Here is a 57671-nt window from a genome sequence, read left to right as displayed (position 1 = left end):
GTAATCGCCTCCTCTGACGGCCTGGACGCCCCTTTGGAAGCGCGCTACCAGAAAGTGTTGTCTGAAACAGCAGCGCAGTCGGTACAGTGAGGTGCCCATGAAAAAGGATTTCGACGCAGCGCGTGAAGCGCGCAAATGGAAGGTCTCGCTGGGTGCTTCGCTTGTGCTGACCTCTACGCTGGCTTGGGCCTATTGCCCACCCCAGTATCAGGAAAATACCGTAGCGCCGGCATTCACTGCGGCCACCCAAACACTCAACGGCCTGGTGTCCGGGGTAGATGCTTCGCTGTCGGCCCTGCTTGAAACCGAGAGCCAGCGCCTGACCTCGGCCATCGCGATCCTGACCAAGCAGAAAGCCCTGGCGGCAAACCAGATAGCGGAAGCTGGGCACAATGCTGCCCAGCAAACGGCGACGGGGCTGAAGGTGCTGGCCCAGACCCAGCGGGTCAAGCAGTCACGCTTCGACTACGGTGGCGAATTCGGCCAAGGCTTTTCGCCTTGCTCGGTCTATGCGACACGAACGCTGATCAGTGCCCGCGATGCCGACATGGGCACCGAAGTGCGCCAGCGGGTCAAGTCCGAGATCGTGGCTGCACCAGGCACCTACGCCGAGCCCATCAGCGCCCAGGCTGCACTGGTCAAGGCGCGCAAGCAGTTCTGCACCCAGGACCAGGCAGATTCAGGCTTGTGCGAATCGGTCGGCTCGCTGCCGGGCGCCGACCTGACCGTGGCCACCCTGTTCGAACCCGTCATGGAAAACGAACCGCTGTACCAGGCGAAAGTCGGGTTCGTCAATAACGTAGCCGGCCTGCCGGACGGACCGGTGCCAGCATCGGCAGGCAAATCCGCAGCCACCGAAGATTACGCGCTTTCCAAGGCCCGCAAGGATGCGCTGGTGTCGCCAGCACTGGCCAGCCTGAAAGCAATCCAGCTCGACTATTCCGGCGTGGAAGGCACGGAAACAGGCACCGACCTGCCACTGGCCGTGCACTTTCGCAACGAGGTCAAACGCTATTCGGGCAATACGCCTCAATATGACAGCTGGGCCCGGGTCATGGCCGCACAGAACGAGCGAGGTGCGCTGATCGAGATCTTGAAGATCAAGGCGCTGGACCTGGCCATACTGGAAAAACAATATCGCCAGTACGAAAGCATGGAGGCCCAACTCGCTTCGCTGGTGTCCATGTCGGTAACTGCCGCGGGTGCGCAAACCCAGACCACCCGGGCAGCGGAAAATGCCGCCAGGCAGAACGTACAGCAGAGCGTGCAGTGACGGAGCGCAAGGGATGAACAGAACGATCTTGCGCGGCCTCGCCGGCCTGAGCCTGCTGGCGTGTGCCCACGGCGCCATTGCGGACACCTGCATGGTGTCCCCCACCGACAAGGAAATTGTTTCCGGTCGTTTCGGCAAGTTCCGGGGTGGCGGCGCGGCCAACCATGGTTCGGCCAACCAGAAGGCGCACATGCACGATGGCCTGGACTTTTCCACCAGCGGTACATCGCAACCGGTGTATGCCACCACCGAGGGCAAGATCACCTTCGCCGGCTCTCGAAGGTCTGCGGGTAATGCGATACTGATTCAGCGGGCCAATGGCGATATCGTCGCCTACTACCACCTTAGCGGCTTCGCCAACGGCATCAAGCAAGGCGTCACGGTCAAGCCGGGGCAGCAGCTGGGCCTGTCAGGCAACACCCCCAGTACGTCCATGGTGAAGCACTTGCACTTCACCTATGGCACCACGAAAAAAGACGAGGCCAGGGCCAAGGCGTTCAGGGAAAATGCTCACCGAGGGCCATTCAACCCGGCGCAGTTGCCTTCCGCCGTGGTCAGCCCGCAGGCTGGCATTGGCTGGAAGACTGACCCGGCCCCCTATTTCTGCCAAACTTACGCCATCCAGGATGGTCACCCCGAGCATTACCCAATCCTCGGCAAAGACACCAAGGCGCAGCACCAGATCCTTTTCGGTAATGTACCTTCGGGCGGGGTTGCGCCAGACTCCACGGCTGAGCCTGTCCAGGTGGCAGCAGCCAACGCCGATGCAGCGCTGGCCGAAGCGGATGGCAAGACGCCTGCGATGTACTTGTCCGACGCTGATGGCTATGGTGCCTTGCCCACCGCTCCGATCGGTGGCTACGACACCATGTCGGTTTCAGAAATGCTGGCGACTGAAGCCAGCCGGCGCTTCAGCGATGCCGAGTGGAACAACAGTATCACCCATGTTTCCAGCCGAGCCCTGTGGGTCGACTACAACCGGGCGGTCGGTGTCGGTAATTATTTGTCGGAAGCGATTTATCGCAAGAAGGAAAAAGTTGAAGCATTGCTTGCCGTTTACGCGTCGCAGAAATTGGCAGGTCAACGGATGCAGACCGACAGGGCCCAGCAGCGAGCCCAGAGAGGAGCTGTTTCCAGATCCATTGAATAACGCGGCGCCCACGAAAGGTAAACACAGATGGAACCCAAAGAACTCGATAAGCCTGATCAAGCCTTCGCTGATTCTGCTGCCGGGCAAACAGCCCAGCCAGGGCGGAGTTATGCAGGCATCCTGGTCCATCATGGCGCAGCACCCTATCAAAACGACCCTGCCAAGCAGGGTAGCTACTACGTAACCCTGCAAACACCTGCCGGTCCACAGACCCTTTGGGGGGCAGGCCTTGAACAGGCCATGCGCGAAACCGCACCCGCCGTCGGCAAACCCGTGCAACTGGATTACCAAGGTGGCGCCGAAGCCGGCAGCGAACAGTCGACACAAGGTCGCTGGAGCGTGCATTCGATCGATACGGCTGCCCTGCAGGCCCACAATAGCGGCCAGCAAACAAACGCCAGGCCGTCGCCAGGCGCCGCGCCAGATATCGACCCAAGCGTATTTGACGCCATCATGAAGGTTGCCGGGGAGGTGAAACCCAAAGGATCGTCCCTCGACCCTGATGAAGTACGCCGCATCAACGCAGCCCTTCTCGACAACGCGAGCAACGCTGCAGAGCCACCGAAACCCGCAGAACCGGCAGAACAGGAGCCACAGCACCCGCGGGACGCCAACGGTGCCGAATCATTGCTCAGGGGCGGCGCCCAACTGGTGGGGGGCGTAGCCTCGCTCACCGGCGCCGCCATGCAAGGTATCGGCAAGGGCGCGAGTGCCCTGGCCTCTGCCCTGCGTGGGGATGGGCAAGTTCAGGATGCACAGGTGCCCTCAGCGCAATCGGCCACTGCGGAAAAACACAGCGCGGCGGTTGAGCCCGGCTCGGCCGAAGAAATGACCGGACGCGTGCAGGTGTTGCCGCGCCTTTCCGAGTACCGGGTAGATCAGGTTGAAAAGGCCGCGACCAACTACGAAAAAGCCCACTCGGCCTTCTGGAACGCTGGGAGCCTGCCTCAGGTGCGCGAGCAGATCGAAACCCGCGCCGAGCAAACCGGCCTGAGCGTTCCCGAAGTGATCGAGAAGATGAAACCCGACGGCGAATACACCGACCTGCACGAAAGCTTCGTCCAGGCCGTAGGTGAGTCCCCCGACGCCCAGAACAGCAAAAAAGCCATGGACAAGGCCCTCACCGGCTGGGCCCGCCAGTACGGGCGCGCCCAGGAAGAATTGCTGAACCCGGAAACCCAGGACAACCCGCACTACGACAAGCTGAAGAACCGGCTGGAAAGCTCCAGCGAGAGCATGCACCGCAATGCGGGCAGCATGCCGGCTTTCGCGGGCGAAACGCAGTCGCATCTGGAGCGCCTGAGGGAAGTGATGCAGCGTATTGGCGAACGCCTGAAGGAAATGGTGCAAGGCATCGTCAGCCTGGTTCGCGGCAAGCCTTCGGGCCCTTCACAGGGCGATGACTTCACCCCTTGAGACAGCCCCCAGCTCAGCCGATTCCCAGAGGGAGCCATGAAGGCGCACGTAATCATCCACGCAAGGAGAATGGAATGACCGAGTACAGCAACTGGAAAGAAATCACCGCCACGCCGGAAGCCCACCTGGAGTTCCTGCGGGTGATCGACGGCAAGCTGGAAGAAGGCCTGGGTGGCCGGAACCTGTATGAAAAACTGTCCAAGGAAATCACGGTGGAAGGCAAGGCCTTCAGCCAGGCCTTCCACCTGAACAAACTGGAAGCCAGCTCGAACGGTTGGGACACCGACGAGACGCCCGACCCGGTGAAGCTCGAGATCGTCGAGTTGACCTCAAGGATCAAGGAGGCTGACCCAGGCTACGACCTGGCCCACTTCATGGTCGGCTATGAGTACATGATCAGCGAGATGAAAGAGCGCGGCGTGGAAGTGAATGCCGGGCTGGACCACAGCGACCCTGTACCAAAGAACCGCAGCGGCTCGGACTACGAGCCGGGCATGTGACGCCGGGAGGCACCTGTGAAAGCGACCATTTCACTCATGCTGGCCTTCGGTATGTCGGCTCTGGCGAGTGCTGCCCAGGCTCAGGAAGCCCCCGTGGCCGAGGAGCAATGGCAGGAGCTACCGCGCAATACCACCATCTACGTGCCGGTGCCCAAGCAGGTCACGCCGGTTGCAGCTTATCGTTCGTGCTCGAACCGCTACGAAGGTGAGCGCTGCGATTTCTCCACCCCTCGCCAAGGAGTGGTCGAAGGCACATGCCAGGCACCGGAAATGCGGCAGCCGCCCGCCTATGGCTACGAGATGCAGCAATACCCCGCCCAGGTGCGCACGGCCTTGGTTTGCATGCCCGTCGAGGGCCCGGCTGCTGGCGGCCCGGACAACCCGGGCCACGAGTCGCTCCAACCGCCTTCGACAGCCCCACAAGCGCAACAGCCAGCCCCCTAGCCCAAGGGTGCTGAGCTCTGCAACTTCGGACTCGCTCGCCGTCGGTTTAGCCTTGGCGCGCTTGGCCGCGCCGGCGACCTGAGGCAATTGCTGGTACGTCAGGTCTAAGCTGCTGCCGCCCCTGGTGGCTGGATGTTTACCAGGCCAACACTCACACCGTCGGGTCGGGCGCGTCATCCTGCGGCGTTGCTGACGACTGCGCCATCTTCGCCATCTGTCCGTGCATCAGCTGAATCAGTTCGCGCAGGCGCTCTGCTTCGGCCCTGAGCTGAACGGTTTCTTCAAAATACTGGCGCACATACCCACGCAAGGGCTCCAGCTTCTCGTTGGCTTGCGCCACACCGGCATCCCAGCCTTCAGCATAGCCATGGGAGCGCCCTTTCCTGAAGCCCTCCTTGCGGCCCTGCCCCAAGCCTTCCTGGTAGCCCGCCTGATAACCCTCCTGCAGCCCTTCCTGCCGCCCTTGGTCGCGGCCTACATGGAGGTTGGCAATGGCCTGCTGGACAGAGCCGTTGTAACCGCCATCCAGACTCATGTTGCCCTTGCGTGCAGCCCAGTTATCGTCCATTTCGCCATCTCCCCGGATCGGCGCTTTCCCGGAGCATGCGCCGCTAGATTGTGGTCAATGCCAAACCCGATACTGTCGGCCGGGTTCAACGCGTAGTCTTTACCTCGCTCCCAGCTGCTTGCTGGGCTTCGGCCTGAGGCAAGGCAAAACTGGCCAGCCGATGCAGCGCAACCGCTACCCAATCGCCACCGAAACGCTTGTCCTCCAGCACCGACTTTAGCGCCAGGATCGGCACACAGTGCCTTGCCAAGCCTTGGACATAAAAAGCAGCCGTCCATTCGGGCAGCAAGTGTTTTATATCTTCGTGGGTTTCCACGCTGAACACCAACGCAAGAATACCAGGCAGGGTCTTGACCTCCCGGCTGGGCAGCGCGTCCGCCAGCCAGAAGGCCACTTCGCCAAGCTGGCCGGCCTGGATCGGCAACAGGGCAACGACCTTGTTCCCGTCATGATCAACGACAATACCCGGCTCAAGTTCGAGCGTTTCCGCGTCAAAGCAGAGCGCTGCCTGGCGAATGGGCAGCGACTTGAGGAAATGCTCCAGCAGCGTGTACATCTCGAAAGCTGCCGGAATGTCCTTCTGGATGGCCGGCGCACTCTTGGCCATCACACTGACGAAGCCGCCACCCGCCTGGGCGAGAACATCGCCACTGATGGCCTGCGCCACGAAAGCCTCGAGTTCACACAACGAATACATGGTCCCACTCCCGCACAACGGCTCGACTAGACTGAACTTAAACCTGCTGACAGGTCCAAAAACCTCAGTCGTTCGTGTTTTGTATGTTTGCAGCCCAAACTTCAAGGATGTACCAATGACCCATCAGTTTCACTGTGCATTTCATCCCGCGCCGGGCAATGACGGTGGCGTGCTGAACATCGGCCCTGCCTCGGTCAGCATCGACCTGGAAAACCTCTGCCTGTTCGCCAATGTGGTCGGGCAGATCGAAAAGCGCCGGGCGGCCGGCGTAGCCAGGTCAGAGATTCTTGGTGAGTGGGTGGGCAGTGAAGATATCGACTGGGCGCATATCGGCTTTCACCCCTGCCGCGAAAGCTACAGCCTGCGTTACAACGGCGTAGCCTGGGAGGCGCCTGCCGACGCCACCATCGCCGCTGCCGCCGAGGCACGCTTGTTCCTCGACAACATGCGCCTGCAGGCCTGACCTGACGGCGCGGCACTTGCTACCTAGCGAGCGAGGGCCGTGCTCGCGTGGTACTGACCGAAGAACTCGAATTCAACCCGGCGGTTGGCTGCACGGCCAGCGGGGGTGTCATTCGCAGCGATGTAGTCGCCCTCCTGCCCCTCGGCGCTGATTTTCGCCGCTGGTACGCCACGCCGAACCAGGTACATCTTCGCCGCCTGCGCCCTGAGCAAGGCAACCCGGCGATTTGCCTCCACCGTGCCCACACTGTCGGTAAAGCCCACGATCTTCACCTGCAGCGCGTCCTGCGCCGAGCGCACCAGCACGTCGCCATCCTCGGCGCTGGGGCTGAAGCGTGAGTGGCCGAACGCAAAATTGAGCGTCATGTGGTTGATCGAAGTCTGGATCTGGTCCTGTCGCGCCCTGATTGCCAAAAGCTCCTGACGACTGCCATTGGCGTCGGCTTCAGCCGCAGCCAACCGCACCCGCAAGCTCTGGATCTCGATGTTCAGGGCATTGATGGTCTGTTGCATTTGCGCGGTGTTCTGCCCTTGCGCCGAGGGTGCTACATAGGGCACCGGGGCGGCGGGGCTCTCCACCAGCTCGAACCCTGCGAAAGCCTTCGGGGCAAGTGCCACCGAGAGGGCGGCAAGTACCAGCGGCAGCAACCTGCGAGGGGTGGAAACGAAGGTGCTCATACATCTCTCCAATATCGCAGGATCACGAAAACGATGCTCGACCAGGCATACCCCAGCAGCATTACCAGGATGCCTGCCAGCAAGTAGGTACGCAGCGGGTCCATGGCATCCTGGCCCAGCGGCTGAAGCCCGGGAACCAGCGTGGCCGGGAACCAGGCGAACAGCAGCGCCACCAGCGGTGCGAGCCATAGGCCAAGGCGCAACTGGCGATGGTCGCCCCCGCGCGTCCACCATGCGTACCAACCCAGGCTGAGCAGGTAGGCAGGCAGCAACATGACGCTCAGCAACAGGGCTGAAAAGGACAATGCCGCGGCGTAGAAGCGCGGCGACCCTTGGGCCATTTCACCCATCAGGGTCGCAACCACCGCGATGGTAAAAGCGACCAGCGCCACCAGCAGAGGCACCGACAGCAGCCACAGGGCTGCGCGACGATCGCCCACGGCCCTGAAGCCTGGCTTCACGGCAGGTGGAGGTAATGCGTAGGACATGCCTGGAAACTCCTTGTAAGGGTCAGCCGGGCGGCCAGATTCAGAAGAACTGCCGCTGCGTGCCAGCCAACGTTCGACACCCTGTCATCTATCAAAATGACCTGTTAGAAAAATGTAGAAATTGATGGCGAGTATGAATTTGGGGCCTTTTGCCGTCAAGGTTTGAATCTTCGTCACTGGCAGGCACTCACTTGACCAAGCGCAGGGCGTAGCGCACACTCCAGGCATATAAAAAACGTTTTTCTAACAACACGAATTAATAGCAATTTGTCATCCAGAAGGATCTGACGCATGAAAGCCCTGCACCTCGCCCTGCCGCTGCTGGTTTCGCTCGCCTGCACATCGGCATACGCCGCAAACATCGATCAGGCCGAAGCCAATGCCCGCATCACTCAGGCCCTGACCTGCAAGCGCAAGGTTTCCCCTGACCAATTCGAGGCGCTGGTCAAGGCCGCCAACGGCAAGGCCATCGTGCAGGCCTCGGACCTGTCCGACGGCGAGTACACCGTGCCTAACCCACTGGACGTTTACGGCCGCGCCGTGACCAAGCTTGCAATGCACCCAGGCTCCAATGGTGAAGGTGACTTCGATACCTACTCCGGCGTATTCACCGGCGAGAGCATCCAGGCAGTGGCCAAGCTCGCCGACATTCCCAAAGACGAATTCGGCCAGTACAAGAAAGAAGTCGGTAACCACGACCTGTGGCTGTATGAAGATGGCAACAGCACGTACATCAGCTGCTCGTACGACATGCGCACAGTGGTGAAGACCATCAAGAGCACAGCTCGCAAGGCAGCGGATGCGGTACAGCGCGCCACCCAGTAACGCCTTGCGAACCTGTATGCGCTGAAAGGAGACACGCCATGAGCTTCAGGACACTGGCTGCGAAGTTTCTGGAAGCGGTCAAGGACGACCTGGGCATCCCTGCCCGTTTATGCCGGGTCATCGCCGACACTCCCAAGTTGCGCATGAGGGTGGATGACACCGCCGCCGTCATTGCCTCATCGAGCGTGGTGCGCTGGCATGAGTGGTCGCAGCGTATCGGTTTCGGCCAGGGCAGCGAACAGAACGGTCAGGTCAGGGGCTGGCGCGCCAGCGACGGCCATTACCACAGCGAGCATCGGCAGATCGCCGCACTGGCGCGGCTGGGCAAAACCGAAACCGTGCATGAATTTGCCTGTGACATCGGTGAGATAACTGGCCTGTCCGCCTCCAAATCCGAGCTGTACAGGTTTTTCTCCCTGCAGCAGATGGCCGAGCAAGCCTGCCAGGCTTTCACTCGCGACATGAGCCAGGAGGGGCTTGCGCAGAACCTGGGCTGGCCGGAGATCGGCATCGTGCATGGCGGCAGCGACTTCATGGTGCGCTACGACTGGGATGTTGGCCTGTACCTGGCCAACAACGGCGGCTCGCACCACTTCGTCGCCGCCCGGCATATCGCCACGCAGTTGCAGCAACCGGTTACGCTGCAGGGTCGCCTGGTCCGCAACGGCCTCGATGCCGAGGCCGCCGCTCAGTTGAACGATGAATACGCCATCTATGCCGTGAACAAGGATGCGTTCTTCAATGATGCACTCGATGCCCTGCGCGACTTCAAGGCCACTCACTATTGGGGCGACCTGCCGCAGCCGTATAACAACGGCATGGCGATCTTCCTGCCCAGAGAAGAAGCGCGCTCACGCAAGGTTGCGCAAATCTTCGCCAGCGAAGGCTTCACCGATGTAGGTGAAATGCTGGTGGAACTGGCATCGCCGGATGCGGCTGTGGAGCGCCGGGCGCGCCAGGAAGAGATACGCGCGCGCATTGAGGCCCTGCCAGGGCTGGAAGCAAAAGCCGGCGTGGCACACCTCTTCGGCACACACGCGGCAGCCGCCCTGCGTGATGAACTGGTGACACAAGTGGACTGGCAAACCGTAGAGCAGGCCACCCTGGATGAAGCCTTCGGCATTCACCAGCTCGACGCCCAAAGTGTCTACGAAGCGCTCGCCCAACATAGCCCAGGCGCCGTTTCGAGGCATTCACTGCGAACACTGCGCGCCACAGTCGATGGCTACGCGGCGCTGCATGAGCGCCAATTGGCCAACCTGCCTGCACCCGAGGCACCAAGCCCCGACTGAACGCTTGCCCGGTGGCAGGTCAGCTGACAGTCGAGAGCAGGAAATGCGGCCCTGTTGAAACGCCGAAAATCAATTTTTCAACATGCAAAGTTGCCATAAAAAATCAGCTCAACCAGAGCAGTACTGCGCAGCCAGCTGATGAATGCGCGCAGCCGTTTGCTCCTGAGCGCGAGCCTGCTCGCAAGCCCATGACAGCGTCGCCGCATCAGGAAAATCCTCGGTGATCGCCTTTTTTGCGATAAACCACAGGGCGCGCATGACAAACAGCGGGTCTTCCGTCAGTCGCGTATCTCCCGATGACTGCAGGTGAGCAACCAGCGCCTGGGCCGCGCTGGCCAAGCCCTTGTCCTGAGTGAACTGGACCAAGGTACCCAATGCTTGCGGCTTCATGGAAGGATGAATCGTCAGCGGCGTGCAGCGCTCGGAATCGAGCAAATCCCAAAACGTCACGCCGTCCTTGCAGACCATGCCCACACGGCGACCACCCGCCATGTCATCGACCTCGATGAAGCTGCCTGGCTGGTATTTGTGGATTTTCATCTTCTAACCCTTACCGATTGACTGGCCGACCATCGCCGGCAACAGGTGCATTCTAAGCAAGCAGGTTGCAAAAAGCGTCACTGCAGTGTTTGCCATCGCCCATACGTGTAACAGCATTGGCTCACTCAGGGCTCTGGCGCCTCCCAGGCAACGGTTCGCTGCTGCTCGGGCACAACAGGGCAGTCAATCATGGCACGAACCAGTGCCCTGCCGTCCGCCCCGGCAATTTCGTATTCGTCCTTCAAGCCGCCTTCCGGCCGGTCTACGATCCATTGCGCAACCTGAGTGAGCCCCTCGCGAATGACCCCCGCCTGCGCACCTGGCGCCACGTGCTGCATGTCTATCGCGATCAGGACACCGCGCTCACCCGTGAATGCCGGCGCCTCATGCACAGCCTCCAGGCGCCCCACCACATTGCCATTGGTATCGTGGAGCGCGATCGGTTCACCGATACTCAGCGATCCTCGATTGCGGGTCAAATCACCGGCCTCTGCAACAATGCGTGCGGCCTCGTAGCCAAAGCCCAGGTCAGCAAAGGCAGAAGAACCTTCGGGGTCGACCCGAAGCACTGCATACTTTGCCGATACGCTCGCGACAGGTAGAGGCACTTCCTTCAGGGCCAGACGCTGGATATGTTCGACCTCAGGCTTTGAGCCCGCAAGCAATGACGTGAGCTCTGCCACTTGCTTGCGCGACTGGACGGCAGCGGCATCGAAGTCGTCACCAATCAGCCCCATGGTGCTAGCCATGATTTCTGAAGGGTTATCCGGCTCGGACGAAGGGTCGCTGATCTTGCTGTTCCACCCCGCCAGCGTCTGCCCCACATGCCTGCCTATTTGCTGGATGAGCGGGGCAGCGAGCGAGCGATCATTTTCGAAAATGACTTTACGACCGCTCACCGGATGGTCGAATGGTTTTTGTTGCCATGCCAGAAAACCGGACGTGCTTTCCCACCCGATAAAATTCAATGTGCCGCTTTCAGCAGGAAACGGCCGGTTATTGATGCGGGTGTACGACCCATCCGCTTCCCGCTTGAACGCCTCATTACCCTTGAGCAACCGGGAGTCGATCAAAGCCTCTTGCAGCCGCGCGGGGTCTTTGATCAACGCATTATATTGCTCGATACGTTCAAGCTCCTTGGGCGGAAAATTCACCAGTTCCACGCCTGCCGACTTCAAGCGGTCATACATGAATGCCAGCGGGCCAGCTGCCAGCAAGTCATTACGATAGCCACCCCCAACCTGCGAATGGGCCCCGGCAAACTTGACCTCTTCGATGCGCGAGTTGTCGTCATTGCGCAGCGCGCTGGTCAAGGGGAATGTCGCACGGTACTCATGCATGGCCACCAGGTGCGTGGTGGACTTGACGTTGTTACTGATCTCCAGATTTTTACTGACGTGACTTTCAGTAGTGGGAATACCGTAAGAGGCAACCGTGTCGAAAATGGCAAGCTTGTTGATTTCAGCCTGACCAGGCGGGATCAGGTAATCGTCCGTGGCTTTCCACTGGCTGTCGAGTCGGGGCACGCCACGGTCAATCACCTCGTTGGTAAAAGCACGGGCCTGCGCCGCCCCGCGGCTGAAGCCGATTACATTCAATTCAATATTCAGATCTGGGTTCTTGTTGCAGAACGTGACGAAGGCATCGTAAGCCTGCTCGATACGGTTCTGGCTGCCGCGCCCTGTGCCTCGCTCGATCAAGGCGATGGGCCCATTACCCTTCTGGCTCCCCACCCCATCAAGGTAAATTTTCTCCGACTGGCCGGCAAGGCCGCCAGGGCCATACTTGCGGGGCGCAGCGCCGGAGTTCAGGGAAAGGTTGGTGCCGTGTGCGGTGTCGTATTCATAAAGCCTGGCCACATTGGTATGGGTACCGAGAGGCGTGTCCCTGTCCTTGTTGTTATCGGTGCCATCCATGTAGACACTAAAATAAACTGTTTTATTCACTTCATATCCCTATGAACAAACTGCCGCCATCAGCCCTGATTCAATTGCAGAATATGCCTCTTTATGGCCTGCCCGGCGGCCTCGACAAGGCTCAGATAAAACGCCTTGCCCAGGCCGAGCAACGGTGATCCCTTCAATGACTCAGCCGTTGCCTTCAGCGTGATGACGCCGAATTGCTCGGCGATTGTCTCGATACTGCGCTGGCGCTTTCCAGGCTGGTCATAGGGTTTTTGATACCACGTGGCAATCTGGTACTGGGCGTCCTCTCTTTCGAAGGCCGCGTACAAGTGCTGGGCCAGCGCAGTAACCGTTTCACGAATCAGCCCAGGGTCGATATCGTGATCTTCCAGCAATGCTTCGAAAGGGGCATTGGCTACCGCCAGAAGATCTCCGATGGTGTAGCCCGCCATCGGCGGAAACACACCAGGCGGCAACTCGACGGCTGGGCCATTCTCTTCATTTGAACTGTCTTTGTCGTGCATAAAAATATCCTTGCGCTAAATGTGGAAAATCGCACGCTGCCTGTTGGTATTGACCACTACCTGGCCAAATACGGAAAAAAAGGATCGAATCCCTGTCCCCCACTCGGCCAGCCTTGCTTCATGTAACGGATACTTACTGCAATCGCAGCACAGCAGCATGGTAGAGCAGGGTCAGGTCCTGCCTGGCATCCATCACTTCACTGTGAAAAACCGCAGAAACAAAAGGCGCCACCCTGAAGAAATCCGGCAGCACCTGCGGAGCGCTGGCATGTATCGGAAAGACCGGATTGGCCGGCGCAGCCAGCTGAAACTGATAACCAAACCCGCCCAACCCCGCGCGTTCGGACAGCGCCTGGGCGATGCACAGCACCGCCACCAGCCCGATTTCCGCCACATCGTCAGCATACAGTTCACCACCATCGTAGATAAACTGCTCACCACGCACGATGGCCTGGTCCGCCAGGCCGGTCAGAAGCCGTCGAAGCTGGTCTTCCAGTTGATTGTCATCCATGCCAAGCCTCCGCCAAGCGATCCGAGTCAGGTATCAAGATACGCACACGATTGCGCGTCACCGTCCAAGACAACCTGGCGCGGGTAAAATTCCGCCCACACTGGCAAATTGCCAGACCATTGTTGCACCTGACAGCGCCAAGCCATGTGCGGCAGGACAGCGCCGTGGTTCAGCGGCTTTCATCATCGCCGTCTTTGTCGCTTGCCGAGCCGCTTCCGGCTGGAAGCGCAGCGTCGCTGAACGCGTGATTCTGGCTCGCTGAATGTTCTGCACCCGCATCAGGCGAGGCAGGCGGCTCCTGGGCCTTGTCGCTGCCGGCAGGTGGCGCCCCACCGGTCAGCGAAGCCTTGTACGCGTCGATCCGGGCGTCTGCACCTTCATGGTAGGCCGCTTTGCCTTCAGACATCGCTGTCGAAAAGGCTTGCTTGTACTCGGCCCCAGCGGCACTTGCAGTAGCGGCTAAACCCGCACCTGCAGTCAGCGCGCCAGCCGATACTGCGTCACGCACCCGGCCACCCAGGGACGCAGAACCCGAGTTGCGCAAAGATTCCACGCCAGACCGCCCCGCAGACAATGCAGCACTGCCCGCGCCACGCATGGCCCTGCCTGTTGCAGCAGCCCCCCCGGCGACCGCCCGCCCGAGGGCGACGCCAGCCGCTTCGCTGCGCTTCTCGCCGAGCGTACGATTGTCAGTCGACGCAGTCTCACCCTTGTTATCGCTGCCTTGGCTTGCACCGCCCGCGCCTTGACCGTTCGCGCTGAGCAGTGGCGTCTTGCCCCCGCGACCACCGCGCGGCCCACCACCCCTCGGCCCACCACCCTCTGGGCCACCACCCTCAGGGCCAGCATCAGGAGAACCGCCGCCCTGGGATGTCAGTCGCTTCTGTCCCCCACCCAGGCGCATACCCGAGCCACTCCCGTGCAGCCTCGAACCCACAGAGGCGACGCCGCCGCGCATTTCCGCTGTTGCGCTGGTTTCACCCATGCTGCCGAGGCCGCCGCCGATCCACCTCAGCACCTCGTCAGGCAAGGTCTGAGGCAGACCGAAGATCATGTACAGCACCGGCAGAAGTGTCAGGCCGAACACCATGAACCACCAGGCAAAGGTCAGGAACTCGGCAATGACCCCAACGCCCCCGCTCGAGGAAACGACCGCCCCCCGCATGGCGAAGAAGCCCTGCGCTATGTAGTCGATCACAGGGTCGGATACCAATATCGCGGCAAACAGCCCCAGAACGGCCAGTGCCGGGCGAGCGAACAGCGACAGCAGCAACAGGTAGCCCTGCGTCTGCGAACCCACGAACGTCCGATCGGGTGTCATGTGCATCACGGCCCAGAGCGGGGCAGCAATGATGGATTGCAACACGGCGAGCACCCAGCCGACGAACACGATCATGAACAGCGTGTAGGGCAAGCTGGGAAGGAATACGCCAAAGTAGAAGGCCAGAGGTTCAATATAGGTCGCCAGCAGCGCGAGCTGCTTGATCGGCACCTCCATGACCCAGTCCCACAGCGGGATGACAATCTTGTCGAGATCCAGCCCGTTACCCAGCGCCTTGACCGATGAAACGGTACCGGCCAGCACCCGTACTGCCGTCGCAGCACTTTTGATGGCAACATCGGCGAGCAGTATGCCGCCACGGGCAACGCTCAGGTAATCGCCCACGCACTTCATGCGGTTGAGCGAGCCCCCCATCTGCCCCGCCGTGCCACACAGTGGCGTCTGCCCGTTACTGCCCGCCCCCGTGGCAATCTCGACCACGTTCTGCATCATGCCGTTGACGAACGAGGACATCTTGCTGTCCATGTCCGCCCTCAATGACCCTACGTTGATATCGCTTTGCGGATCTTTGGGGATGAGGCTCGCCAGATCATCGGCCTTGGCGGGCTTTGCACCGTTGTACGCGTCTTTCTCTTCAGCCTTCTTGTCGATTGCCTCGGTCACAGTGGTGAGGCTGTTGCTCAGCAACGAGAAGCGCGCATCCGAGGGCAGCCCCGCAAGGGATGGCGCACCCACCGAGCCCACCGGTTCGGCAAGCACGTTGGCGATCTGCCCTCGCACCATGCCGACTCGCTGGAACCAGCCCCCAGCCGCAGCCCAGCCATCTTTCGTGAGCGTATCCAGAAAACCCTTCAAGCCACTATCGACGTCGCTCTGGCCGTCAGTGACCTCTTTGACGAGGTTCGTCGCAATCTGGTCTTCCTGCGTCCTGACAATCGTATTGAAGCGGTTTGAATCGACCTTGTCCCAACCGGGATCGTTGATGGTCGCTGGCCATGAGTTGACCCACTTGTCCAGCTCGCCCATCAACTTGCCAGCCGCTTTCACCTTCGCTAACTGAGTTTGTTCATGCACCTTCTCCAACGCCTGGGGAATGGGGTCGGTCTTGGTCTGTGCCGCGTAGGTAGACAGCTTCACGGTGCCGCAGAATGGCTCGCCACCGGCCAGGTTGGTTACCGCATTGCGATCCTTGAGGAAAAACGTGTATTCGGTACGCCCATCGACAAACGTCTGCTTGTCATAGACCTGCTCGACCTGTCCATTGCCCAGGCTCGTGCTCTTGGACTGGACAGCGGGCTGGCTACCAGACCCACTGTTGGCGTAGATGGCGTTTGCTGCCCTGGCACAGTAGGAAACAGCAACGTATTGCCGCGCAAAGTCACGCAAGCCGTAGAAGTTACCCGCCTGGTTGACACCCTGAACGATCCCGTCCGACGACAGCACGCCAATCGCCATGCCGGCCTTGTAGGTGCCATTGGCAAAGCCGATACCCCAGAGGGCGAACATCAGGACGATCAACTGGATGAACGAGTAGCCGCTGGTCGTCGGCAGCAATACGGCACCGCCTGCCACGATCCGCACCGGCGTCCACAAGGACGACCAACTCTTGCCCATTGCCTCCCCGTCGTTGGCCGTGTTTGTTACCCCCATCACTGCCACATACGAGACGATCAGCGACCCGATGATCAGGATGCCGCTGTTGAAGAAGCTGAACATGGTGGCAAGGATGTTCGCGCCGGCTTCCACAGCGTTAGGGTCAGTACCTGCAACCAGGCTATCGATCACTGGCCCGAAAATTCTGCCAAGCATCTTGACCGATTGATCGGAGCAGTCGCTTGGGTCGCTGCACGGTGAAAACGGCATTTGAGCCATTGTGAATACCTACCTGAATCGAGTTGCGGACGGTTGATCTGAATCGTTCGCGACGAATTCCCTTGGAATGCTCCGTCGTCCTTGAATTGGGCTGTCATCCAACCCGGCAAGCCACAGGGCCCAGGCATGCGTCGAGCCCAAGCCATGGCGCTACCCGTGCAACGTTGACTGCCAGGATAGCGAAAGCGCGCTAATCTTAAACCAGAAATCACCTAATTATCAAAATATTGTTATGTAAGAAAACTAACAAGAACTGACATCAGGATGCTAGCTACCTGAAATTTTTGATAGCGACGCTAGACCGAAGCAAAATGTAAAGTCGTGTAAATATTGGCATTTAGCCATCAAACGATGGATAAATAACCGAATTAGCGTGATAACCTTCGCATTCCGCGGAAAACCCCTCGCGCGCAATGGATCATTCTTCAGATGGTGCTTTCACAGGTTTTGAAGTCGGTTTTCAGGCGCCAAAAGCACGACATCGCGCGCTTTCTCCCTGAAGCAAGAATGAATGGCGCGCTTGCACAGCGCCTGCAGAAGAAGGGTGACGGCGTAGCCAGACCCTGACGAAAAGGCTGTTTTACGGGCAGTTGAGCTAATTCGGCAGCAGTGGCAATTTGGCATTAGCGATCTTGGCTTAGAACGCCCCGACTCGCTCGGCGGGGATACTTAAAGTAACCAAAAAAACGATGATTTCGGGGCAGGCCCAAGAAATGCGAAAGCAAAAATGCTAAGGTCAAGCGAATCGATGAACCCATAGGGTTCGCAAGGGTTTATCCAGCACGTCAGCGGAGATCAGTGGATATCCGCATCAGGCCTACGCGACGCGGCGAGCCGCGCAGGGAAGCAGACGATGCTGAATGCCGACTGGTTGGGCGCGTTCAAGCCCTGTGAATAAATGATGGACATAGATGCAGCTATCAATACGTGATGCCAGCCGATTCGTGATCGGTGCTGGGTTAATGCGCGAGAGAGCCATAGAGGCCTCAGGCAATCCGGCAATCAGCTTTGAGAACGTAGCGCAAGCGGCGCTGCGCGAGGGCCCTGACGGCCAGAAAGTCCGGCAGACCATCGACACCCTTGCCGAACATGAGTCGGCATGGCTGCGCAGCACGCCGCCGCACACCCTGCGCACCGACCGGATCATGCAAAGCAGGACAGCCGAAGCCAACGCTTTCACGGCCATTCATTGCGCCGTGATCAGTGCCATTGCCTTTGAGGTTGCCACCCCCACCGAAAAGCCCCATGCAGAATCCGGCCTGCGCCAGTCACTGACCCGTGCTATCGATGCGATCGACCATACCCCAGGTTCGCGAGCGGATCGTGAAGGGCTGCTGGGCAGCCTGCGAGACCAGGTGGTGTCCGCAGCCTCTGACGGCGACTTCATGAAACAAGCGCTGCGCCAGAGCGAACAGGCCTACCTGGCTGCCGAGCTGGACAAGACATTCGCCCGCTACACCAAGCCATCGCTGTCGCGCAGCGAGGACCTCAACGACAACAGCATGTAAGGACGAGACCATGCCGACTGCCCAGGACTTCCAGAGCTTCACAGCCTCCGTATTCCCGTCACAAGCGGCGGAAATCGTTATTGCCAAGCAGCCGGTGCTGGCCGAGTACGGTCAGGAGTTGCGCGGTGCAGTCAATCAGCTTGCGCCGGAGGCGTCGCGAGCACTGCTCGCAGAATATGGCGCTGCCTCGCCCACGCTGCTCAGCAGCATCGAAGCGTCCATCCTGCAACGCGAGTTCGCCCATGAACATGCGGCTCAGCAGGCGAACCTTAATCAGAACTGGCTGAACGCGGCCGACGCGCATGCGGCCGGTATCGACGAGTCGGTGGCAGCGGCTGACGATATATGGAATGCGGCTCAGTGATACCCCCAGCCTGCATCGCCTCCCAGCCTGAAAGAAGGGCCGGGTGCCACGGCGACTCGGCGCTTATTCACCACGCCGGCGCAGGGCACCCCACTGCTTAGCGCGAAGCGCTCTTGTACCCATGCAAGGCATCCTTGCACGAGAGCGACGATACAGTGAAGCGCACCACGTACTGCATATAGTCACCAGGCGCGATATTGGCCGGACGCGCGCCTCTGTCAGCCACCGAATTGTAGGCAAGTACGGCATCACACGTTGTCCAGTCGCCAACCTCGGTATTCTGCTTGGCCGACTGCGTGCGCATCTGCGCAGCAAACCCTGCATCTTCCATGACAACCGGGATACGCTGAGGCGTGGTCGTCAAAGCCACATGCTGCCCACTGCCCACCCCCATGAAGCCTACGCTGATAGTGATGTTACCGTTGCGATCGACACGCGGGAGACCACCAAAACGCGTGGCGAACTGCTGCGTGGCCGCCAACCGAGCAAGGGTCTGCCCTTTCAACCTGGCCCAGTATGCATCGGGCGGATTGTCTGCATCATAGGCAGGTGCCGCCCTGTCGTACGGCTTGCCCGCAAGTTTCAGCGCCAGTTGCCGCTGGAAGTAACGGTCACGGCACCCTTCGTTGACATCGCGATCCAGTTCTTTGCCAGATTTGGCGCTGTACAGCAACGCGGACGCGCAGGTGTAGTCATACTGGCCGTTGAAATACAGGTACTGCCCATTACCAACAGGGCTCTTGGTCGGTATCAGGTCGAGCCCGCCGCTACCTGCTCCACCAGCAACACCGGTCACAAGGCCATTGGGCATCATTGAAGTCAGCGAGCTGACCGTTTCGTCCGAGAAACGAATCTTGGTTGTCCCGTCCGGCATCTGCTCGGTCGTGACACAGCCCGCCATTGCCACGGCGGCCAGCACGGGCAGGATGAATTTACACTTGGTCATGCACGTATCCTTACTTGTAAAGTCTGCTTGAGCGCATCAGAAGAACCGCCCCATGTCTTGCTGCTGCACCTTCGCTTGACGGGTCTCGCGGAGCTGGCGCACCACGTCACCCAGGCGCATCTCGACAGGATCGCCACACGGCTCGCCCACCTCGACCACGTAGCCGTCACACACCGACACCTGGATGAGCTGGACGAAACGAGCAGCGGCCATTCGCGCACGCTTTTCACCCTCGTCGACGAATATGCCCAGCGCCAGCGGTGGCATGCGCGAATCCATGAAGTTCACGCCCTCGACAGACAGGTACAGCCGGTCAGAGACGTAGGCAGCCTCGAAAGGCATGCACGAAGCCCAGGCAGCCTCGAATGGCTGGACGCCCACATACAAGGTGTCGCCTTCCAGGGCAAAGCTGAAACGCCCACTTTGCATGGGCGAGAGCAGCATCACGCGGTCGTGTTCAGGATGGCGCAGCACTTCGTCCCGCTTGAAGTTCGCCGTCCAGCGCAGAAAGTTGGCATACGCCACCACCTGCCTGGCCGCCCGCACTACACGGGCCCGCTCCTCTGCACTTATTGCCGGCCCGACGTCCTTATGGCCCTGGATCCCCATGTAAATCAGTCCTCGTGCTTTTTGCGTTTTTCCAGCATTGCGAAGAAGTCATCCAGAATCTTGTTCAACATCTTCTGCGGCGTGTGGCCAAAATTCTTGGCGTGCTCCGACACCCGCTCATGGTTGTCATTGCGCAAGGTGTAGGAGTTGGACGGGTCCTTTTTGCGGTTGCGGAACGAAATCAGCCCGGAACGCCGCGCCATCGACATCATGCGCTCGTAGTCCGTGTGCGAAATGTTGAATTTCTTGCGGATGTCGACCTTGGTCAGTCGCTCGTCCGCCTTCATCAGCCGCACAGACTCCACCATCAGGTTATGCAACTGGTTCAGCCGCACCAGGTGGTTGAACCCGCTGTCGATCTGCCCCCGCTCTACAGCCCCGCGATCGGTGTCCGGGCGCGCCAGGCCACTGGAGAGGTTCTTCAGTACGACCTCATCGGACAAGTCGAGCGGGTTTCGGTTCTTCTTGGTTTCCTTGAAATCGGGTGATTCGCCGCTCAGGTAGTACACCGAGCCTTGCTTGGCGATTTCCACTTCCAGGAACGAACAGGCAACCATGAAGATGTCTTCGGTACAGAGCTTGCGCGACACACCCTGCTGAATAGCCTCGCGGCTAAGCGGCTCGTCGGCAGCGCGCATGGCGGCCTGGGTATGCTTGGCCCGCTGGATGTCCTGGACCATGTTGAAATACGACTTTAAAGGCAGCACCTTGTCGGACAGGTTGACCAACGGGTACAACTCCTTGACAGTGTCGGCCAGTACATCTGGCGAGGGGACCAGCAGCGACCTCAGGCCCTGGGCAAGGGACAATAACTTGGCCCCGTCTTTAACTTCATTCGCTGGTCGCATATACGTACCTAAGATTTCCAATCCAAAATAGTCTTAAAGTGCCTGCGCAGGCATACACACTCCGCTCAAGCAGAACAGCAGCACCAAGCTTCGTAGGCCGGGCCCGCTCTCATTCTCCAATCCTGGAAAAGATCCTCCTTCGGCACCACAAGGCAGCATTCGGGCGACGCGAGAGGGCTCCCCGCCATTCTAAGCGCCCGCAAACCAGCGAAAGGCATACCCCATCCATGGAGCAGGAAGCAATGGCAATCATTGCGGCGCCAGGCACCCAATGTCACCACCCTGACCTGGATCAAGCCCCATTGACTGCAGGGTCTGCTTGGTCAATTCCACCTGCGCCTTGATCGACTCCGGGTCGTTCGCCATCTGCTGCGCGACAGCATTTTCAATCGGCGACTGGGAGGAAGCAAGATGAGACATGGTCGCCATCACCGCAATTACCACCAAAGGCGGCACCAGCCAGGCCATTGCGGTCTTGCGCCGGCGCGACCTGGCCTGGCGCTCGGCATTGCTTGCGGCCTGCTCGCGCAGGGCCTTGCGCGAAGGCTGTGGTGCTGCGCCCTGGTACTGCGGGGCAGTCACAGGAGCCGGGCGCAGGGCCTCTGCAGGCACTGCCGTCCTTTGCGCTTCTTCGCGCTGGAAGTAGTCGTTCAGGGCCTCATTCAGGCATTCCGAAAGGGCCTGGCGCACCTTGTAGGCAACCAGCGCAGGCTCGATATGGGTAAGCGCACCCTTGCGGTCTGCCTCGGCATGGAACACCAGCTGCAGGGCCGCCAGTTCGTGACTGGCCTGCACCCCGGCATCGCCCTCGATCGCCAGGCTGACGCTGCCGCTGAGCACCCGCTGATGGCCATCGTCTTCGGCCGCGTCGAAGCCGGCCACTACCAGCGACAGCTGCTGGAAGGCCCTGGCGATACGCACGGTACGGGTCGCCCGCTGTGCGTCATTGGGGCATTGGCTGTCGAACACCACCAGCAGGTGCTCGCCCGAACCGAAGAGGCGGATACTCGGGTCGAACTCGAAGTTCGGCGCTTTGGCTTTCATGTACTTTGCTCCTTAAAGTTTTCCAAAGATGTCTTCAAGCACGACCGCCTGTGAAAGGCCGGTCATCATCCTTGGCTTCCCTGTACGGTGATCGATGAAGAATGCAGCCGGCACACCCGCCTGTTCCTTGCCGTTGTGTTCGAATGCGGCGAACAGAAACGCCAGGTTGGTGCTTAGCTGCTCGACGGTTTCCGGCGATGGCTCGGAGCGGACCTGTTCGTGGTTGCCCAGTACCCGCGCCAGCATCTTCTGGTCCTTGGTCTGCAGGATGGTGGCGGCCAACGGCACGCCATCCGCCGGGTTACCCAGTGCTGCAGACGGGATCCACTTGATCGAATGGCCCTTTGCTGCGTAGGCCCTTGTCAGGTTGTAGGCTTCGCGGCAGTACGGGCAACGCGGGTCGATGATGATGTAGACGGTATCGCCGATGCCGCCCTTGCCCTCCTTGATGCCTGCCAGGGAGTCGACGGTTTTCATCGACTCCGGGATCGCGCCTTTGAAGGTGCCGTCCATGGCTGCAGCTTCGCGCACATTCGGCGCCTCAACGGGTGACATCTGCGGCGCAGCTGGCGCGGCCGCGACCGGGGCAGTAACAGGCGGTGCGACGATGGCCTGGGCAACGCCAGGCAGGAAGGCATCGGAGATATTGCTGCCCGTTTCGGCATTCCAGGCCACGCCGGTGAACAGCACCGCAGAGTCCGGCGTACTGAAAAGCACCACTTGATGGCCGTTCTTCTCAACGGTCCAGGCGGTCAACCCGCCGAGGCCGACCGGTCGGGCGCTGACGATACGCCCATAGCGCGACACCCGTTGCGCGGCCAGGTCATCAAGCTCCTGCTGGGCAGGGTTAACCTGTGCGGCACCTTGAGCGGTGATGAAGGCAGAGAGGTCCGCCGGTTGTGCCGGGGCGGCATGGGCGACGGAAATACCCGCCGCAAGCGCCGCCAGCACGGCGACAGTTCTTGCAATCACACCCTTCATGGCTCGATGTCCCTATTAAGAATCCAATACGACCGTATTCTAACAAAAAAGCAAAAAAAGGCACCAAAAAAACAAAAAAAGGCCATCTACTTAGATGGCCATTTGCTTTTATCCAAACCTTCAAGACTGCGCTTCAGGCAGCCCCTTCATCGAGCGCTGCCCCTTGTGCCGCGGCATACCTCTCCTGCTGCAGGGCCTCATAGCGCTTCTTGTCGGCTTCGGAATACTTGTACGCCGACATCGCCAGCTCAAGACCGTTGACCGCCTTGTCCAGCTGGGGCTCCGCCAGTGACATCCCCGCTTTGCACTCATACAGGAAATGCGACAGGATCCCCGGCGCTTCCGGGAACCCGGCTTGGCGCCCGATCGTCTGCAGGGCATACCACATGTCACGGTCGAAGAAACGCATCCAGCGCATTTCTGCGGGTGGCAGCACACCCAGGCGGCGCGCCTGGAAGAACATGGCAAAGATGATGGTGCGGACGAATGCGTGCGCGTGCAGGATCGCACTGGCATTGGGGTGCTTGATGTACTTCTGGATGATCGCCCGAGGCTCTTCCAGCGGCACTTCGGGCTTCAGCCAGGCATAAGGGTCGCCCTGCTGCTCGGCCTTGCCGGCAGGTGCCTTGAACTGATCCCAGCACCAGGCAACCATGTAGTCGCTGTCGGCCATTGCCGCCTTGAAGGCATTGTCATCCAGCGCCGTATCGGTGGCGACCACCCGCGGCAACGCTATCGCCACCAGCAGTGTTTCTGCCGGCGTCAGATTGGCAACCCGGGTCCAGTGCTGGCCCAACTGGCGACGCATCACCTCGGTGGTTTTCTCGCGATCCAGGGTTGGTGCCCAGCTGCGATCCGATTGCTCCTGCCAACCACTGATCAGCAAGTGCCGGTAGGCAAACTGGCGGGAGGTCTGCGACATGCCGAACACTGGGTGGTCCAGCGGCTGGGCGATCAGGTCGAGCTCGGCGAACATGCGCAGGTGCGGGTACTGCGCCTTGTTCTCTTGCACAAAGCTCTTGATATTGTGCGTCTTGGTGAACCTGAGCTTGGGGTGGGTCTTGTTGATACGCAGGAACATGCGTACCGACAGGATCACCATCAACAGCAGGAAAAAACCATTCATGAGCAGCGACGACGAAGTGATTTCACCCCACGCCACGCTGGAAAAATCTCGCTGACAGGCACCGATGATGCCTTCCGGCGCACACATGCGCCCGACCCACTGGTTGATCGAGGCAATACCTGGCAGCGCGGCAAAGTCACCCAGCATACTTGGCAACCACAGCTCGACGTAGCGAATGTAGGTGTACACCTTGGCAATCTTGTCGTGAGCGAAGTACCAGGCACCCCACCCCCCGAGGTAAAGCACTGCCATGATCCCGAGCAAAATGGCGGGGTCATCCCAGGTAAAGCTCTTCTGCCCACCTCCCTGTTGCTTCATTCAACGCCTCCTCTGGCCGCCACAAAGACTCTGCCGGTCATGTCTGTCTTGCCAACTACCTGGCCAGTTCCTTGAGCAAATTGTGCGTGGTACGCACTCGCCCCACCATGAACACTGCGGCTCGGCGGCAAACCGCCCGCACAGTCATTTTCTTCACCACCTCGATGTAGACCAGGGCAATCGTCATGCACAGCGCCAGTGGCAGCAGAAACTTCCACAGCGCCGGCACCAGCAGCAACATCAACCACGGCAAGGCGGCACTTGCGTTGATCACGAAAAAACGTGCGGGGGGAGCGCATCTGCTCCAGTGATACCGTCCTGTTGCCATAACTTCTCCGTAAACTCGTTGCAGTCAGCATTAATGGGCAGCCCGCACCTCAGCCGTGGCGCAGGTCGCGGGCAGTCGCCTCGCTGATCAGGCCTGCGGCCAGCAGGCGATCCGCCTCGGCAGCAAAGGTATGCCCTTCTTCACGCACGAACTCGGCAACCCGCTGGGTTACCCGGCCCATGTCGGTCAGGTCCATCAAGGTGTCGCGCACCTGCTCGGTAAATCTCAGCCACGATCGCGCAGCGGTGCGTTTGCCATCCACCGTCGGCACAAGCTTCTGCGCCATCATGAAGCGGCTGGTATCGACGAGGTCGTAGATGGCGGTGGCACGCTCCTGCTCCGGAAAGCGGGAAATCATCCGGCGCATGATCGCCGCCACATCCTTGGCGTGCACCGTGCCAAACACCGGGTGCCCCGTCAGCGACAGCTCCACCGCCGCGCGAATGGTCTCCTGGTCGCGCAACTCGCCAATCACGCACAGGCCAGGCGCACGTCGCATGGCCTCGCGGTTTGCCCGGTAAAAGTCTTTGAAGTGCGTGGGGATCTGCGACTGCACGAAGATCGAATGCTTGCTCTGGACCTTGTCGTAGGTGAATTCGATCGGTTCTTCATGGCTGATCAGGTTGCCCTTGATCGGCGTGTCGTTTTCCAGGATGAAGCGGTTGATGGCGGCAAAGGTGGTGGTCTTGCCATGGCCGGTGGCACCGGCCACATAGACGATGCCATCACGCGGCGTGGCCATTCTGACGATTTCCTCGCTCAGGCCCACGTCCTGGATGCGTGGCGGGTCATCGGGGATGGCCCGGATGACAATCTGGCACGAGGTGTCGCCATGGCAGGCGATGGGCGAGGCGTTTACCCGGTAGGCATAACGCAGGCGCGCACCGCGGGCATCCTTGCGCTCCGGGTCGAACAACTCGTAACGCTCGTTGACCGCCGTGCCGGAGACGATATCGGTGGTGGCGGTGTCCCGATTGGCCGCCATCTTCAGCAGTTCGTTGACTTCCCCGACATCCAGCGCACGCCGGGTGACCGCATACATCCGCCCATATTTCTTCACCACCACCGGCAATGCGGGCTGGATGAAAATGTCGCTGACGCCATGGGTCAGGGTTTCCAGCATCATGGCCTTGAACTGGTCGGCGCGATCGAAACGAAACGGGTCTTCGTAACTGGTCAGGCGCTCCAGGCGCTCGATCATCGCACCTGGTTCCAGCATCATCACGTCGTCGTGGAAGTCCTGCTTCATTGCCGCCCGCCTTCAACGCCCGCGGGCTGTCGGGCTGCAGCAGGCGATGACGCCGGGCTGCCAGCGCCGGTTACCGGCGCACGGCGTGGAGGGTTGGCAATGGTCGAAGTAGCGATCGAACTGCGCCACACGTTCATGTTTTCGTTGAACTCGGGCAAGGCGGTGATGCGCAGCAGGGTTTCGTCCACCGCCATCGACCGCCCTTCCCGGGTAACCGGGATCTCCGCACCGGAGATGATCGGCATGGTGACCTGGCCATGACGGGCAAACTCATTGAAACGGCGCATACCATCGATATCGCGGTTCATCCGGTCGAAGCCGTAGGTCAGCATCAGGTTGGCCTGCTCGACACCTTGTTGCCAGCCCTCGCGCACGGCCAGTTTCCACACCCGCTCTTCCTCGTCGGAACGCGGCACCAGCGCCGAAACCAACGAGGTGCGGTCGAAGGTGGGCGGCGGGAAGTTCAGGTATTCGCGCCAGCTGGGCGGCACGGAGGAAAAGCGTGCCTGCGACTCGATCTTGTAGGCCGCCCCCGACAGGCGCAGCGTGTAGTCGCCATCCTGGTTGTACAGGTGGCGCGCTTCGGTGATGACCGGCGGCACGACGCGATCCTGGATCATCAGGCTACTGAAGTCATAGACGGTGTCGAACTCACGCTCGCGCAGCTTCAGGGCTTTGTTGATGTTGGTCAGCTGCCACGCCAGGCCAGCCTTCACCCCCACCTGCAATGCCGCATCGAGAATGGCTTCGCCGCGCGCAGCCGATGCCTGGTTCTTCTCGTCACGCATGGCCTCGATAGCCGACCTGGCATCGCCGGCGTCACTCTGCTGCTGCACGTAGGCGGGTTTGTCATAGAGGCGCTCGGCGTCCTCGAGGGTCATCGGAGGCATGTCCATCGCCATGTTCAGCCCCTCCCCAGCGCCAGCGGTACCGGCTTGTAGATCAAGCGCAGCGTGTTGGTGCTCTTGTCCAGCACCACATCGGCACCGGTATCGATCTGTGCACCCACATCCTTCAGCACATTGATCGGCGTTGCCTTGCGCACCCACACGTTGATGGGCTTGAGATCGACGCGCTTGCCGCTCTCGACATAGGCGTAGCCATAACGGCTGGCGAAGGTCTGCAGAAGCTCCTGAGGCTTGCCAATGAAGTCGATGTCGACCTGGTCGGTGTCTACTGCAGCCTGCCGCGAAGCAGCTTGCACACGGTCGGCGTTCAGCCGCGAAACGTAGGTGTGCTGAGAATTGACCGCTACCGACACCTTGTCGGCGATGATCCGGCTGGCAAACGCCTCGGTGTCTTCGGTAGTAGGCTTGGCAGAGCTGGCACAACCACCCAGCGCAACCAGTGCCACCAGCACACCGCCAGCCTTGCAGGCGCGTGCACCCATGCGTATTCCTTTCATGTAAAAACTCCTGAAGTTGTCTTGTTCATCGACCCGGGGTAACCCTTGCCCAGAAGCCTTGGCATTCTGCGGCGACCTGCGTTACTGGTAGCTGACCACCAGCCTGGCGTGGCGCTGCCGCTCGAGGTACTTGCCCCATTTCACCGCCAGCGGGATCAGGTCTTTCTTGTAGATGTCGTTGAATTTGCGGGTACGCGAGTGGTAATTGGCGGCGCGGGTCCAGAAGTCCTGGCCGTTGTTCTCGTCCAGCTTCTGGCGCAGCAGCCATGCCGCCAACTCCGCGTTGTAACAACCGCGCCAGGCAACATCGGACTTGGTGATCGCCGGGTATGCGGCAAACACGCCTTTCGGGCCCCAGTGGGTGGTATTGATCTGGAAGTGGCCAAGGTCGAAGGTGCCATTGCGGTTCGACACGCTTTGGCCGTTCTTGCCGCTTTCCTTGCTGGAGATGGCCAACAGCACGTTGGCCGGCACACCCTGGCGCTGGGCGGCCTGCACGACGCAGTCGATATCCGCAGGCCGCACGGCATAGAAGTCATCGGCCAGTGCCTGCATGGCGCAGCACATCAGGGCGATGAACAGCCACTGGGGCCGTTTGCGCATCATGGTCAGATGATCCATTTCTGGTGCTGGAACCAGAACCAGAACGCGCCCTCGACGAACAGCTGCCCGGTCGAGACCTGCCAGCTACGATAGGACTTCTTCATGCCGAATACCCACAGCGCGAAGCCGATCGACAGCCAGTTGAGGGCGATCAGAATGCCCGCGCCGGTCGCGAGCATGTAGATGAACCCGGCAATCGCAGCAGCGCTGGCAATGAAGAACGCCCTGGAGTGCAAGCGGTGGCTACGGGCAATCCGGTCGATCTCGTCACGTTCGATGGTGGTCAACTGCGCCTTGACTCGCTCGTTGCGGTAGCGCGCGGCATGCTCCTTGACCTTCTTGACGTCATCCTCTTCAAGCAAGGCGAAGCCGCAGTTGTTGCAACCCCAGCTGTGCAGCACACGCATCTTGCCTTTCGGCCCCTGCTCGAACTCCTGATGGTCACCTTCCGTCTTTAGCAGCACACCCCGCTCGCACTCGGGGCACGCTGGGCTGAAGTTGGAACGCCAGAGTGCCTTGATGTGCTGGTTGCCCATGCGCAGCTGATTCACGCCAAGCACCGCCATCGGCATGGTGATGAACGCGAACTTCGCAGCTTTCTTCCCTGAACTGAACAACCCCATCGCCTCACCTTAGCATGCAAAAATTCTTGTTTCTGATTATCTGTCAGATATCTATCGTCGTCAATTTATGACAAAAAATAGAATCACACGCCGATCTAGGGCTCTGACGCCCGGTCTTACTTGGGCGGCTGCTCTTTCATCATCAGGCGGCACTTGGCCTGCAGGTCATTCAGCCGCTCGCGCATGCCGGCCACACCCTGAGCAGCGGGCTCAGGGGTAACGCTGTAGTCCGTTTGCCGGGCAATTTCTGCGCAGGTTTGCTCGATCCGCTCTTGTGCGGCCCACTTGTCCGACAGCGATGCAAAGCCTTCGCCGCTGGCCATCAGCTGCATGTCGAGCATCTGCTGAGGCACGACCATGGCCAGCTCACGCGCCCATTCATCGTCCAGTTCCTGCTCGTCAACCGGTGCAATGGCAGGCGTCACTGGCGTCACGGCCAAAAGGTCGGCAACGGCGAGGATGCTTGCCTGAATCCCCTCCGGGCTCATGGGGTCAATTTGTGGTGCGGGCACTGGAGCTGCTGTAACCATGACCGCATCCGGCACATCGGCGGGGGCCTGCGGCGCCGGTTTTTCTGCCAGTGGTGCTGCTGGAGCCGGCTTCTTCAGGTCGCCGGACAAATACGCCCCAAGCACGCCGAGCGAGGTGTCCAACCGGCCCAGCAAAGGCCGGTCAGGGTCGGCATAGTTATGCTCGAACACACTGTGCATGCGGGCAAGAGTTGGGTCACCCTTCACTACCGCGCGTACCCGTTTGGCGAAAGAGCCATCCTTCAGGCTGTCGACGAATGCCTGGCGCGACTGCCGGTTCTGCGGCAGGTCCGAAGGCTCAGGTGGCTCGACCGGAATGAAATCGTTGATGCGCATTTCCTTCGGCGCCGGGCCGGCCGTGTAGAAGCCCAGGCCGCGAATAAGCGCCACGCCACCGGTCTTGCCATTTTGCGATTTCTTGCCGATCAGGAAGGTGAACTCGCCGTTCTCCTGCATGGCGACGTCGTCGTAGTTCAACCGGCTGCGCTGCTCGATGGCAATGTTGTCCGACTGCCGCAATTTTTCGTTGCCCGCAACACGTTCGAAGTTGCCCAGCATGGCTTGCGAAGACTCGGCCGCCGCACCCTGCACGCGCCGCCAGGTTTCCGATTCGGTGCCCGAGGTCAGGCGGCCAACGGCGCGAATGTTGGTGTTTTCCCAGGTGGCATCCGCTTCTTCGGCGCTGGATTTCTTCAGCGAGGAAAAGTCCTGCGCCGCGAAGGTGACACTGAAGCCCAGGCTACGCGCTTGGGCCGGGGCCACGGCAAAGCCGACCACGGCGTAATAGCCATATTCGTCGAGAATGGTATAGAACGGGAACTTCGAGCCGGTCGGCCGGCTGTCGATGATTTCGCGCACTACCCCTTCGACCCGGTTGCCCAGGCAGCCGGCCATCATCTGCTTGATGCTGCCTACAATCATCTTGCCAAGCATGCGCATGCTGTCCGGTGCACGCTCCAGCGCCGGCAGCAGCACCACCAGCAAGCGGCGGTTGATCACCACATCATAGAAGTCCACGTCACCGACGCGGGTCTTGAAGATATGGCCGTAGTTGAAGGTCAGGTCGTTGAAGATCCGTCCCAGCTGCATGACGATGTAGCCGTGCTGCTCCAGGGTCTTGGTTTCCTGCTTCTTGAACTTCGCCTTCTGGTAGCCTGGCAGCGTTAGCAGGTACGAGCGCAGCGGGGCGACGATCACGTCGAACATCTCACCGTACTTGCCGCCGTGCTCCCACACCAGATCTTCGATGACGTTGAGCTCGAAATATTCCAGGTACTTCTCGGGCGACAGGTTGATGTGCCCCTTGTCCCGCAGGTAGGTCAGCGGCCGCGTCAGGGCTGCCACGAACATGATCGCCCGCCCCTTCCACATGTCACCGCCGCCGCCGGAATCATCCATTAGCGACACAATCAGCTCGATCAACATGCCCGACGAGGTGTTGCCCATCATGTTCATGTTGTTGGTCACCTTGTCGACTTGCTTCTCGACGAAGTCGCGGCCAGAGGTGATGAAGTTGATGATCAGCAGGTCATCTTCGCGGCCCAGGTAGCGCGACAGGCGGAAGATTTCCTTCTGCAGCTTGGGGTCACCCTTGCCGTCGACGTAGATGAAACCAGTGTTCTGCACCAAGGCGTTGAAGACGATGCCGAGCAACAGCTCGGTGTTATGGGTGACCAGGCTGTCGTCAGTGATGTAGAGGTGATGCGGGTGATCGATCTCGATGCACTGGCAAGGTGCCTGGCCGGCAGCCGTCACTTTCCACACCTCGGCCCAGCCATTGAACTTGGCCGAGCCGCGCTTCTTGCGCACCTTGGGCAGCATCACCACGATGCCGCGCCCCATCAACTCGCGAATGGCGTCGGTGGTCACGGTATGGGCTTCTTCGCTGCCATCCTGCCCGCGGGTAAGCACCCGCCACAGGTGGTCACCCGTGGCTTGCGCCCGGCGCCCGTCACGCGTGGCCACGGTCCAGATCGGCTGGATGCCCTGCTCAATCACCCGCAGCACCGCAGCCTGCTTGCCATCGGGCGTGCACACGTTGTCGCCGACCCGGATGCGGCCCATTTCCACCCAGCCGCCCGGAGTCAGCACCTTGGCATGCTTGGGCTGCGGCTTACCGGAGCCAGTGGTGCCCAGCACCAACTGGTGGGTGCGTAGGTCACTGTCGCCGGCGTAGATCTGCTCTTTGCTCTCCAGGTCATTGCCGAAGAGAGTCACGCCCTCACCTTTCTTCTTGCCCTTGTAAGAGCCGTCATTGACGTCCGCCAGCTTAGGCACCCGATAAGGGAAATCGAACGTGCGATTGTCGACGTCGACGAACTTGCGCTTGAACGCCCAGGCCAGCAGCAACAGCAGCTCACCGGAAAAGGGCACCTTGATCGAAATCAGCGCCAGGACCGGTAGCGCGAAGGTTCCGAAAACCGCGCCGTCGGCCGACTGGAAGAAATCACTGAAGCGCTGCCCGGCCAGGCGGGTATCCTTGCGCCTGCGGCTGCTGCTGATTTCATGCTGACGGGATGCGCCCTTGTACTGAGCCATCTGTCACTCCCTCACACTACGTCTTCGAATGCACTGGCGCTGATGTAGTCAGCCACCAGGTCTTTGGCGATCCGCGCGATCACCGACTGCTCCATGTCGTCATCGACGAACTCGACGTCCTTGAACGTCTCTCGCTTCAAGCGTTCGACCATGTCTTTGCACCCCCCTGACGGGAAGCGCCGGGCCAGCAGGGCCAGCGCATCGGGGCGCGGCATGTGCTCGTAGAGCATGGTGCGCAGCTTGCGGTCCTCGGCGGTCGTGGTCAGTGCCCACAGGCGCATCGGCCCGGCAGACATGGTGAACAGCTGGCTGTAGGTGGCATTCTTGGTCTCGAAGCGGGCCAGGAAGGTACAGCCATGCTTGTTCGCACCGTGCACGAAGTTGACCAGCGCATGCTCTTCGGTGTCAGACAGGCCGATGTTCTTCCGCAACCAGTCGCGGGTTTCCTTGGTGCCCGAGTCGAGGATGAAGGTGGCCGTGGCGATCTTGGTCAGCTGGCCGAAGTCTTCCATCAACTGCGAAGCCAGAATGATCTCCATGTTCCACTTACGGGCCTCGCGGCCATCGGTCTGCATCTGCTCCTGCAAGCCCACGTGGCCACCGGTCTTGTGGAATTCGTCCATGCACATGACCTTGTATTCATCCACCAGGTCGGCCACCAGGCGCTCGTAGAACGGCAGGTACTTCTCGGTGAAGAACGGGAAGTCCTCCTTCGAGAATGCCACCTTCTTCATGAAACACTGGCGGGCGATCATGTACATCAAGGCAGTCTGCTTCTTCGCCGAAGCAGAGCCCTGCAGCGCCACGTCCTGCAGATCGAGGGCAACGATGCGGGCACTGCCGACGTCGAAACGGGTGTGGTCGGCGAACACCGGGAAGTCGCCGACCGCCTCGCGAATGCCGAGAATGAACGCATCGACCAGGCTGCGCCCTACCTCACCGGAGCCTTCGTACTCGGCACGCACCTCTTCGGTGGATGCCACCGCCACCAGGTCGTTGAGGGTAGGCACCGCATAGCGCTGGGTGACTTCCGCTTCGTACACCATGCCGGCATCGAACATTGCATCGACCAGTTCCCAGTAGGTGGTGGCCGGCAGAATGCGGAAGCCCAGCGCCGCCACGGCGCCGTCGACCACGTCGTTGTGCCCGGGCTTGTAGGTTTCCGGGCTGGCCCTCTCGATCTTGTCGTCCTTGCGCCGGTAGGCCAGGTCAACCATGCGGCCGACGAAGTTGCTCATCCCTTCATAGGGCTTTTCGCGTTCGGGCGGCGTCACCAGGATAGTGAGAAAGTTCTTGTTGAACTCGCGGTCCTTCGGCAGCGGGTAACGCTGGCCAAGCGGAGTGTCCAGTGGGTTGATGCAGTCCTTGCGAGCGTTCTGCAAACGTTTGTACACCACCAGGTGATGCAGCCGTGGTGGCAGGTTGTCGCGCACCAGGTCGCAGAAACCGGACGAAGAAATACCGATGTCGGTGATGCCGATGTAGGGCAACCCGGTCAGGCCCGGCATCAGGCACGATTCGAAGTGGTTGTTGTTCATCAACACCGACTTGCCCGAGCCTGGCTTGCCTGCAATCAGGGTGATCCAGGTGGTCTGCTGCGAGGAAAAACGCTGGTACTTGAGGATCTTGCCATCCAGGCTGCGGTAGATGGTCGACCCTTCCTGGAACGGCGAAGCTGGCCGGGTCAGCGGCAGCATGGCCACGGCATCGCCCAGCGGCGCAGCGGCCGGGTCGCCCAGGTGCTTGGTGGTCAGGGCCAGACAGTTGGACTGAAACGCCTGCATCGGGTTACCGGTACGTTCGATGAACACGGGCTGGCCCCAGGCTTCCAGGGTGCGCCAAAGCTTCGACTTGCGAAGCGCCAGTTCCTTCACGCCCTTTTCGTCCGGGCTGGCCCAGGTCATCGCGGCCACTTGCAGCTTGACCATGCATTCACCGTCACGCACGCGCTCGCGCAGTTCCTTGGTGGCGAGGTTGATGTTGCGGTTCTGCTCGGAGGTGACCGACAGCAGCTGGGCGAACAGGCTCTTCCAGGCCAGCACACTCATGCCGTCGGAGGACAGCATGATCGACACCGAATACGGCAAAGCGCGCGACACACCGTTCTCTTGCGTTTCCGCGCGGTTGAGGCTGTTGAACAGGGTGTTGAAGTATTGCGGCTCTGCCGGTGGAATCGACATCAACAACGGCGCATACACGCGCGAGCCAACCCGCACACTGGTAGGATCCGGCAGCAGACTGGTGCGCTCGCCACTGCCGATTTCAGCCGAAGTGACCATGATTTGGCTGGGCAGCGTGGGGTACATGAACTCCGACATGTCGCCATTGCGCTTGCTGGTCTTCCAGCGCATGGGAATGGCGCTACCTGGAATATAGGGCTTCCAGGTACGCGGCGTGATGTCGGGGTTTACCTTCGCACGGATGGCGCGGATCGCTTCACTGACGTCGAGCACATCCGCCGAGCAACCGAACTCAGGGGACGTCAGGTCTTCGGAAATCTTGGTGACAAAGGAAAGGTGGCGGTCCTTGAGGTAGGAAATAGGCCGCAGCAGGTTCTGCGCTTCGGCGGTGGCCGGCCACTCCGATTCCTTCCTGAACTCGTTCAGCGCCTCGCGCGCCATCGACCTTTCGGTCTGGTCGAGCAGCGCGGGCCGCGACCAGAACACCAGGTAGCATTCTTCGTCATACACATACTGAGCGTACTTGCTGACACCTTCGTTGATCAGGTGCCGCACGTTGAGGTTCAGCCGCTCGGCGGTTGCTGCCTGCTGCAAGGCGTTCTGCTCCAGCGGCGCGGTCGCATCCAGGTCGCGGCTGAAGACAATCTGCAGGTGGTGGCCGCGTACCTTGAAGTACACCGAGAGCGACGCTTCCAGCAGGCTGACCAGGCGTTCGAACTGTTCGCGCCCAAGCACGCTCTTGGTGCCGTTGAAGCGCACGATGGAAGCCAGCGAACCGTCGTTTGCGACGATGGCCTGCCCGCCATCGACCGTTTCCAGGTCGCAATAGTCCTGCACGTCTGCCTTGAGCTGGCTCAGCACCGTCAGGATCACCGCCTCGAGTTTGTTAAACATTTCCTTGTTCTCCCTTGCCAACGCTCTCAACGGCGAGACTGAGCAGCAGTACGAGCGGCTGCATCAAGCAAAATTCTTCAGTAACTGGCCGGTCAATGCCGACCAGTTAGCTGGCAAAAACACCGCACGGTTATTGGCCGCGTAGTATTCGAGCTGTCCATCTTTGAACGCGCTTTTGGTTGGGAACAGCCGTAACGGCGCCAACCATTCAGCGCGCTTGCTAAATTCTTCATCGCTGACAAGTTGCTTGCTCGCGAGGGTTTCCGCCACGCCAAGCACGGTGATGACTTCGCCACCGAATATTTCTTTCAGCGTGTCATTACCACGAAACTTGAAAGCCGCCAGCAGGCTGGCCAGCTTTTCATTGGCCGCCACGTCATCGAGCAACTCATTAACGTAGATACAGCGGGCAATGTTATTGATCTCGGTTTGCGTCAGTTCCTGCACGGCGACGAAAAAGCCGGTGTCATTCATGGCGCAGGCGCCAAGATGATGAACCTGACGACACAGGTTACAGGCGGTGATCAGGTTTTCCTTGGTGCAGTTGTCGGCATTGCCGTCCAGTGCATGAAGTTCCTGAAACTTTGCAGACTTGAACCCGCAAAAGCGGCAGGTGTAATTGTCGCGCTGCCACACCGAAGTGCGAAGTTTGCTGTTTTCATCGCTGAACAGTTTGCGCTGGTCATCGTCCGAGCGCCACAGCGGCCGACGCACGCCAAATACCGGCTGATTGGCAGTTCGACTGAGATAGCCACTCGACAACGTGGGCACAGTGTTTGCCCCGCGTTCAGAAGCGTTTGTTTCGCTCACGTCCGAATATTCCCGAAACTGTTCTTGAGGTGCGGGGCATGACGCCCCGCAATAGGTTCAGCGGCGTGCAGCGTTAGTTGACCAAAGTGTTGCGCATGATCCACATCACAGTACCGACACCCGCCATCAGGCCGCCGATGAACAGGCCGACAATTGCCGACATCGGCTTCTCACGCTCATCCTTGGAGGCTTTCCAGAGGGTGTACAGGGAGATGGCAACAACTACGAAACCACCAACCGACACCAACGAGATCAGCAGCGTGGCGCCGCCCTGAGCAGTGTCGTCGATGTTGCTCATGACATCACTGGCCGTCTTGCCACCCGACTTGTCCTGGGTCAGGTCGGTTTTGTCGATGGCAAAAGCCGACGGTGCCGCCAGGGCCCCGATAACAGCGGTAGTTGCACGAACCTTGGCCGAATCGTATGCAGCTTTCAGAGTTTTGAGTGCTTTCATAAGTGACGCTCCTTATATTTCATGTTTCGAAAAGCCGTTACGACCACGGCGTGAAGAGGCCAACCAGATTGAATCCGATTGTGTTGTTGAGTACATCGCTGAACCATTTGAAGTTCCATGCCAGGACGCCGCCGATGATCCAGCCGCTGGCGGTGCCGAGGCCGGCTTGAGTTTGATTGTTGTAATAACCGTTTACCGTCAACCAACCTTTCACCATGGCGATAAAGCCGACAACCTGCATGATGCCCAGCAGGGCCAGGGTTGCCAGTTGTGCCTGCTCTTGCAAAGTCGTCCCGGTCGAGGAATAGGACAACATGCGCGAATTGGCATAATCCCCGGTCAGGGTTCGCGACATGATGCCCATCCACTCCAGCGTACCGATCGCCAGCAAGATAGAGCCGATCACCAATTGCACACAGGCAGAGCCGACAGAAAAACGCTGTCTTCCGGCCACATATTTCAATGCGTTGTCATGGGTCACGCCCCACAACTCGATCAACGCCGCACCGGTCAGATAGAGGCCGATAAGCACGGCAATACCCTGGCACATCATGATCGCTGTCGGGATGACCTTCCCGATATTGACCATTACATCTACTAGATCGGCAAATCCGGCCGCCATGACAACGTACCTGTTTTAAAGAGCGGGTGAAGTAACCACGATGCCGCTGTCGCGATCGACGGCAAGCACTTTCAATTCGCGCTGCACCGGTGGCAACGGATCGCCGGCCTTGACGCTGTCTTCGCTATCGCCATTTTTCACCCAGGCCCGGTGCCCGACCACCGCCTGCACCTTGTAGCCCGAGGACTGCGGGATCGGGTGAGCGCGCCTGGTGTATCCTTGCGAGACAACGGGCGCCGCCTCCCGACGCGGTGGCTTGATCACCTCCACGCGCTGACGGCTGTCTTCGTAGAACTGCATGCGCTGCTGCAGGCCGGACAGGTTGTTATCCAGGGCCTTTATCTGGCTCAACAGCAGTTGAGTATTGCGCTGCGATTCCTCGCGCACGATCTTCAGCTGTTTTTCGCTGTTTTCCTGGGCCTGCAGCGCCGCCTGCGCCTGCTCCCGGGACTTGGCCAGCTCGATGCTCAGCACATCCATGCGTGGCTGTTGCGCCAATTGTGCCTGGGACTGCGGGATGCGCCTGGCCTTGGCCGCTGGCGACGAGGTCGCCTTGATCACGACCACGGCGAGCACAATGAGCGCCAGGAAGCTGCCGGCAAAAACGCCAATGAGTTTTCCGAACGACCAGTTCTTCATGTCGAACTCCTTATCGAGATTGATCGTGAACGTCTTGCAGGAAGAACAGGCCAAAGCCTTTGTTCGCAGGCGTTGCGTAGGTGGCCGGGCGGTTGAAGCCGCGGCGCACTTCGCCGGCGATGGCGGTGCCCATTTCACCGACCGACGAGCCAATCACCTGCTTGGTCGAGGGCTCGGTAGTGGTCTGTGCCACAACGCCACTCGGGCTGATGACAGTGGTACCCGCTGTCTGCTGGTAAGCCCGACCGTAGCCGGACAACAGCGAGGCGGCACCCAGGGCGAAATAGCGCTCCATGGTGTGGTGGTCCTTGGTCTCGGCAATGCCCTGCTTGGCATCATCCTCGCGCAATGCCACAGCGCTGATGCGCATGGTCGGACGAGGGTCGTTGACCGGTGGCGCAAGAATGGTGAACTTCACGCGAATGTTGTCGGGCGCCTGCTCGATCTTGCCGATCAGCTTGGAACCGTTCCACTTGCCGCCTCGAATGGTCGCCAGCACGTCACCACCATCATCGGTGTTGACCTCGGCATCGAGCGTGGCGTACATGATGGTACCGGTCTTGATCAGCATCGCCCGGTCGGTGTCACCCACGGCCTCGATGGCATTGGGGTCCTTGTCCTTGGCAGCCCGTACTGCGGGGCCTGTGACACTGCCGCCAGCGCGCTCGGTCGGGTAGTAGCTGACGGTGCTGAAGCTGCTTCTCTCAGCGAAGCCCTTGGCACTTTCAGACTCGCCCATCAGTTGCTTGATCGACTTCAGCGTTTCGCTTTTCAGCTCGCTGACGTACTGGTCGCGCTGCTCCTCGGCCTTTTTCAGCTCCTCCTCCAGACGCCGGCGCTCCTGCTCCTGGTACTGGGCGCTGGCCACACCAGGCCGCTGTGAAACCTGGGCTGAGTCACGAGGCGGCATACCCGCCCCAATGTAAATCTCGGGCGAACGCTGATTGCCGTCATTGTAAGGCTGCCCAGGCACGTTGAACTGCGCGCCCTGGCCACGAGCCAGATCCCGCCCGGTGGACTGCACGATGTTCGGATCGAAGCCAGGCTGATAGGACATCCCACGCTCGGCAGCCTGTTCGGCCTCCAACATGCTGCGCTGCGCACGGCGCTCTGCTTCGGCCTTGGTAATAGGGTCGATCGACACTTCAGGTTGCGGCGCATTCGGCACGTCCACCGTGGACGCCTTGCCCGCAGGCGCATCCTTCGAAGACATGCCGTTGTAGGCCAGGGCGCCCAGCGCCAGCACGACCAACCCGGCAGCAATCAGCGAGACCTTGCCGACACCGGAACCGAACACCGCCTGCAAGTTGCGCTGCATCTCATCGGACTTGCGCGCCTTCTTCACCTGCGGGCCAGCCGGCCCGTCGCGGTCGGCTACCAGGTGCTCGTCCTCTTCATCGAAGCCCGAGTCGTTCGGCGGCATGTTGTTATCACTCATTGCAGATTCCCTTGCTCGATGAAGACGGTTACGGCTTGCCCGCCAGTCGTGAACGTGACGCTGTTCTGCAGGCCCGCATAGCGATACACCGCCACACCGGTGGTGCTTCGCGCTGCGTTGGTGTAGGCCGGATATTGCGCATCAGCCTTGGCTTTCACGTACATGTTCGGGCCATAGCTCCAGGCCTCGACGCCCTCCAGCCCGGTCACCTTCAGGCGGTTGGCATCTTTCGGCGGCACACCATCCAGGAAGTAGGTCAGCGCATCGTCGATCGACGGCATCCGCAACATCGCCACACTCGCTGTCGCATCCGGGTTGCGCCCCGGCACCTTGGCATCAACACGCATGTCCACTTCTTCCTGGCCGGCGGCCAGGATCAGGATGATCGGCGTGGCCAGGCCGCGCAGGGTGACGGTGACGTTGCCGTAGGCCGCCGCTGTGGCGGGGTCCAGGGTGAGGATGTTGGTCGGTGCGGCAGTACCGTTCTGACCGTTCTGCCCACCTCGCTCGCGACCGTCGCTGAACAGCTCGCGGTTGATCGACACGTTCTGGATCATCCACGGCTGCCCGGCATAGTCGGAGAACACGATCGATGACTGCTGGCCCTTGCTCAGGCGAACGATGGGGGGCGATACCCCCGGGTCGAGGTTGAGTGCCAACGTGCGGGTCACCGGCTTGGCCGGGCTGACATAGGCGGTGGCCTTCTGCTTTTCCCGCTCCAGCCACAGCTGCTTGATCAACTCGACTTGCGACGATGTCAGCTGCGAGTCCTGCACGTCGTTGACCGTGTCACTGATGACATCCTCCGGGCGCGGATAGACCACTTGAGCAGCGCTGGATACCTGCCGGCCCAGGCCATTCATCGGCGGCTGGGGCGGAGCCTCGCTTCCTTGCGCCGCGTCAACCTGCCCTGCGCCACCCTCGGCAGCGGGCGCAGTTGGCGCCTCGTTGGCAAATGCAGGCAAAGCGATAGCGCTCGCAAGCAACGATGCGATCAGATGCTTCTTCATGGTCACTTCCTTGAGGTGTACGGCGACAGCTGAACAGAATCGACGGCAATGCCTTTGATGTTGGTGGCCGAGGCGGGGATCTGGACGATGGTCACGGCGGCGAGGAAGTCCTGGCGCGAGCGCGCCTGCTGGTCACCGCCGACATAGAATTCGATGGCAATCGGTACCTGCACCAGCCAGTAGTTCTGCCCGCTGGCCAGCACACCAGCCTCTTCGACCTGGGCAACCTGGGTGGCCATGGCGCGCAGGATCATCCGCCCCTTGAGCACGCGCTCCAGGTTGCCGGAATCGTCCAGGGTCTTCAGGAAAGCCTTGCGCCCCTCGTCGGTGTACCAGCGGGCGCCCGCAGAATTGAGGTTGGAGCGGTAGTTCACATAGTCGTAGGAGTACGAATTGACCACGGCATCCTTGGCATACTCGGCAAGGGTGGCCGGGGTTACGCGCGGATTGCTCTCGGTCGAGACTTCACAGATCGCGTGATTGTCAGTGGTCGGGATCCAGCGGTACTTCGGGTACCAGAACACCACCGCAGCGATGGTGACGCCAAATACGCAAGTCAGCGCCAACAGTTGGCCCCATACGCGCTTGTTGCGGCGCTTGAGATCGAGGCATTCCAGCTGCAGGCGCTTGACTTCACGCACGGTGGCCGCTGCTTCACCCGGCGTTTCATCCAGCGCCAGCTCCAGCAGCTTCTCTTCGTCCGTGCCCCGCCGAGTCTCCTGCGCTTCGCCACCAGGGGTTCCGTGTTGGGTTTCCTTACTCGACATTGCGGATTTCCCCTGTCGTTCCGTCGTAGATGCAAATCGAGTCGGTTCCGTCATAGAACACGACATTTTCAAAGTTGGTTTGAGTCACCAGCCAGATGGCAGCAACCGCAACAAACGGCAGCAGGCCTATGCACGCCCACTCGCCAACATTCAGCAACACGCCAAGCAAGCGGTTGTAGCGTCGCAGCGCGCGAACATCCACGTCCTGCCCTGCACCGCTGCCCCATGACGTAGTGATAGACCCCAGCTCATCCATATCTCGCTCCATGCGGCGGCATTTTCATCCAAAACTTAGAAAGCTGCAACAGCGAAATTTTGACAGATTGAGATAATACCTGCAATCCGCGACGCATTTTGACACGCCAGCACCCGAGCCTTTGACGCTAAATAGGCCAGATCACGCGAGCGCGCAGCCAAACAAAACCCTGCCGAAAACAGGGCTTTTATCCAATAAATGCTAATAAAATCAGAATGTTGAGATTGAGCGCCCAGCCACCAGATTCGACTGAGCAAATGAGTACTGCAGGTTTTAAAAAATGAATGCCTTCAGATTATTATGATGCTATAAACCTGACCATTCAGTCATGAGCAGAGGCCAAACCAGCCTGCTTTGAAAAGCCTTTGAGAAACTGTATAACCCACGAATTTCGTGGCTTACAGGGGCTTTAGAGGGCCATACTTCCAGGTTGGTGGCGGGGAGTTGCAACACTTCCGCCATAACGCTCCTAGAACTTGCTCTAGCCTTCCTCCCTGACCTTCACCGAGGGCCTACACCCACACACCTCGGATTAAAAACCCTTTTAAATCAAGGGAAGCGGCACATCAGAAGCGCGTTCTGCCGCTTGGCATGTTGCGCAGCGCAACCGCAGAACCGGCGGATAAAATCCGACCGAGGCGCATAAGCCCAACGCCAGGGTAACGACCCAGCATGGCTAAAACGTGATTTTCCAACAAATACACAATATTCCGCGATAACGGCTTTTTGATATCAAACTGCCAGCATTCTTCATATGTTTGGGTGCCCTGCAAATCGAACGCCGCCGGGGCGGCGCTCGATCTCATGGACGATAAAAAACTTGCGACAAACACCCTTCAGCGCCGCTGCTATTTCACGCCCAAAAAAAAGGGCACCCATCCTCGGGTGCCCTTTGCCTTACAGCCAGGTGAACTGAATCACCCCATCGATCGCGCTGCCACCGGTTGCGCATGGCCCCTCGACGTCACGATCCCCAGGAAGGAAATCACGATCGCCAGGCCCAATGTCGAGCTCACTTCCGCCCGATGCTCAGGCGTGTACATCATCACCGCCAGCGCCCCGGCAATGAAGATGATCACCGCCCAGGTCAGGTACGGGAACAGCCACATGCGGAACTTCAGTTCGGTGTTCTCGCGCTCCAGTCGGCGGCGCATGCGCAGCTGCGAGATGGCGATAACCATGTACACCAACAGGGCGATGGCGCCGGAGCTGGCCAGCAGGAACTCGAACACACCCTTCGGTGCGAAGTAGTTGAGGACCGCGATGGCCGCACCGATCAGGGTGCTGCCGAATACTGCAGCACGCGGTACACCGACCTTGGAGGTCTTGTTGAGGAAGGCCGGGGCGTCACCGCGCTTGGCCAGCGAAAACATCATCCGCGAAGCGATGTAGATCGACGAGTTCATGCAGCTGGTAACGGCTACCAGAACCACCAGGTCGACCATGAATGCCGCGTTGGGGATGTTCATGATTTCCAGCGCACGCTGGTACGAACCTACCACTGCCAGTTGCGGGTCGTTCCACGGCACCACCGAAATGATCACGAAGATCGACAGGATGTAGAAGGTGCTGATACGCCAGATCACCGAGCGGGTGGCCTTGGCGATGTTGCGCGACGGGTCGCTGGACTCGGATGCGGCAATGGTCACTGCCTCGGTACCGATGAAGCTGAACATCACGGTGATGAACGCACCCACCACTGCCGACCAGCCTTTCGGTGCAAAGCCGCCGTACTCGGCCATCAGCCCGCTCAGCCCACTGACCTCGCGGTTGGGTAGCCAGCCCATCAGCGCGGCGAAGCCCAGGCCGATGAAGCCCAGGATGGCGGTGACCTTGAGGATGGCGAACCAGAACTCGAACTCGCCGTACTTGGCCACGCTGAACAGGTTGGTACCGGCCAGCAGCAACACCGAAGCCAGGGCGAAGATCCAGCTGTCCACCTGCGGGAACCAGGCGTTCAGCACATGCCCGGCGGCCAATGCTTCGATAGGAATGACCAGTACCCAGAACCACCAGTACAACCAGCCGATGGTATAGCCGGCCCAGCGGCCAATGGCCTGGTCGGCATAGGTGGAAAACGATCCGGTGTCGGGGTGTGCCACGGCCATTTCGCCGAGCATGCGCATGACCAGTACCACCAAGGTCCCGGCCACGAAATAGGAAATTATGGTTGCTGGCCCGGCTGCCGCGATGGCGTGGCCAGAGCCTACGAAAAGTCCGGCGCCGATGATGCCGGCGATGGACAGCATCGTTACGTGACGTGGCTTGAAACCTTGTGCAAGGTTGCCATCAGATCCCACGGTGTTCATTGATGTTGTTCTCTTTTTGCTGACACAAGGAAGGACGGGCAGGCGTAGGCGAAAAATATCTCCTTTGAAATCAATAAGTCGACACGTTGTTCGCGCGCTGTTGTTGATATTTGGCACGCGTCACAGAGCAAGGTGTCAGTGCGGTTCGGGGTTCATTTAATCCCCGCATGGCTGTGGGGAATTACACGAGAACGCCACGGAACTGTTCGATCACGACAGGGCATTTCCATCAACGCCAGATGTCGCGAATGGCATATCCGATCGCGCCACAGGCCCAAATGGAGCTTTTGTTTTTCATTTGAATGTGTGTTGCCTGTGCCAGCCCTTTCGCGGGTGAACCCGCTCCTACGATGGTGCGTGGCGACGGTACCGATTGGTGGATGCGGTGGCGGTGGTGAATGACTGGGGGGGATTGGCCGGCAGGTCCGGCCTATTCGCGGGTGAACCCGCTCCTACAAGGGTAGGTGGCGACGGTACCGATTGGTGGATGCGGTGGCGGCGGTGAATGACTGGGGGGATTGGCCGGCAGGTCTGGCCTATTCGCAGGTGAACCCGCTCCTACAAGGGTGCGTAGCGACACCACCGGTTGATGTAGGAGCGGGCTTGCCCGCGAAGAGGCCAGCAGCCTCAACGCACCAGGCAGGGCCGTTTGTTATCGAAGCTCCAACCCGGGATCAGGAACTGCATCGCCACGCTGTCATCGCGCGCACCCAGCCCCATGTTGCGGTAGCACTCATGGGCCTTGGCCAGCTGGTCTTCATCCAGTTCCATGCCCAAACCCGGCCGTGCCGGCACTCGCACATGCCCGTCGACAATGCGCAGCGGCTCACGGGTCAGGCGCTGGCCATCCTGCCAGATCCAGTGGGTGTCGATCGCCGTGATTTCACCCGGCGCCGCAGCCGCCACCTGGGTGAACATCGCCAGCGAAATGTCGAAGTGGTTATTGGAATGAGAACCCCAGGTCAGCCCCCAGTCGTTGCACATCTGCGCCACCCGTACCGAACCCTGCAAGGTCCAGAAGTGCGGGTCGGCCAGCGGAATGTCCACCGACTGCAACTGAATGGCATGGCCCATCTGCCGCCAGTCGGTGGCAATCATGTTGGTCGCGGTGGGCAGGCCGGTGGCGCGGCGGAACTCGGCCATCACCTCGCGGCCCGAGTAACCGTTTTCGGCGCCGCACGGGTCTTCGGCGTAGGCCAGCACATCGTGCTTGTCACGGCACAGGGCGATGGCCTCCTTCAGCGACCACGCGCCATTGGGGTCGAGCGTAATGCGCGCTTCGGGGAAGCGTTCGGCCAGTGCTGTCACAGCCTCCATCTCTTCTTCACCGCGCAGCACGCCGCCCTTGAGCTTGAAGTCGCTGAAGCCATAGCGCGCCTTGGCGGCCTCGGCCAGCCGCACCACTGCTTCCGGGGTCAGGGCCTTTTCATGGCGCAGGCGGAACCAGTCATCATCGCTGTCGGCTTCGTTGCGGTAGGCCAGGTCGGTCTGCTGACGGTCGCCGATGTAGAACAGATAGCCGAGCATCTTCACCGCATCGCGTTGCTGGCCCTCGCCCAGCAGCGCCGCCATCGGCACGTTCAGGTGCTGGCCGAGCAGGTCGAGCAACGCCGACTCGATGGCCGTTACCGCATGTACGGTAATGCGCAGGTCGAAGGTCTGCAGGCCGCGGCCCGCCGAGTCGCGGTTGGCGAAGGTCTGGCGCATGGCATTGAGCACACGCTGGTAATGGCCGATCGGCTGGCCGACCACCAGGCTGCGGGCGTCCTGCAGGGTCTGGCGAATCTTCTCGCCGCCGGGCACTTCGCCCAGGCCGGTATTGCCGGCGCTGTCGCGCAGCACCACGACATTGCGGGTGAAGTACGGGCCATGGGCGCCACTGAGGTTGAGCAGCATGCTGTCATGGCCGGCCACGGGGACCACGCGCAGGTCGGTGACCACCGGGGTACTGGTGTGAAGGGTCTGCATATTCATGAGGGTTGTCTCGCAGTCATCAGTGGGTCTGGCCCAGGGCCGAAGGGGCCTTGAGGTCATCGGAAGGGACGCCCTTGGGGCGAATGCGTACGAAGAAGATGGCAATCGCCGCCAGCACCGAGGTCACCGCCAGGCCGTACAGCCCGCCCTGGATCGAGCCAGTCTGCTGCTCCAGCAAGCCGAAGGTGGTGGGGGCAACGAAACCGCCGAGGTTGCCGACCGAGTTGATCAGGGCAATCACCGCCGCAGCGATGCGGGCGTCCAGGTAGCCCTGGGGGATTGGCCAGAACAGTGAAGACGCTGACTTGAAGCCGATCGCGGCGAAGCACACGGCGACGAAGGCGAACACCGGCCCACCCGTGGTGGACATGAACATGCCCGTGGCAGCGACCAGCAGGGCGCCCGCCACCCAGGCCTGCTGGAACTTCCAGCGAGCGGAACCGGCGGCGAAGGCGTACATGGCCAGGATCGAGATCAACCAAGGGATCGAGTTGAAGAAGCCGACCTGCATGTCACTGAGGTCGCCCATACGCTTGATGATGCTAGGCAGCCAGAAGGTCGCAGCGTAGATGGTCAGCTGGATACAGAAGTAGATCAGGCAGAACAGCACGATCTGGCGGTCCTTGAGCAGGCTCCAGGCCGACGGCCTGACCGCACCGATGGCCTCACGCGCTTGCTGCTCGCGGTCGATGGTGGCGACCAGCGCGTCCTGCTCGGCCTTGCTCAGCCACTTGGCGTCCTGCGGCTTCGAGTCGAGCCAGAAGAACACAAAGAAGCACAGCGCCACCGAGGCCATGCCTTCAATGAACAGCATCCACTGCCAGCCATGCAGGCCCAGGCCCTGGATCTGCATCAACGCCCCGGCCAGCGGCCCGGAAATCAACGAAGCCAGCGCCGAGCCACTGAGGAAGATGGCAATCGCCTTGCCGCGCTCTGCCGCCGGCAGCCAGCGGGTGAAGTAGTAGATCACTCCCGGAAAGAAGCCTGCTTCGGCAACACCGAGCAGAAAACGCAGCACGTAGAACTGGGTTTCGTTCTGCACGAAGGCCATGGCCGTGGCCACCAGCCCCCAGGTGAACATGATACGGGTCAGCCACAGCCGGGCACCGACCTTTTGCAGCAGCATGTTCGAAGGTACTTCGAACAGCGCGTAACCGATGAAGAACAGCCCGGCACCAAAGCCAAAGGCCGCAGCGCTGATGCCCAGGTCGCTTTCCAGGTGCGGGCGGACGAAGCCAATGTTGACGCGGTCGAGGTAGTTGACGATGAACATGATGACGAACAGCGGCAGGACGTGGCGCTTGACCTTGGCCACGGCACTGGCCAACGCGTAGCCTTCATGCCGGGCAGACGGAGCGAGGGTGTCGTTCACTTGCGGATCTCCCACTAATTGTTTTTGTGCGGGTCGGGTTGTCTGACATGGCAGTGGGGAGGAGCTTATTCGCAGCGAAGTTGTACGACAAGATCATTAACGTCGGCAAAATAGCAAAATACAAGCTGTCACAATGCTAATTTGATCCGAACGTGCAAAAACAGATCAATTACATGCTGAATTGGATGCGCGAAAAATCGGTTAAAAATTTTTCTATCGATTAACTTGTCGTACAAGCAAATCAAGAAGCGGATCACATATGGAACCCGAACACGCGCGCAAGCGCGGCCATAGCCGTGCCCATGACCTGGTTTCCAGCCTGACCCAGCAGATTCTGCTGGGCACCTTCAAACCAGGCGACAAACTGCCTTCGGAAAACACCTTGGTGCGCGAGCACGGGGTCAGCCGCACGGTGGTTCGCGAAGCCTTGTCGAAGCTGCAGGCCTCTGGGCTGGTGGAGCCGCGCCACGGGATCGGTACGTTCGTGATGGAGCGCCAGGCCCAGGCCGGCCTGCGCGTTGCGGCGGAGAGCGCGGCGAATGTGCGCGATCTGCTGGAACTGCGTATTGGCCTTGAGGGCCAGGCTGCCGCGCTGGCCGCACTGCGTCGTGACGAGGGGCAACTGGCGCGCATGCGCCAGGCGCTGGATGACTATCAGGACCTGGCCGCTGCCGGCGACAGCTGCATCGAAGCCGACCGGCGCTTTCACCTGCTGATTGCCGAGGCCACCGGCAATCTGTATTTCACCGAGATGCTGCTGCAACTGGGTAACGGCCTGATACCGCGCAACCGCATGGCCCTGGCCGAGCGCGCGGGGGCCAAGCTGGCGCGGCAAGCGTACCTGGCCAACCTGGAGCATGAGGCAATCCTCAATGCCATCCGCCGACAAGACCCGGATGCGGCACGGGCGGCGATATGCCTGCACCTGTCCAACAGCCGCGACCGGCTATTGCCGGACTGACTGTCAGGCAGTGCAACACGAGTATATTGGCGTACAGGGTGGCCGTTACATCCAGCTACCCTGCCCTCACTTCACCAAGTCAGGCAGATCTTGCCGAAATGCCGGTTGCTCTCCTGGTAACGGAACGCCTCGACGATCTGCTCCAGTTCGAAATGCTTGTCCACCACCGGCCGCAGGCCGTTGGCATCGATCGCCCGCACCATCGCCTGCTGCTGCGCTCGGCTGCCAACCAGCACCCCTTGCAGCCGAATCTGCCGCACCAGCGCCTGCACCAGCGGCAACTGCCCGGCCACCCCGGTAAGGATGCCGATCAGTGAAACATGCCCGCCAATGCGCGCGGCAATCATCGACTGCTCCAGCGTGGCCGGGCCGCCCACTTCAATCACATGATCGACACCGCGGTTGCCAGTCAGCTCGCGCACCTTCTCACCCCAGGCCGGGGTGCTCTTGTAGTTGATCAGGTGGTCGGCACCCAGGGCCTTCAGGCGCTCCAGCTTGGCATCGCTGGACGAGGTGGCGATCACGGTCGCACCCGCCAGCTTGGCGAACTGCAGGGCGAAAATCGAAACACCGCCAGTACCCTGCACCAGCACCGTGTCGCCGGGCTTGAGGTGATCATCGCTCATCAGCGCGCGCCAGGCGGTAAGGCCGGCGGTGGTCAGGGTGGCAGCCTCGGCATGGCTGAAACCCTGGGGTGCCAGGGTGAAGGCGGTGGCGCGGGCAGTCACCTGTTCACGGGCGTAGCCATCGATGCCGTCGCCGGGCACCCGGGCAAAGCCCTCGACATTGGCCTGGCCATCGAGCCAGTCGGGGAAGAAGGTGCTGACCACATTGTCGCCGACCTGGAACTCAGTGACGCCAGCCCCAACCGCAACCACCTCGCCGGCGCCATCGGCCATGGGGATGCGTCGCTCGCTTGGGCCCCACATGCCGCTGACCACGGCAAAATCGTGGTAGTTGAGGGAACTGGCGTGCAGGCGCACGGTAATCTCGCCGGCCTGGGGGGCCTGGGCCTCGCAGGTGCCGACCTCGACCTTGTCGTAGCCGCCGCCGGGTTGTACGTAGATGGCTTTGCTGCTCATGGGTGGGTCTCCGTATCAGAGCAAAGAATGGGGTTCAGCATAGACAGATCCGGCCCTTTCGCGGGCACGCCCGCTCCCACAGGGCACTACAGGACCCGAGACTTGCGCAAATACCTGTGGGAGCGGGCATGCCCGCGAAGAGGCCCGCATTGCCAACACAAGCGTCAGCCCAGCATCACCTTCAACGCTCGGCAATCCGCCGCATGCCAATCCACCAGCTCTCCCACAGGGGCACCAAAGGACCCGAGACTTGCGCAATACCTGTGGGAGCGGGCATGCCCGCGAAGAGGCCCGCATTGCCAACACAAGCGTCAGCCCAGCATCACCTTCAGCGCCCGGCAATCCGCTGCATGCCAATCCACCAGCTCTGGCCAGGGGTTGTCCGGCAGGTTCACCAGCACCGTGCGCGCCCCCGCCGCCCGCCCGCAGTCCAGGTCAAAGCGGTAATCCCCCACCATCACCAGTTCGCTCGGCGTCACGCCCCAGGCGCTGGCAATCTTCAGCAGCCCATCCGGGCTCGGCTTGGGCGCAGCCTCGTCACGCCCGAGAATGTGTTCCACCGGGAAGCAGTCCGCCAGGCCGATGGCCTCCAGCGTTACATGCGCCAGCTCACGCGCATTGCGGGTCAGAATACCCAGCCGGCACCCGCGCCCGGCCAACTCGCGCACCAGTTCCACCGCCCCGGTGGCCGCCGTGGAGGCCGTTGCCAGGTCCCTTTCGTGCTCCAGCAACCAGGCATGCTTGGCCGCCGCTTCCTCTGCCGGCAAGGCCGCCAGGTGGGTGAGGATGTCGTGTTCGGCCGGGATGTCCAGCGCCACCCGAATGGCGGCGAAGTCGTGCACGGCCACGGTCAGGGTGCCGTCCATGTCGAACACCCAGTTGCGCACCTCGCCCAGGCTCATGCCCAGTCCTTGCGATGGCGAATCAGGCCTTCCTGGCTCGACGATGCCACCAGTTGCCCGGCCTGGTTGAAAATGCTGCCGCGGCAGAAACCACGGGAATTGCCGGCCCAGGGGCTATCGGTGGCGTACAGGAGCCACTGGTCGGCGCGCAGGTTGCCGTGAAACCACAGCGAATGGTCGAGGCTGGCGATCTGCATGTCGCGCTGCCACACCGATTTGCCATGGGGCAGCAACGCCGTGGTCAGCAGGCCGAAGTCCGAGGCGTAGGCCAGCATGTACTTGTGCAGGGCAGGCACGTCAGGCAGGTTGCCGTCGGCGCGGAACCAGGCGTATTTCACCGGGTCGCCCGGCTTGGGGTTGAACGGGTCGCGCTCGGTGACCGGGCGGATCTCGATCGGCTTGGCGCACAGCACCTTGTCGCGGATGCGCTCGGGCAACTGGTCGGCCATGGCACGGGCCAGTTCGACTTCGGTAGGCAGGTTTTCCGGGCCGACCACGTCAGGCATCTGCGCCTGGTGCTCGAAGCCTTCCTCGTCGTACTGGAACGACGCACTGCAGGTGAAGATGGTCTGGCCCTTCTGGATCGCCGTCACACGCCGTGTACTGAAGCTGCCGCCATCGCGCACGCGGTCTACCGAGTACACCACTGGAAGGCTGGCATCGCCCGGGCGCAGGAAGTAGCCGTGCAACGAATGCACATGGCGCGCGTCCTCGACCGTCTGACTGGCAGCCGACAACGACTGGCCCAGCACTTGGCCACCGTAAAGCTGGCGGAAGCCAAGGTCCTGGCTACGTCCACGGAACAGGTTCTCCTCGATGGATTCGAGGCTCAACAGGTCGACCAGGTCGTCCAACACATGACTCATCGGCGGTTCTCCGTAGGAGCGAGCCTAGCTCGCGATGCGCCGCCCGAGCGGCGCTCGATTTCACAGGCGCTGAACGTGTTACGGGCAAGCGCCTTCCAAGTAGGCAAATGATACAGCGTTTGTCATTCGCACCGGGCATGGCTGTGCATTCAGGCGCGCAGGGTGCGCTCCCAGTGCGCGCGATCGATCCGGTACAGCACATGCGGGCGCAGCGGGTGGCCGATGGGCAGGCGGGGGTGCTCGAAGCTGCCTTGCAGGTCCTGCTGCATGCCGATGGCTTGCATCACCTTCTGCGACGGCAGGTTGCATTCGCTGGTGAACGACACGACCTCTTCCAGGCGCAACTGGGCAAAGGCACAACGCAGGCAGGTCCACGCCGCTTCGCTGGCAAAGCCCAGGCCCCAGTGACGGCGTGCCAGACGCCAGCCGATCTCCACCGCCGGGGCAAAAGGCGCGTCGAAGTTGACATTGAGCAACCCGGTCATGCCGATGAACGCGCCACTGTCCTTGCGCTCCAGGGCCCACAAACCAAAACCGTACTCATTGAAATGCCCACGCACGCGGCCGATCAACGCAGCCGCCTCAACGCGCGTCAGCGGCGCCGGAAAGTAGCGCATTACCTGTGGGTCGGCGCACAGCGCGGCGAACTCGCGCAAGTCATCGTCATGCCATTGGCGCAGCACCAGCCGTGCGCTTTCCAGTTCGAGGATGGGGGTCATCGGGCCTGCTCCGGTTTACCGCCTTGCAGTTTACAGCGTAGGCGCGGGCGCGGGTTTCACCCAGCCGGCAGCCGCCAAATGCAATTTTCACACGCCCTTCACTGGCCCCCGACAGGCCGCTTGGCAGGATGCCGCCATCCACCACCGCGCCAGCCGCGGTACTGCCAACGGAGCAACGCATGCTATCGAGCAACACCCTGGGGCACCCCGCCATTCATGCCCGGCGCAAGCGACGCCTGACTCGCAAAGCCGTCGGAACCGCCCTGGGCCTGTGCATGGTCGTGGCGGCGTTGACCACCTGGCTGGCGACGAGGACGCATATCGTGGACCTTGGCAACGAGCAACAACTGAGTGACAGCGGCCTGCTGCAGGACTGGGCCGACGGTGCGGTGATGGTGATGATCCGCCACGCCGAACGCTGCGACAGCGCCCCCGGCCCCTGCCTGGAAGACCCCACGGGGATCACCCTGAGCGGTAGCCAGGCCGCTGCCCGCGTTGGCCAAGGGCTGCAACGGCTGGGCCTGAACAGCGCCGACTTGCTCACCAGCCCTAAACTGCGCACCCGGCAAACCGCGCACTTCATACTGGGTCAGGCGGTGGCCAGCGAGGACTGGCTCGAAAGCTGCGACAGCCAGTTCGCCAACGAAGCGCTTGCACACAAACGCGCGGGCCACAACCTGGTGCTGGTGACTCACAACGGCTGCATCGACCACTTTGCCCGCCAGCAGCACGTTGCTGGCGGCGAACGTCAAAGCAACTATGCCAGCGCCCTGTTCGTATCGGTGGATGGCAATGGCAAGGCACGTATCCTCGGGCGACTGAACGAACCTGACTGGCAACGCGTATTGGCCAGCACAGAAAAATAGCCCTCAAACATAAACGCCATCTCTGTGGGAGCGGTACCGGCGCAAGAAACAGGTACTCCCATTGCAGTCACCCGTCATGGCAAGATCAGCACTGGCCCTGATTGCGACCCCATCCATGCCGTTGCCGCTGATCTACCACGAAGATTACAGCCCGGAGTTCCCCGCTGAACACCGCTTCCCGATGGACAAGTTCCGCCTGCTGCACGACCACCTGGTCGGCAGCGGGCTGACCACCGACCAGGCCCTGCTGCGCCCGGACATCTGCCCCAACGACATCCTCGCCCTGGCCCATGACCACAGCTACATTGAGCGCTACATGAACGGCGAGCTGTCGCGCGAGGACCAGCGCCGCCTCGGCCTGCCCTGGAGCGAGGCCCTGGCCCGGCGTACCGTGCGCGCTGTCGGTGGCTCACTGCTGACCGCCGAGATGGCGCTGCAGCACGGCATCGCCTGCCACCTCGCCGGTGGCACCCACCACGCCCATTACGACCACCCCGCCGGCTTCTGCATTTTCAACGACCTGGCGGTCATCAGCCGCTACCTGCTGGAAGCAGGCCGGGTACACCGGGTGCTGATCTTCGACTGCGATGTGCACCAGGGTGACGGCACCGCGCGCATCCTGCACGACACGCCCGAGGCCATTACCGTGTCGCTGCACTGCGAGCAGAACTTCCCCGCCCGCAAGGCACAAAGCGACTGGGACATCCCCCTCCCCCGAGGCATGGGCGACACTGCCTACCTGAAGGTGGTGGACGACGCCCTCAACTACCTGCTGCCGCTTTATCAACCCGACCTGGTGCTGTATGACGCCGGTGTCGACGTGCACAAGGACGATGCCCTGGGCTACCTGCAGCTGACCGACGCAGGCGTTGCCGCCCGTGACGAAGCCGTGCTGCGCCACTGCCTGGGCCGCGATATCCCGGTGATGGGCGTGATCGGCGGAGGCTACAGCAAGGACCGCACAGCCTTGGCCAGACGCCACGGCATCCTTCACCACAGCGCGGCACGTGTCATAGGTTGTTCACAATGACTGTGGAACCGCTTGTGGATAACCTGCGCGAAAGGCGCTGTAGCCCTTTACTGGCAAGGCCTGCATGACACTGGCTATTTTTTGACCAGTGCTTCCAAGGGCAGCGCTGCGGTAGAATGCGCCTCTTTTCCACAGCCTGCTGCCCACCATGCCCGATCTGACCCCCGCATCCCCTCCCCCCGCTGTCGTCATCGGTGGCGGCCCCGCCGGCCTGATGGCGGCCGAAGCACTGGCCAAGGCAGGCCTGGCGGTCGAGGTGTTCGATGCCATGCCTTCAGTGGGCCGCAAGTTCCTGCTGGCGGGTGTCGGGGGCATGAACATCACTCATTCCGAGCCCTACCCGGCGTTCGTGGCACGCTATGCCGAACGCCAGGGCGAAATCGAGGCCCTGCTACGCGACTTCGATGCGGACGCATTGCGCCAGTGGATTCATGGTTTGGGCATCGAAACCTTCGTCGGCACCTCAGGCCGGGTGTTCCCCACCGACATGAAAGCCGCACCGTTGCTGCGTGCCTGGCTCAAGCGCCTGCGCGACAACGGGGTAGTTATCCACACCCGCCATCGCTGGTTGGGCTGGAACACCGATGGCAGCTTGCGAATTGCTTATCCACAGGGCGAACGGCAGGTGAAAGCCTCGGTCGTGGTGCTGGCGCTGGGTGGCGCCAGCTGGGCGCGCTTGGGTTCTGACGGCAGCTGGCAACCGCTGCTGGCAGAACGGGCTGTGGATATCTCGCCCCTGCAGCCGAGCAACTGCGGTTTTGAAGTAGAGGGCTGGAGCGCGCTGCTCAAGGACAAGTTCGCGGGCGCACCGCTGAAGAACATCGCCCTCAGCGTCCCGGGCAGCCCACCGCGCAAAGGCGAGTTCATCCTCACCGCCCAAGGTGTGGAAGGCAGCCTGGTGTATGCCTGGTCGGCACCGGTACGCGAGGCCATCCACCGTGAAGGCCGCGGGGTACTGTTGCTCGACCTGCTGCCGGACAAGCCTGTGGACAAGATTGCCCAGGCACTGGCCAAACCGCGCGGTTCACGCTCCATGGCCAAGCACCTGCACAGCCAGCTGGGGATTGATGGGGTCAAGGCGGCACTGCTGCGCGAACTGACCGATCAGGCGACCTTTGCCGACGTTGATGCTCTGGCCCGGGCCATCAAGGCATTGCCCATCACCCTGGTACGCACGCGGCCGCTGGATGAAGCGATCAGCAGTGCCGGCGGGGTCCGCTTCGAGGGCCTGGATGAGGGGTTGATGGTCAAGGGCATGCCGGGGGTGTTCTGTGCCGGCGAGATGCTGGACTGGGAGGCGCCGACCGGGGGGTATCTGCTCACGGCGTGCTTTGCCAGCGGCTTGCGCGCCGGGCGGGCAGCGGCAGATTGGGTGCGGGCTTCCTGACAGCTTGCCGGGGCGGCTTCCACAGTACTGCGTCAATCCAGATTGTGCAGCCCATGTGGGAGCGGCCTTGCGTCGCGAAAGGGCCGCAAAGCGGCCCCAAAACCTCAAGGCTTGCGCTTGCGCGGCCCACCATTGAAGCTCGGCACCTTGCGCACAGCCTTCACCGCCGGTTCCGCACTGCCGGCTTCAGTGCTGTCCATCCAGCGCCCCAGCCCGCGCTTGGCGCTGTTTTCTTTCGGCTTCTTGGGCTTCTTCGGTTTCTTGATAACCTGCCCACTGGCATCGGTCATCGGCACCCGGTGCTCGGGGATGAAATCTGGCTCTTCGTGACGCGGCAGGGTCTGCCGGGTCAGCACCTCGATAGCCGCCAGCAGTTGCACTTCATCCGCACACACCAGCGAAATCGCCTCGCCCTTGTTGCCCGCCCGCCCGGTACGCCCGATGCGGTGCACGTAGTCTTCGGCAACGATCGGCAGGTCGAGGTTGACGACCAGCGGCAAGTCATCGATATCCAGGCCACGGGCCGCCACATCGGTCGCCACCAGCACTTGCACCTCACGGGCCTTGAAGCTGTCCAGCGCACGCTGGCGGGTTGCCTGTGGGCGGTCACCGTGGATGCCGTCGGCATTCACGCCTTCGGCCAGCAAGCGCTCCACCAGCTGATCGACGCCATTGCGGGTCTTGGCGAACACCAGCACCTGCTTCCAGCGCTGCTTGCGCAGCAGGTGGCAGAACAGGTCGGCCTTACGCTTCTTGTCCACAGGCACCAGCCACTGCTTGACGCTGGCGGCCGTGGCGTTGCGCGGGCTCACTTCGATACTGAGCGGGTCATTCAGCGCCAGCCCCGCCAGCATGCGAATCTGATCGGAGAAGGTGGCGGAAAACAGCAGCGTCTGGCGCTTGCGCGGCAGTGCCGCATACACCGACTGCAGCTCTTCGGCAAAGCCCAGGTCAAGCATGCGGTCGGCTTCATCCAGCACCAGGGTCTGCACCTGGTTGAACTTCACGGCGTTCTGCCGGAACAGGTCGAGCAAGCGGCCGGGGGTAGCCACCAGCAGGTCGACACCCCGGCGCAGGCGCATCATCTGTGGGTTGATACTGACCCCGCCATACACCGCGTAGGTACTCAGCGGCAGGTTCTCGGCGTATTCGCGCACGTTGTTGTGCACCTGCTCGGCCAGCTCGCGAGTGGGTACCAGCACCAAGGCGCGGATCGAGTTGCTGGCCACCTTCTCGCCCTCCAGCGCCAGGCGCTGCAGCACAGGCAGGGCAAAGCCTGCAGTCTTGCCGGTACCGGTCTGGGCTGCGGCCATCAGGTCGCGGCCGGCCAGCACGGCGGGGATGGCTTTGGCCTGCACCGGGGTCGGGGTGGTGTAGTCCAGTTGCTGCAGCGTACGCAGCAGCGGTTCGATCAGGCCGAGTTTGGCGAAATTCATGGCAATACCGTCAGGGGGTTCAGCGAAGGCGGCAAGTTTACCGCATCGTCCCTGCCTACTTGCAGATTTCACCTTTCAACGGTGGCACTGGTTCAGGTGCCTTGCGCCACTGCGGCAAGCCGATCAGCACCACCGCGCCGATGATCACTGCCATCGCCACACACTCTTCCGCGCCAATCTGCTCACCGGCAAAGACGATCCCCAGCAGCACCGCCACCGCCGGGTTGACGTAAGCGTAGCTGGTGGCCGCTGCCGGGCGCACGTGCTTGAGCAGGTACATGTAGGCACTGAACGCCAGGATCGAACCGAAGAACACCAGGTAGGCCAGCGCCCCCCAGCCAGCGGCGGTCGGCAGCTGTGTCATGCGTTCGCCCGATAGCACACTGCCCAGCAACAGCACCGCCCCCCCGACCAGCATTTCCGCTGCGCTGGCCATCGGCCCCTGGGGCAGCGGCAAGGTCTTGCTCCACACCGAGCCGAACGCCCAGGACGCTGCCGCGAAGATGATCAGCGCCGCACCTATCGGGCTTGCCTGCAGGTTGGAGCCCAGGTTCAGCAGGCCGATGCCCACCAGCCCAAGGGCTATCCCCGCCCACTCCAGCTTCGAATTGCGGTGCCCGAACAACAGGCCGAACAGCAAGGTGAACAGCGGCACCGTCGCCACCGCCAAAGCCGCCACGCCCGAAGCCACGCCGGCATGCTCGGCCACGGTCACCCCGCCGTTGCCACAGCTGAGCAACAAGAAACCGATCGCTCCTGCCGCCCGCCATTGCGGCCAGGTAGGTGCCGGCACGCCGCGCCAACGCAGGAAGCCGTACAGCAGGCCACCGGCGATCAGGAAGCGCACACGGGCCATGAGCATCGGAGGCCAGCTCTCAACGCCGATACGAATGAACAGGTAAGTGGAACCCCAGACCAGATACAGGGCCAGGAAGGCGCCAATCAGCAGCAGCGGGAAACGACGGGAGGCAGGCATGGGGGAAACTCGAAATCCGTTTACGGGTGCCTCAGTTTAACGGCCTGCCTGGGTGAAGGGACGTTACAGAACGGGTTCAAATGAGCGGCACAATTCTGGTGCATTCGACGTAGGCGACACTCCCCCAGACGTTCACTGGCTAATCCCTGCAGTACTTGGCCAGCGCTTCGCGCAGCTTCGCAGCCGGGGTTTTCTGCAGCCGGCAAAGCAGCTCGTGCGACAGTTGCTGAACCCCGTGGTCCTGGCGCAACACACCCGCCAGATGCTGCAGCAGGTTGGCGGCCATTTCGGCATCGGCCATGGCCCGGTGCGCAGTCCCCGTGTCCGGCAACCCAGCCCAGCGTGTCAAAGTGCCCAGCTTGTGGTTCGGCGCGGCGGGCAGCAGGCGCCGTGACAGCAACAGGGAACACGCGAAGGGCTGGCTGCGGCTGCGGCCAATACGGCCCAGCTCGTAGTCCCAGAACTTCTGGTCGAAAGCAGCGTTGTGCGCCAACAATGGGGTGCCGCCGACGAACTCGGCCACCTCGTTCATCACTTTCTCCACCGGCGGCGCACTGCGCAGCATGGCGGTGGTAATGCCGGTCAGCCCTGCGACGAAGGCCGGCACCGGCACGCCAGCGTTCATCAGGCTCTGGTAGCGCTCGACAATGCGCCCACCCTCGAGCATTACCACCGCCACCTCGGTGGCACGGCAGCCGGTACCGGGGGAAATGCCGGTGGTTTCAAAGTCGATGACAGCGATACGTTCCATGAAAAGACCTTAGTGTTTGAGCAACAGCGCGCCTTCGATGGGCACGTAGCGGGTGGCAGCACGGATCAGTGACAACGCCGTCAGCCCCGGTACGCCATACACCACCGCTTCGGTGCCATGGCGCTGGATTACCCGTTCCAGCAGCAGGTCGAAATCACCGTCGCCGGAGGCCAGCACCACTTGGTCGACCCGGCTGGCCGCGTCGATCACATCCAGGGTAATGCCCACATCCCAGTCGCCTTTGGCCGAGCCATCGCTGCGCTGGATGAACGGTTTGAGGCGCACATCGAAACCGAGGTTGCGCAAGATCTGCTGGAACTGCTGCTGTTTGCTGTCGCCACGGTCGATGGCATAGGCCACGGCCTCGACGATCTGGCCTTCGCGGCTGACATCAGCCCACAGGGCGGTGTAGTTGAAGTGGCAGCCGTGGGCCTGGCGTACGGTGTAGTAGAGGTTCTGCACATCGGCGAACAGCGCGATCTTTTTCACCTGGGAACCTCATTTTTGGCCTGGAGTGCTGGGGG

At 61.2% G+C, this 57671-nt stretch carries 57 protein-coding genes (1 of these 57 running past the window's edge); 15 read left to right on the top strand and 42 right to left on the bottom strand.

The window, feature by feature from the left end:
- The 6 genes from V7787_RS21310 to V7787_RS21285 form a co-directional block, all read left to right on the top strand.
- Positions 1-90, top strand: the end of a protein-coding gene (locus tag V7787_RS21310; protein WP_135199345.1) for a hypothetical protein. Its footprint begins 1047 nt before the window's first position; 90 of the gene's 1137 nt are visible here — the last part of the coding sequence; its start codon lies off the left edge, out of view; its stop codon occupies positions 88-90.
- Between the two features lie 7 nt (positions 91-97).
- Entirely contained in the window at positions 98-1273 is a 1176-nt protein-coding gene (locus V7787_RS21305; RefSeq protein ID WP_014592438.1) for a hypothetical protein, read from the top strand.
- 13 nt (positions 1274-1286) lie between these two features.
- Positions 1287-2423 (top strand): M23 family metallopeptidase, encoded by a 1137-nt coding sequence (locus V7787_RS21300; RefSeq protein ID WP_104887029.1) that lies wholly within the window; start codon positions 1287-1289, stop codon positions 2421-2423.
- Positions 2424-2450: 27 nt separating this feature from the next.
- The gene (locus tag V7787_RS21295; protein ID WP_014592440.1) at positions 2451-3839 is read left to right on the top strand and encodes a hypothetical protein; all 1389 of its coding nucleotides are present in this window, start codon (positions 2451-2453) and stop codon (positions 3837-3839) included.
- 74 nt (positions 3840-3913) lie between these two features.
- Positions 3914-4339, top strand: coding sequence for a hypothetical protein (locus V7787_RS21290; protein ID WP_014592441.1), 426 nt, complete (start codon positions 3914-3916; stop codon positions 4337-4339).
- A 15-nt stretch (positions 4340-4354) separates the two neighbouring features.
- Positions 4355-4783: a hypothetical protein gene (locus V7787_RS21285; protein WP_064490863.1), complete on the top strand. Its 429-nt coding sequence runs from the start codon at positions 4355-4357 to the stop codon at positions 4781-4783.
- Between the two features lie 151 nt (positions 4784-4934).
- Here the strand turns inward: V7787_RS21285 and V7787_RS21280 are convergent, their stop codons facing one another.
- Complete coding sequence (locus V7787_RS21280; protein WP_064490862.1) at positions 4935-5351, bottom strand: hypothetical protein; 417 nt, start codon at positions 5349-5351, stop codon at positions 4935-4937.
- Positions 5352-5436: 85 nt separating this feature from the next.
- On the bottom strand, positions 5437-6048 hold the full coding sequence (locus V7787_RS21275; protein WP_336089521.1) for a hypothetical protein: 612 nt from the start codon (positions 6046-6048) through the stop codon (positions 5437-5439).
- Positions 6049-6163: 115 nt separating this feature from the next.
- Between V7787_RS21275 and V7787_RS21270 the strand changes: the two genes are divergently transcribed.
- Positions 6164-6511: a hypothetical protein gene (locus V7787_RS21270; protein WP_014592445.1), complete on the top strand. Its 348-nt coding sequence runs from the start codon at positions 6164-6166 to the stop codon at positions 6509-6511.
- Positions 6512-6534: 23 nt separating this feature from the next.
- Here the strand turns inward: V7787_RS21270 and V7787_RS21265 are convergent, their stop codons facing one another.
- Positions 6535-7188, bottom strand: coding sequence for an OmpA family protein (locus V7787_RS21265; protein ID WP_014592446.1), 654 nt, complete (start codon positions 7186-7188; stop codon positions 6535-6537).
- Positions 7185-7676: a hypothetical protein gene (locus tag V7787_RS21260; protein ID WP_014592447.1), complete on the bottom strand. Its 492-nt coding sequence runs from the start codon at positions 7674-7676 to the stop codon at positions 7185-7187. Before V7787_RS21260 ends, V7787_RS21265 begins: the two co-directional genes overlap by 4 nt.
- Before the next feature lie 291 nt (positions 7677-7967).
- On the opposite strand from V7787_RS21260, the gene V7787_RS21255 reads away from it, so the two are divergent.
- Both V7787_RS21255 and V7787_RS21250 read left to right on the top strand, forming a co-directional pair.
- Complete coding sequence (locus tag V7787_RS21255; protein ID WP_064490860.1) at positions 7968-8501, top strand: hypothetical protein; 534 nt, start codon at positions 7968-7970, stop codon at positions 8499-8501.
- A gap of 38 nt (positions 8502-8539) precedes the next feature.
- Positions 8540-9793, top strand: coding sequence for a DUF6685 family protein (locus tag V7787_RS21250; RefSeq protein ID WP_064490859.1), 1254 nt, complete (start codon positions 8540-8542; stop codon positions 9791-9793).
- A gap of 108 nt (positions 9794-9901) precedes the next feature.
- Here the strand turns inward: V7787_RS21250 and V7787_RS21245 are convergent, their stop codons facing one another.
- From V7787_RS21245 to V7787_RS21225, 5 genes are all read right to left on the bottom strand, one after another.
- Complete coding sequence (locus V7787_RS21245; protein WP_064490858.1) at positions 9902-10333, bottom strand: hypothetical protein; 432 nt, start codon at positions 10331-10333, stop codon at positions 9902-9904.
- Between the two features lie 125 nt (positions 10334-10458).
- Positions 10459-12279, bottom strand: a complete 1821-nt coding sequence (locus tag V7787_RS21240; protein ID WP_231114217.1) for a phospholipase effector Tle1 domain-containing protein — start codon at positions 12277-12279, stop codon at positions 10459-10461.
- A gap of 29 nt (positions 12280-12308) precedes the next feature.
- The gene (locus V7787_RS21235; RefSeq protein ID WP_064490856.1) at positions 12309-12761 is read right to left on the bottom strand and encodes a hypothetical protein; all 453 of its coding nucleotides are present in this window, start codon (positions 12759-12761) and stop codon (positions 12309-12311) included.
- Positions 12762-12894: 133 nt separating this feature from the next.
- Positions 12895-13272: a hypothetical protein gene (locus V7787_RS21230; protein WP_064490855.1), complete on the bottom strand. Its 378-nt coding sequence runs from the start codon at positions 13270-13272 to the stop codon at positions 12895-12897.
- 169 nt (positions 13273-13441) lie between these two features.
- On the bottom strand, positions 13442-16426 hold the full coding sequence (locus tag V7787_RS21225; RefSeq protein ID WP_104887023.1) for a DotA/TraY family protein: 2985 nt from the start codon (positions 16424-16426) through the stop codon (positions 13442-13444).
- A 911-nt stretch (positions 16427-17337) separates the two neighbouring features.
- On the opposite strand from V7787_RS21225, the gene V7787_RS21220 reads away from it, so the two are divergent.
- The gene (locus V7787_RS21220; protein ID WP_064491223.1) at positions 17338-17934 is read left to right on the top strand and encodes a hypothetical protein; all 597 of its coding nucleotides are present in this window, start codon (positions 17338-17340) and stop codon (positions 17932-17934) included.
- Positions 17935-17944: 10 nt separating this feature from the next.
- Positions 17945-18298, top strand: a complete 354-nt coding sequence (locus V7787_RS21215; RefSeq protein WP_014592456.1) for a hypothetical protein — start codon at positions 17945-17947, stop codon at positions 18296-18298.
- A gap of 97 nt (positions 18299-18395) precedes the next feature.
- On the opposite strand, the gene V7787_RS21210 is transcribed toward V7787_RS21215, so the two are convergent.
- The 25 genes from V7787_RS21210 to V7787_RS21090 form a co-directional block, all read right to left on the bottom strand.
- Positions 18396-19244: a hypothetical protein gene (locus V7787_RS21210; RefSeq protein ID WP_064491224.1), complete on the bottom strand. Its 849-nt coding sequence runs from the start codon at positions 19242-19244 to the stop codon at positions 18396-18398.
- Between the two features lie 36 nt (positions 19245-19280).
- Positions 19281-19853 carry a hypothetical protein gene (locus V7787_RS21205; RefSeq protein ID WP_336089515.1) on the bottom strand — a complete coding sequence of 191 codons (573 nt, stop codon included), beginning with the start codon at positions 19851-19853 and terminating at the stop codon, positions 19281-19283.
- A gap of 5 nt (positions 19854-19858) precedes the next feature.
- Positions 19859-20662, bottom strand: coding sequence for a hypothetical protein (locus V7787_RS21200; RefSeq protein WP_231114230.1), 804 nt, complete (start codon positions 20660-20662; stop codon positions 19859-19861).
- Positions 20663-20950: 288 nt separating this feature from the next.
- On the bottom strand, positions 20951-21745 hold the full coding sequence (locus V7787_RS21195) for a hypothetical protein (RefSeq protein WP_064491226.1): 795 nt from the start codon (positions 21743-21745) through the stop codon (positions 20951-20953).
- A 12-nt stretch (positions 21746-21757) separates the two neighbouring features.
- Positions 21758-22726 (bottom strand): hypothetical protein, encoded by a 969-nt coding sequence (locus V7787_RS21190; RefSeq protein WP_104887021.1) that lies wholly within the window; start codon positions 22724-22726, stop codon positions 21758-21760.
- Positions 22727-22859: 133 nt separating this feature from the next.
- Positions 22860-24170, bottom strand: coding sequence for a secretion/conjugation apparatus DotM-related subunit (locus tag V7787_RS21185; protein ID WP_198747846.1), 1311 nt, complete (start codon positions 24168-24170; stop codon positions 22860-22862).
- A 55-nt stretch (positions 24171-24225) separates the two neighbouring features.
- Positions 24226-24444 carry a hypothetical protein gene (locus V7787_RS21180; protein WP_019438931.1) on the bottom strand — a complete coding sequence of 73 codons (219 nt, stop codon included), beginning with the start codon at positions 24442-24444 and terminating at the stop codon, positions 24226-24228.
- A gap of 103 nt (positions 24445-24547) precedes the next feature.
- Complete coding sequence (locus V7787_RS21175) at positions 24548-25747, bottom strand: ATPase, T2SS/T4P/T4SS family (RefSeq protein ID WP_014592463.1); 1200 nt, start codon at positions 25745-25747, stop codon at positions 24548-24550.
- Positions 25744-26637 carry a type IV secretory system conjugative DNA transfer family protein gene (locus V7787_RS21170; protein ID WP_230855413.1) on the bottom strand — a complete coding sequence of 298 codons (894 nt, stop codon included), beginning with the start codon at positions 26635-26637 and terminating at the stop codon, positions 25744-25746. The genes V7787_RS21175 and V7787_RS21170 overlap by 4 nt, the downstream gene beginning before the upstream one ends.
- Positions 26638-26651: 14 nt before the next feature.
- On the bottom strand, positions 26652-27152 hold the full coding sequence (locus V7787_RS21165; protein WP_223279199.1) for a DotD/TraH family lipoprotein: 501 nt from the start codon (positions 27150-27152) through the stop codon (positions 26652-26654).
- An 81-nt stretch (positions 27153-27233) separates the two neighbouring features.
- A complete protein-coding gene (locus tag V7787_RS21160) occupies positions 27234-27758 on the bottom strand; it encodes a transglycosylase SLT domain-containing protein (protein WP_064491229.1) in 525 nt (174 codons plus the stop codon).
- Positions 27759-27760: 2 nt separating this feature from the next.
- Complete coding sequence (locus V7787_RS21155; RefSeq protein ID WP_014592467.1) at positions 27761-28378, bottom strand: hypothetical protein; 618 nt, start codon at positions 28376-28378, stop codon at positions 27761-27763.
- A 116-nt stretch (positions 28379-28494) separates the two neighbouring features.
- Positions 28495-31446, bottom strand: a complete 2952-nt coding sequence (locus V7787_RS21150; protein WP_336089512.1) for a type IV secretion protein DotL — start codon at positions 31444-31446, stop codon at positions 28495-28497.
- A gap of 11 nt (positions 31447-31457) precedes the next feature.
- Complete coding sequence (locus V7787_RS21145; RefSeq protein WP_019438927.1) at positions 31458-34520, bottom strand: type IV secretion system protein IcmB/DotO; 3063 nt, start codon at positions 34518-34520, stop codon at positions 31458-31460.
- Between the two features lie 63 nt (positions 34521-34583).
- Positions 34584-35330: an HNH endonuclease gene (locus V7787_RS21140; protein WP_014592470.1), complete on the bottom strand. Its 747-nt coding sequence runs from the start codon at positions 35328-35330 to the stop codon at positions 34584-34586.
- A 73-nt stretch (positions 35331-35403) separates the two neighbouring features.
- Positions 35404-35784 (bottom strand): hypothetical protein, encoded by a 381-nt coding sequence (locus tag V7787_RS21135; protein WP_014592471.1) that lies wholly within the window; start codon positions 35782-35784, stop codon positions 35404-35406.
- Between the two features lie 37 nt (positions 35785-35821).
- A complete protein-coding gene (locus V7787_RS21130) occupies positions 35822-36406 on the bottom strand; it encodes a hypothetical protein (RefSeq protein WP_014592472.1) in 585 nt (194 codons plus the stop codon).
- A gap of 15 nt (positions 36407-36421) precedes the next feature.
- Entirely contained in the window at positions 36422-37045 is a 624-nt protein-coding gene (locus V7787_RS21125; RefSeq protein ID WP_064491231.1) for a hypothetical protein, read from the bottom strand.
- Positions 37046-37055: 10 nt separating this feature from the next.
- Complete coding sequence (locus V7787_RS21120) at positions 37056-38483, bottom strand: DotG/IcmE/VirB10 family protein (protein ID WP_336089511.1); 1428 nt, start codon at positions 38481-38483, stop codon at positions 37056-37058.
- Positions 38480-39493, bottom strand: coding sequence for a DotH/IcmK family type IV secretion protein (locus V7787_RS21115; protein ID WP_014592475.1), 1014 nt, complete (start codon positions 39491-39493; stop codon positions 38480-38482). The genes V7787_RS21120 and V7787_RS21115 overlap by 4 nt, the downstream gene beginning before the upstream one ends.
- 2 nt (positions 39494-39495) lie before the next feature.
- Entirely contained in the window at positions 39496-40260 is a 765-nt protein-coding gene (locus tag V7787_RS21110; protein ID WP_014592476.1) for a DotI/IcmL family type IV secretion protein, read from the bottom strand.
- Complete coding sequence (locus V7787_RS21105) at positions 40250-40516, bottom strand: hypothetical protein (protein ID WP_019438921.1); 267 nt, start codon at positions 40514-40516, stop codon at positions 40250-40252. Before V7787_RS21105 ends, V7787_RS21110 begins: the two co-directional genes overlap by 11 nt.
- 917 nt (positions 40517-41433) lie before the next feature.
- Positions 41434-42825 (bottom strand): amino acid permease, encoded by a 1392-nt coding sequence (locus V7787_RS21100; RefSeq protein WP_003249863.1) that lies wholly within the window; start codon positions 42823-42825, stop codon positions 41434-41436.
- Positions 42826-43452: 627 nt separating this feature from the next.
- The gene (gene gudD / locus V7787_RS21095; RefSeq protein ID WP_336089510.1) at positions 43453-44799 is read right to left on the bottom strand and encodes a glucarate dehydratase; all 1347 of its coding nucleotides are present in this window, start codon (positions 44797-44799) and stop codon (positions 43453-43455) included.
- A gap of 19 nt (positions 44800-44818) precedes the next feature.
- Positions 44819-46171, bottom strand: coding sequence for an MFS transporter (locus tag V7787_RS21090; protein ID WP_198747842.1), 1353 nt, complete (start codon positions 46169-46171; stop codon positions 44819-44821).
- Positions 46172-46430: 259 nt separating this feature from the next.
- On the opposite strand from V7787_RS21090, the gene V7787_RS21085 reads away from it, so the two are divergent.
- Complete coding sequence (locus V7787_RS21085; RefSeq protein WP_336089509.1) at positions 46431-47132, top strand: FadR/GntR family transcriptional regulator; 702 nt, start codon at positions 46431-46433, stop codon at positions 47130-47132.
- A gap of 71 nt (positions 47133-47203) precedes the next feature.
- Here the strand turns inward: V7787_RS21085 and V7787_RS21080 are convergent, their stop codons facing one another.
- The 4 genes from V7787_RS21080 to V7787_RS21065 all read right to left on the bottom strand — a co-directional run bounded on the left by V7787_RS21080 (position 47204) and on the right by V7787_RS21065 (position 50701).
- Positions 47204-48214, bottom strand: a complete 1011-nt coding sequence (locus tag V7787_RS21080; RefSeq protein ID WP_010955388.1) for a zinc-dependent alcohol dehydrogenase family protein — start codon at positions 48212-48214, stop codon at positions 47204-47206.
- Positions 48215-48525: 311 nt separating this feature from the next.
- Entirely contained in the window at positions 48526-49116 is a 591-nt protein-coding gene (locus V7787_RS21075; RefSeq protein WP_003249853.1) for an HAD family hydrolase, read from the bottom strand.
- Positions 49113-49982: an acyl-CoA thioesterase II gene (tesB, locus tag V7787_RS21070; RefSeq protein ID WP_014859384.1), complete on the bottom strand. Its 870-nt coding sequence runs from the start codon at positions 49980-49982 to the stop codon at positions 49113-49115. Before tesB ends, V7787_RS21075 begins: the two co-directional genes overlap by 4 nt.
- A 149-nt stretch (positions 49983-50131) precedes the next feature.
- Positions 50132-50701 (bottom strand): GNAT family N-acetyltransferase, encoded by a 570-nt coding sequence (locus V7787_RS21065; protein WP_019438917.1) that lies wholly within the window; start codon positions 50699-50701, stop codon positions 50132-50134.
- Between the two features lie 179 nt (positions 50702-50880).
- Between V7787_RS21065 and V7787_RS21060 the strand changes: the two genes are divergently transcribed.
- The 3 genes from V7787_RS21060 to V7787_RS21050 all read left to right on the top strand — a co-directional run bounded on the left by V7787_RS21060 (position 50881) and on the right by V7787_RS21050 (position 53984).
- Positions 50881-51567, top strand: a complete 687-nt coding sequence (locus V7787_RS21060; protein WP_064491236.1) for a hypothetical protein — start codon at positions 50881-50883, stop codon at positions 51565-51567.
- A gap of 115 nt (positions 51568-51682) precedes the next feature.
- Complete coding sequence (locus V7787_RS21055; protein WP_064491237.1) at positions 51683-52597, top strand: histone deacetylase family protein; 915 nt, start codon at positions 51683-51685, stop codon at positions 52595-52597.
- A gap of 148 nt (positions 52598-52745) precedes the next feature.
- Positions 52746-53984, top strand: a complete 1239-nt coding sequence (locus V7787_RS21050; protein ID WP_104887014.1) for a TIGR03862 family flavoprotein — start codon at positions 52746-52748, stop codon at positions 53982-53984.
- Positions 53985-54088: 104 nt separating this feature from the next.
- Here the strand turns inward: V7787_RS21050 and V7787_RS21045 are convergent, their stop codons facing one another.
- The 4 genes from V7787_RS21045 to V7787_RS21030 form a co-directional block, all read right to left on the bottom strand.
- A complete protein-coding gene (locus V7787_RS21045) occupies positions 54089-55420 on the bottom strand; it encodes a DEAD/DEAH box helicase (protein WP_104887013.1) in 1332 nt (443 codons plus the stop codon).
- A 55-nt stretch (positions 55421-55475) separates the two neighbouring features.
- On the bottom strand, positions 55476-56396 hold the full coding sequence (yedA, locus tag V7787_RS21040; protein ID WP_336089506.1) for a drug/metabolite exporter YedA: 921 nt from the start codon (positions 56394-56396) through the stop codon (positions 55476-55478).
- A 139-nt stretch (positions 56397-56535) separates the two neighbouring features.
- On the bottom strand, positions 56536-57147 hold the full coding sequence (locus V7787_RS21035) for a 3'-5' exonuclease (RefSeq protein ID WP_020192908.1): 612 nt from the start codon (positions 57145-57147) through the stop codon (positions 56536-56538).
- 9 nt (positions 57148-57156) lie between these two features.
- Complete coding sequence (locus tag V7787_RS21030; protein WP_004576858.1) at positions 57157-57636, bottom strand: LabA-like NYN domain-containing protein; 480 nt, start codon at positions 57634-57636, stop codon at positions 57157-57159.
- Positions 57637-57671 lie beyond the last annotated feature (35 nt).

Source organism: Pseudomonas sp. CGJS7 (assembly GCF_036961695.1).
Note: the sequence above shows the minus strand (reverse complement) of the source record. Positions and strands in the feature narration are given on the sequence as shown.

Coding starts and splice junctions, on each gene's coding strand:
- V7787_RS21305 (WP_014592438.1), top strand. CDS start 98: ATGAAAAAGGATTTCGACGCAGCGCGTGAAGCGCGCAAATGGAAGGTC.
- V7787_RS21300 (WP_104887029.1), top strand. CDS start 1,287: ATGAACAGAACGATCTTGCGCGGCCTCGCCGGCCTGAGCCTGCTGGCG.
- V7787_RS21295 (WP_014592440.1), top strand. CDS start 2,451: ATGGAACCCAAAGAACTCGATAAGCCTGATCAAGCCTTCGCTGATTCT.
- V7787_RS21290 (WP_014592441.1), top strand. CDS start 3,914: ATGACCGAGTACAGCAACTGGAAAGAAATCACCGCCACGCCGGAAGCC.
- V7787_RS21280 (WP_064490862.1), bottom strand. CDS start 5,351: ATGGACGATAACTGGGCTGCACGCAAGGGCAACATGAGTCTGGATGGC.
- V7787_RS21275 (WP_336089521.1), bottom strand. CDS start 6,048: ATGTATTCGTTGTGTGAACTCGAGGCTTTCGTGGCGCAGGCCATCAGT.
- V7787_RS21270 (WP_014592445.1), top strand. CDS start 6,164: ATGACCCATCAGTTTCACTGTGCATTTCATCCCGCGCCGGGCAATGAC.
- V7787_RS21265 (WP_014592446.1), bottom strand. CDS start 7,188: ATGAGCACCTTCGTTTCCACCCCTCGCAGGTTGCTGCCGCTGGTACTT.
- V7787_RS21260 (WP_014592447.1), bottom strand. CDS start 7,676: ATGTCCTACGCATTACCTCCACCTGCCGTGAAGCCAGGCTTCAGGGCC.
- V7787_RS21255 (WP_064490860.1), top strand. CDS start 7,968: ATGAAAGCCCTGCACCTCGCCCTGCCGCTGCTGGTTTCGCTCGCCTGC.
- V7787_RS21250 (WP_064490859.1), top strand. CDS start 8,540: ATGAGCTTCAGGACACTGGCTGCGAAGTTTCTGGAAGCGGTCAAGGAC.
- V7787_RS21245 (WP_064490858.1), bottom strand. CDS start 10,333: ATGAAAATCCACAAATACCAGCCAGGCAGCTTCATCGAGGTCGATGAC.
- V7787_RS21235 (WP_064490856.1), bottom strand. CDS start 12,761: ATGCACGACAAAGACAGTTCAAATGAAGAGAATGGCCCAGCCGTCGAG.
- V7787_RS21230 (WP_064490855.1), bottom strand. CDS start 13,272: ATGGATGACAATCAACTGGAAGACCAGCTTCGACGGCTTCTGACCGGC.
- V7787_RS21225 (WP_104887023.1), bottom strand. CDS start 16,426: ATGGCTCAAATGCCGTTTTCACCGTGCAGCGACCCAAGCGACTGCTCC.
- V7787_RS21220 (WP_064491223.1), top strand. CDS start 17,338: ATGCAGCTATCAATACGTGATGCCAGCCGATTCGTGATCGGTGCTGGG.
- V7787_RS21215 (WP_014592456.1), top strand. CDS start 17,945: ATGCCGACTGCCCAGGACTTCCAGAGCTTCACAGCCTCCGTATTCCCG.
- V7787_RS21210 (WP_064491224.1), bottom strand. CDS start 19,244: ATGACCAAGTGTAAATTCATCCTGCCCGTGCTGGCCGCCGTGGCAATG.
- V7787_RS21205 (WP_336089515.1), bottom strand. CDS start 19,853: ATGGGGATCCAGGGCCATAAGGACGTCGGGCCGGCAATAAGTGCAGAG.
- V7787_RS21195 (WP_064491226.1), bottom strand. CDS start 21,745: ATGAAAGCCAAAGCGCCGAACTTCGAGTTCGACCCGAGTATCCGCCTC.
- V7787_RS21190 (WP_104887021.1), bottom strand. CDS start 22,726: ATGAAGGGTGTGATTGCAAGAACTGTCGCCGTGCTGGCGGCGCTTGCG.
- V7787_RS21185 (WP_198747846.1), bottom strand. CDS start 24,170: ATGAAGCAACAGGGAGGTGGGCAGAAGAGCTTTACCTGGGATGACCCC.
- V7787_RS21175 (WP_014592463.1), bottom strand. CDS start 25,747: ATGAAGCAGGACTTCCACGACGACGTGATGATGCTGGAACCAGGTGCG.
- V7787_RS21170 (WP_230855413.1), bottom strand. CDS start 26,637: ATGCCTCCGATGACCCTCGAGGACGCCGAGCGCCTCTATGACAAACCC.
- V7787_RS21165 (WP_223279199.1), bottom strand. CDS start 27,152: ATGAAAGGAATACGCATGGGTGCACGCGCCTGCAAGGCTGGCGGTGTG.
- V7787_RS21160 (WP_064491229.1), bottom strand. CDS start 27,758: ATGATGCGCAAACGGCCCCAGTGGCTGTTCATCGCCCTGATGTGCTGC.
- V7787_RS21155 (WP_014592467.1), bottom strand. CDS start 28,378: ATGGGGTTGTTCAGTTCAGGGAAGAAAGCTGCGAAGTTCGCGTTCATC.
- V7787_RS21150 (WP_336089512.1), bottom strand. CDS start 31,446: ATGGCTCAGTACAAGGGCGCATCCCGTCAGCATGAAATCAGCAGCAGC.
- V7787_RS21145 (WP_019438927.1), bottom strand. CDS start 34,520: ATGTTTAACAAACTCGAGGCGGTGATCCTGACGGTGCTGAGCCAGCTC.
- V7787_RS21135 (WP_014592471.1), bottom strand. CDS start 35,784: ATGAAAGCACTCAAAACTCTGAAAGCTGCATACGATTCGGCCAAGGTT.
- V7787_RS21130 (WP_014592472.1), bottom strand. CDS start 36,406: ATGGCGGCCGGATTTGCCGATCTAGTAGATGTAATGGTCAATATCGGG.
- V7787_RS21125 (WP_064491231.1), bottom strand. CDS start 37,045: ATGAAGAACTGGTCGTTCGGAAAACTCATTGGCGTTTTTGCCGGCAGC.
- V7787_RS21120 (WP_336089511.1), bottom strand. CDS start 38,483: ATGAGTGATAACAACATGCCGCCGAACGACTCGGGCTTCGATGAAGAG.
- V7787_RS21115 (WP_014592475.1), bottom strand. CDS start 39,493: ATGAAGAAGCATCTGATCGCATCGTTGCTTGCGAGCGCTATCGCTTTG.
- V7787_RS21110 (WP_014592476.1), bottom strand. CDS start 40,260: ATGTCGAGTAAGGAAACCCAACACGGAACCCCTGGTGGCGAAGCGCAG.
- V7787_RS21105 (WP_019438921.1), bottom strand. CDS start 40,516: ATGGATGAGCTGGGGTCTATCACTACGTCATGGGGCAGCGGTGCAGGG.
- V7787_RS21100 (WP_003249863.1), bottom strand. CDS start 42,825: ATGAACACCGTGGGATCTGATGGCAACCTTGCACAAGGTTTCAAGCCA.
- gudD (WP_336089510.1), bottom strand. CDS start 44,799: ATGAATATGCAGACCCTTCACACCAGTACCCCGGTGGTCACCGACCTG.
- V7787_RS21085 (WP_336089509.1), top strand. CDS start 46,431: ATGGAACCCGAACACGCGCGCAAGCGCGGCCATAGCCGTGCCCATGAC.
- V7787_RS21080 (WP_010955388.1), bottom strand. CDS start 48,214: ATGAGCAGCAAAGCCATCTACGTACAACCCGGCGGCGGCTACGACAAG.
- V7787_RS21075 (WP_003249853.1), bottom strand. CDS start 49,116: ATGAGCCTGGGCGAGGTGCGCAACTGGGTGTTCGACATGGACGGCACC.
- tesB (WP_014859384.1), bottom strand. CDS start 49,982: ATGAGTCATGTGTTGGACGACCTGGTCGACCTGTTGAGCCTCGAATCC.
- V7787_RS21065 (WP_019438917.1), bottom strand. CDS start 50,701: ATGACCCCCATCCTCGAACTGGAAAGCGCACGGCTGGTGCTGCGCCAA.
- V7787_RS21060 (WP_064491236.1), top strand. CDS start 50,881: ATGCTATCGAGCAACACCCTGGGGCACCCCGCCATTCATGCCCGGCGC.
- V7787_RS21055 (WP_064491237.1), top strand. CDS start 51,683: ATGCCGTTGCCGCTGATCTACCACGAAGATTACAGCCCGGAGTTCCCC.
- V7787_RS21050 (WP_104887014.1), top strand. CDS start 52,746: ATGCCCGATCTGACCCCCGCATCCCCTCCCCCCGCTGTCGTCATCGGT.
- V7787_RS21045 (WP_104887013.1), bottom strand. CDS start 55,420: ATGAATTTCGCCAAACTCGGCCTGATCGAACCGCTGCTGCGTACGCTG.
- yedA (WP_336089506.1), bottom strand. CDS start 56,396: ATGCCTGCCTCCCGTCGTTTCCCGCTGCTGCTGATTGGCGCCTTCCTG.
- V7787_RS21035 (WP_020192908.1), bottom strand. CDS start 57,147: ATGGAACGTATCGCTGTCATCGACTTTGAAACCACCGGCATTTCCCCC.